We start from the raw sequence: 57,671 nt of genomic DNA, 5'->3' as shown, positions 1-57,671 counted from the left end.
TGAGGTACCAGTGCACGGCCTTGAACGGGCGGGCGACTGCGGCAGCAAACGAACTCATCGTCACTTCTCCTTCGGAGCGGCGTGCGAGCCGGAACCGGTGTCCGAGGCACCGTGATCCTTCTCAGCCTTCTCCTTCGAGGATACGCCGACAGCACCGGCGGGCGCGAGACCGTGCTTGCGACGGTACTCCTCCCACTGGGCCTCGACTTCGCGCTCGGCCTTCGTGGCGATGAGGCCGGCTGGGGCGAAGAGCTTCGTCGGCACGAACGCGGCTTCGGTCGTCTCCATCGGGCCGGTGCGGATCGACTTGATGCTCACCGCGATCGCCATGACGACGACCATGAGCACCAGCGAGGCGAACACGATCGACAGCGTGCCCTGGATGAACGTGTTGCGCACAACCGCGCGCATCGCATCGACACCCTCGGTGGTGCCCAGTGAGGTCTCACCCGCGGCGAGTGCCTGCTTGTAGGCCGAGTGCTGTGCCCAGTAGCCGAGCTTCGGGTCAGAGGAGAAGATCTTCTGCCACGAGGCGGTCATCGTCACGGCAAGGTCCCAGGCGAGCGGGATCCCGGGGATCCACGCATAGCGCGCCTTGCCGACCTTGCAGACCAAGGCGAACACCACCGCCAAGGCGATTGCCGCCAACAGCTGGTTGGAGATGCCGAACAGCGGGAACAGCGTGTTGATGCCGCCGAGTGGGTCGGTCACACCCATGAGCAGGATCGAGCCCCAGGCGCCGACCATGACGATCGTCGAGACCCAGGCGCCGATGTTCCAGGATGGGTCGCGGAACTTCGGCCAGAAGTTGCCCATCCAGTCCGAGAACATGAAGCGGGCAACACGGGTGCCGGCGTCGATGGTGGTGAGGATGAACAGCGCTTCGAACATGACCGCGAAGTGGTACCAGAAGCTCATCGCCGACTGCCCGCCGAAGCCGGGCACCTGATGCAGGACATGCGCCATGCCCATTGCCAGGGTCGGCGCACCGCCGGTGCGCGAAACAATTGAACCCTCGCCGACGGCCTCACCAGCAGCGGCGAGTTCGGCGGCGGTCGTCTGCGTCTCCATGAACGGATTCGAGTTGATGAACTCGGCAGCGCCCTCGGCGGTGCCGCCGGTCAGCGGCTCGGCTGCGTTCATGGCGAAGTAGATGCCCTTGTCGAGGCAGATCGCGGCGACGAGCGCCATGATCGCCACGAAGGACTCCATGAGCATGCCTCCGTAGCCCACCAGACGCGCCTGCGATTCCTTCTCCAGCAGCTTCGGCGTCGTGCCCGAGGACACCAGGGCGTGGAAGCCGGAGAGCGCACCACAGGCGATGGTGATGAACAGGAACGGGAACAGGGATCCGGCGAAGGCCGGGCCCTCGGAGTTCGAGGCGAACGGTGTGACGGCCGGCATCTGCACGGTCGGGTTGACGATGATGATGCCGACGGCCAGCAGCACGATGGTGCCGATCTTCATGAAAGTCGACAGGTAGTCGCGCGGGGCCAGCAGCACCCACACCGGCAGCACAGCTGCGAAGAAGCCGTAGATCATCAGCGACCAGGCCAGCGTCGTCTTCGACAGGTGGAACATCTCAGCCAGCGCCGGGTTGGCATTGACCCAACCGCCGGCGACGATCGCGAGCACCAGCAGGGCGATGCCGATGACAGAGGTCTCGATGACCTTGCCGGGGCGGATGTAGCGCATGTAGATACCCATGAACACGGCGATCGGGATCGTCATCGCGATCGAGAAGACGCCCCAGGGGCTCTCGGCCAGGGCGTTGATGATGACGACGCCGAGCACGGCGATGAGGATGATCATGATGAGCAGGATGCCGAGGCTGGCGATGAAGCCGCCGACGGAGCCGAGCTCGTCACGGGCCATCTGGCCCAGCGACCGGCCGTTGCGGCGGGTCGAGAAGTACAGCACCATGTAGTCCTGCACCGCACCGGCGACGATGACGCCGAGGATGATCCACAGCGTGCCGGGCAGGTAGCCCATCTGAGCGGCGAGGATCGGGCCGACGAGCGGGCCGGCGCCGGAGATCGCGGCGAAGTGGTGGCCGAACACGACGCGGCGGTCGGTCGGGGTGAAGTCGCGGCCGTTCTCGTTGATCTCCGCGGGGGTCGCCCGCTTGTGGTCGGGTCGGCAGATCTTCCATTCGATGAACTTCGCGTAGAAGCGGAAGGCGATGAGGTAGCTGCCGACCGCAGCGGCGACGAACCAACTGGCTGAGAGGTTCTCGCCGCGCACGAACGCGACCATCACCCAGCCGACGGAGGCGACCGCAGCGATCGCAACCCACAGGACGATCTTGCCCGGAGTCCAGCGCGGACGTTCGATCACGCCGACTGGAGGCAGACTCTCATCGGTTCTGACGTATTCAACCGACATACGTGCTCCATTTCTGCTCTGCTGCATGAGCCCCGCCGGGTCAGGCGGAACATCACGGGAACGCGGGCATTCACCTGGTCGTGCGGCATCCGCGCGGCACGGCACCGCACGGAAGGGCTGGGCCGGGGAGCCGCAGCGCACGGCAGAAGTGTGTGAGTTCCCTGAGACTGAATATATGGTGAGGCCAATTCTGTGATTTGTCTAACTTTTCGGCAGGTTCTGCGCGAACCACCGTCAAACCGTTACCAAAGCTGCGCATCTGTTCACTCTGCGGACAGTCCAGTGGTGCTCTGCGCCGCTGTCCGCCGCCGAGGCGGTGGTCGGGTGGCCGAGTCGCAGACCGCGGGTGCGGAAGTGGCACAATGGAATCCATGACCGCCACGCACGATCCGCAGACCCGCCTGCGGACTCTCTCCGGAATCCAGGCCACCTCCGACTCCCTCCACCTGGGCAACTACATCGGTGCGCTGCAGCAGTTCGTGGAGCAGCAGGAGACGCACGACGCGTTCTTCTTCATTGCGAACATGCACGCGATCACCGTCGAGCAGGATCCCGCGCTGCTGCGCGAGCGGACCCTGCGCACCGCCGCCCAGTTCCTCGCCGCCGGCATCGATCCGGAGAAGTCGACGATCTTCGTGCAGTCCCACGTGCCCGAGCATACGCAGCTGTCCTGGGTGCTCGAATGCACCACCGGTTTGGGCGAGGCGCAGCGGATGACGCAGTTCAAGGACAAGTCGTCCAAGCGCGAGAACGTCTCGCTCGGCCTGCTGACCTACCCGGCGCTCATGGCTGCTGACATCCTCATGTACCACCCCGATGTCGTCCCGGTCGGCGAGGACCAGCGCCAGCACCTGGAGCTCACCCGCAACCTCGCCGAGCGCTTCAACCACCGTTACGGGCACACCTTCACGGTGCCTGAGGCCGGAATTCCGAAGGAGACGGCCAAAATCTACGATCTGCAGGACCCGACAGCGAAGATGTCGAAGTCGGCGGCCTCCCCGGCCGGTCTCATCAACATCCTCGATGAGCCCAAGGCGCTGGCGAAGAAGTTCAAGTCCGCCGTCACCGACAACGACACCGTCATCGCCTACGACCCCGAGCACAAGCCGGGTGTGTCGAACCTGCTGACGATCTACTCCTCGCTCTCCGGACAGCCGATCGATGCGATCGTGACCGAGTTCGACGGCAAGATGTACGGCCACCTCAAGGTCGCGCTCGCCGACCTCGCCGTCGAGACGCTCGCGCCGGTGCGCGAGCGCACCGGTGAGCTGCTCGATGACCCGGCTGAGCTCGAGCGGCTGCTGTCGATCGGTGCCGATGCCGCCTCGGCGATCGCCGAGCAGACCATCAAGGACGTGTATGACCGCATCGGGTTCCTCCGCCGCTGAGTCACCGGGCCGGATGGCCCGTCCTGACGAATGGGGCCTCGGCCCGGCCTGGGGCACTCCGCCGGGAGTGCCCGAGCTGCCGCCGGACGACGGCTCGGGGATGGTCTCGATCGGGGTGACCCTCGATGTGCCTGAACCCTACGGCTCCCAGCTGCAGTCGCTGCGGGCAACGCTCGGCGACGCCCGCGGCACGACGGTCCCGGCCCACATCACCCTCATCCCGCCGATGGAGATCCCGGCCACCGCATGGCCGATCGTGCGCGAGCACATCCGCAGCGTGGCGAATGCGACCTCGCCGTTCACCCTGCAGCTGCGGGGGACCGGGACGTTCATGCCGACCTCGCCGGTCGTGTTCATCGCCGTCGCCCGCGGCATCTCCGAATGCCAGCAGCTCTCCGATGCCCTGCGCCACGGAGTGCTGAATCAGCAGCTGGCGTTTCCGTACCACCCGCACGTCACGATCGCCCAGGAGCTCGACGAGGAGGTCCTCGAACAGGCCTACCGGGAATCGGCCGACTACGACGTGTCATTCATGGCCCACGGCTTCGGCGTGTACTTCCACACCGCCGATGAGGAATGGCAGCTGTTCGACAACGTGCCCTTCGGCCCGTAACCGAGCCACCTCCTCGGGCACGATGGGCCAGGCGTGTGGCATCTGCTCAGCTGAACCGGAACAATGGCAGGTGTGAAGAAGAAGACCGCACCGCGCAATCTCGCCCCCGAGATGCTGCACACCGCCGCCCGCCTCGAAGACCGCTACCACGCCTGGGCGCGGGAGAAGGCGACGAAGCGCGGCTGGCATCGCACCGTCATCGCCTACGACTCCTACGGCAGCGAGAACTTCATCCGCGTTCTCGCCCGCGTCGTGCTGACCAAGACCGGCCAGCCGGCAGCCGATACGCAGGCCTCGATTCGCGGCTGGCGCTCTTTCGGCAATGTGCCGCTGTCCGATGACCATGCCTGGGTGCGCGTCAACGGCGCCGAACATATGGTCACCGCCGATCGCGGCGGGATCGTCGATGCGATCATCCCCGGTGACTTCGAGCCCGGCAATGTCGAGATCGAGCTGTGGACCGATGACTCGCTCGTCGACACCGCCAATGTGCGCATCATCGGTCAGGAGCAGGGCTTCGGGATCGTCTCCGACATCGACGACACCGTCATGGTCACCGCGCTGCCGCGTCCCTTCCTCGCCGCCTGGAACACCTTCGTCCTCGACGAGCACGCCCGCTCGCCGGTGGCCGGCATGGCGGTGCTCTACGACCGGCTCACCTACCTGCGGCCGAACTCGCCGATCCTGTACCTGTCGACCGGGCCGTGGAACGTCGCCCCGACCCTCAAGCGCTTCCTCACCCGGAACATGTACCCGGTCGGACCGCTGCTGCTGACCGACTGGGGGCCGACAGCCACCCGCGCGTTCCGCTCCGGGCAGGATCACAAGCGTGCCACCCTCGAACGTCTGGCCCGGGAGTTCCCGCAGGTCAAGTGGCTGCTCATCGGCGATGATGGGCAGCATGACGAGGAGATCTACGGCGAGTTCGTCGAGAACCACCCGGAGAATGTCGTCGCGGTTGCCATCCGCCAGCTGACCGTCGGCGAGGCGGTGTGGGCCGGTGGTCGTTCGAAGGGCTCCGGCCGTGGCCAGGGCGTGCCCTGGATCTACGCTCCCGACGGTGCGGGGCTGGCCTCGAAGCTCACCGAGCGCGGCATCTTCTTCTCACTCTGAGGCGGCTGCGCGCTGTCGGCGCTCGCGCCGGCGCAGGGCCGTGAACGCGATGCCGCCGGCCCCGAGTACCGCGGCGGCAGCGGCGATGAGGATGAGCGGTGAGCTCAGCGGGCCGGCCGGCTCCTGCGCCTCGGCTGCCGCGGTCTCCTCATGCGTGGGTGCGGCGGGCTCCGGACTCGGCTCGTCGCTGGGCTCCGGGGTCAGCGCGATGGTCGTCTCGACCGGCAGGTCCGACTGTGCGAACGACCAGTCGAGCAGGTCGATGGCCGCCTGACGGGTGCTGTTGTCCGAATGCAGGATCGCCGCCGCGTAGGTCTTGCCGTCCCGCTCAGCCACGGCGACGAAGCTGCCCTTGGACTTGACGGTGTAGCCGTTCTTGAGCCCGAGTCCGCCGTCGATGCGCCCGACGATCTTCGTGTGGTCCTGGATCGGGTAGCCCTTGAACTTCTCCTTCGTCTCCGGGTTGACACCACCAGGCATCTTGTACTCGGTCGTCTGCACGATCTTCATGAGGTAGTCGTTGTCCAGCATCGCCCGGGCGATGATGAGCTGATCGCGCACTGTCGTCACCTGGCCGTCGGCGTCCAGGCCCGAGGTGTTCTTCGGCACCGTGCCGGTCAGCCCGAGCTCCTCGGCCTTGGCCTCCATGAGCTCAACGGCCCTGTCCTGCCCGCCGGCGGCATTACCCAGGGCGTGGGCGGCATCGTTGGCACTCGACATGAGCATCGCGTGGAAGAGCTGGTCGATGGTGTACTCGTTCTTCTGCACGAGACCCACCTTGGTGCCGTCGACGGCCATATCGTCGAAGACCGCCTCGTACTTCTGCTTCGGGTCATCGAGCACATCGACGAGAGCCAGAGCGGTCAGCAGCTTGATGACCGAGGCCGGAGCGAGCTGCCGGTCCATCTCCTGGGACGTGAACACGTCACCGGAGTCGAGATCGCCGACCACCCATGCGGACGCTTTCGGCTGCGGGGCCGGGGCGCCGTCTTCGATGAGGGCGCGTTCGTACATCGTCTCTGTCGGAGATGCCTCTGCCTCGGCAACGACGTCAGCTGCCGCACCAGGGGAGGCTAATGCAGCAGGGGAGGCCAGAGCAGCGGCCGGTGTGAGCGCGCTGCCGGCCACGACGGCTGCAGCAGCAACGCCGGCGCCGAGGCAGGCGCGCAGGCGAGCACGCCGCGTCTGTGTGGAACGAATCGAGTGGTTCACAGGTCGCAAGTCTAACCATGCCAGCTGAGACCACCGGCACCTTATCGCCCACCGCCTCGGGAACGGGGGGGCAGAACCAGGGTGAATGCACTCAGGCCCCGTGCCGCCAAGATGCGGGACGGGGCCTGATGCGCGTGGTGGGTCAGAAGGCGCGCTGGAGCAGCGCCTGCTTGACCTCGGCGATCGCCTTGGTCACCTCGATGCCGCGCGGGCAGGCTTCGGTGCAGTTGAAGGTGGTGCGGCAGCGCCACACGCCCTCCTTGTCATTGAGCACCTCCAGGCGCATGTCGCCGCCCTCATCGCGGGAGTCGAAGATGAAGCGGTGGGCGTTGACGATCGAGGCCGGACCGAAGTACTGACCGTCGGTCCAGAACACCGGGCACGAGGTGGTGCACGATGCACACAGGATGCACTTGGTGGTGTCGTCGAAGCGCTCACGATCCTCAATCGACTGCAGGCGCTCACGCGTCGGCTCGTGACCGGAGGTGATGAGGAAGGGCATGATCTCACGGTACGACTGGAAGAACGGCTCCATGTCAACGATGAGGTCCTTCTCCAGCGGCAGGCCCTTGATCGCCTCGACGGTGATCGTCTTGTTCGTATCGAGGTCCTTCAGCAGGGTCTTGCAGGCCAGACGGTTGCGGCCGTTGATCCGCATCGCATCCGAACCGCACACGCCGTGCGCACACGAGCGGCGGAACGACAGCGAACCGTCGATCTCCCACTTGATCTTGTGCAGGGCGTCGAGCACACGGTCGGTGCCGTGCATTGTGACCTTGTACTCCTCCCAGTGCGGGGCCTCGTCCTTCTCGGGGTCGAAGCGTGCGATCTGGAAGGTGCAGTCGAAGGACGGGATCTCGCCGCCGCCACCGCCGAGGTGGTCGGGGAGATCGACCTTGGATGCAGGCTCTGCAGTGTTCTGATTCTCGCTCATCAGTACTTACGCTCCATCGGCTGGTATCGGGTGACGACGACCGGCTTGGTTTCCAGGCGCATGCCCTTGATGCCCTCGGCCTCGCCGTCCGGGTCGAGGTAGGTCATCGTGTGGTGCATGAAGTTCTCGTCGTCACGGTCGGGGAAGTCCTCGCGGAAGTGACCGCCGCGGGATTCCTTGCGGTGGATGGCTGCCACCGTGACGACCTCGGCGATCTCGAGCAGGAAGCCCAGCTCGATCGCTTCGAGGAGGTCGAGGTTGAAGCGCTTGCCGCGGTCGTGGATGCCGACGTTGCGGTAGCGCTCGCGCAGCCGCTCGATCTCGTCGAGTGCCTCGCGCAGGGTCTCATCGGTGCGGAACACCTGGACGTTGGCGTCCATGATCTCCTGCAGATCCTTGCGGATCGAACCGACGAGCTCGGTGCCGTTCGATGCGCGCATCGTGTCGACGAGCTCGACGGTGCGGTCTGCGGCACCCTCCGGCAGCTCCGGCAGCTCGGCGGTCTTGGCGTATTCCGCGGCGGCGATGCCGGCGCGCTTGCCGAAGACGTTGATGTCGAGCAGCGAGTTGGTGCCCAGGCGGTTCGAGCCGTGCACGGAGACACAGGCGGTCTCACCGGCGGCGTAGAGGCCGGGGACGATGTCGGTGTTGTTGGCCAGCACCTCGGACTTGACGTTGGTCGGGATGCCGCCCATCGCGTAGTGCGCGGTCGGGAACACCGGCACCGGCTCAGTGTAGGGCTCCACGCCGAGGTAGGTGCGGGCGAACTCGGTGATGTCCGGCAGCTTCGCGTCGATGTGCGCCGGCTCCAGGTGGGTGAGGTCGAGCAGCACGTAGTCCTTGTTCGGTCCGCAGCCGCGGCCCTCACGCACCTCGTTGGCCATCGACCGGGCGACGATGTCACGCGGTGCGAGGTCCTTGATGGTTGGGGCGTAGCGCTCCATGAAGCGCTCACCGTCGGCGTTGCGCAGCACCGCTCCCTCGCCGCGGGCAGCCTCGGAGAGCAGGATGCCGAGGCCCGCCAGGCCGGTGGGGTGGAACTGGAAGAACTCCATGTCCTCCAGCGGGATGCCGTTGTTGTAGGCAACCGCGACACCGTCACCGGTCAGCGTGTGGGCGTTCGAGGTGGTCTTGAAGATCTTGCCGAACCCGCCGGAGGCGAAGACGACGGCCTTGGCGCGGAAGACGTGGATCTCACCGGTGGCCAGCTCGTAGGACACCACGCCGGCCGGGCGGCGAACGCCGTCGACCTCGGTCATGATGAGGTCGAGGACGTAGAACTCGTTGTAGAACTCGACGCCGTGCTTGACGCAGTTCTGGTACAGCGTCTGGAGGATCATGTGGCCGGTGCGGTCTGCAGCGTAGCAGGCGCGGCGAACGGGCGCCTTGCCGTGATCGCGGGTGTGGCCGCCGAAACGGCGCTGGTCGATCTTGCCCTCCGGGGTGCGGTTGAAGGGCAGGCCCATCTTCTCCAGATCGAGGACAGCGTCGATGGCCTCCTTGGCCATCACCTCGGCAGCATCCTGATCGACGAGGTAGTCGCCGCCCTTGATGGTGTCGAAGGTGTGCCACTCCCAGTTGTCCTCCTCGACGTTGGCCAGCGCGGCGCACATGCCGCCCTGTGCCGCGCCGGTGTGGGAGCGGGTCGGGTAGATCTTGGTCAGCACGGCGGTGCGTGCGCGCTGGCCGGATTCGATGGCAGCGCGCATTCCAGCGCCGCCGGCACCGACGATCACCACGTCGTAGTCATGTACCTGCATAGAAATCCAATTCTCCTTGGCCGGAAAGAGCCGTTGGGGCGAGTGAGAGAGGCGCAATCACCGTGAGCAGAAGTCAGGGATGAGCGACGGATCGGCTCCGACCGGGCACGGATCGAACGTGAAGATCACGAGCGTGCCGAGCACGATAATGACCGCCGAGGCGATGTAGAGCGTCAGCAGCAGCGCCATGCGGGTGCGCGGCTTCTCTGCGTAGTCGCTGATGATCGTGCGCATGCCGTTGGTGCCGTGCAGCATGGCCAGCCACAGCATGAGCAGATCCCAGATCTGCCAGAACGGGCTTGCCCACTTGCCGGCGACGAAGCCGAAGTCGAGGCCCTGGACGCCCTCGCCCTGCCACAGGTTGACGAACAGGTGCCCAAAGATGAGCACGATGAGCACGACGCCGGAGAGGCGCATGAACAGCCAGGCCCAGAGTTCGAAGCGCGAGCGCGTGGACTTGTGCCGGTCATAGCCGGTGCGCGGTGCGGGAATGGTCGACGTCATGTTCCTCAGCCTCCGAACGTGTGCATCAGGTGTCGGGGCAGGAACGCGGCCATCATGATGACCCAGCCGATGATGACTGCCCAGAACAGCTTCTTCTGGTTCTTCGGGCCGCCGGACCAGAAGTCGACAGCGGCGATGCGCAGGCCGTTGAAAGCGTGGAACACAATGGCTGCGACCAAGCCGATTTCGCCGATGGCCATCAGAGGGGTCTTGTACGTCGCGATGACGGCGTCATACGCCTCAGGCGAGACACGGACAAGAGCTGTGTCGAGCACGTGTACGAGCAGGAAGAAGAAGATGCCGACGCCGGTCACGCGATGCGCAACCCAAGACCACATTCCTTCATTTCCGCGGTACAGAGTGCCCGTTGACGCATTGGCCACGGGGCATCCTCCAAGTGAAATGCGAACAGATGTGTACCACTCGAAATTACGCCGAACTGGGGAGAATCGCCAATCTGCCCGGCGGCATTGTTGCCGATTCGATGTGAATCCCCTCAAAGAGGCGTCCATAGAACGGACGCGAGATCTCGCGTGAGATTTAGGACATGCCAGTGTGCCGTAAACATGATGGGTCTGTGTCCGCATCGGCTGAGGCGCCGGTGAGCGTCTGTGCATGTGCTGAGCAGGAGAGGCGGTATCGTGGCCGGCAGGTGCGGGGTGCGCCGAAGATGCCTCCGGCGCCGCAGTCAAGCCAGAGTTGCAGTCTGAGACGGAGGATGAGACGCGATGAATCCGCACTTCCACGCAGTGATCCCGGCCGGCGGCTCCGGCACCCGGCTGTGGCCGGTCTCCCGGGAGGCCTCCCCGAAGTTCCTCCATGATGTCCTCGGCCTCGGCCGCACCCTGCTCCAGTCGACCTGGGATCGCGTCCTCCCACTCGTCGACGCCGACCGCACCTGGGTCGTCACCGGCACCAGCCACGCCGCAGCCGTCGCCGGCCAGCTGCCCGAGCTGCGGGCCGACCGGATCATCACCGAACCCTCGCCCAAGGACTCCGCTGCCGCCATCGGCCTGGCCGCGATGCTCATCCACGACACCGACCCGCAGGCGATCATCGGCTCCTTCTCCGCCGACCACTCGATCACCAATGTCGCCGAGTTCCATGACGTCATCGGCCAGGCAGTCACCGCCGCCGAGCAGACCGGTGACATCGTCACCATCGGCATCACCCCCACCTACCCGGCCACCGCCTACGGTTACATCAAAACCGGCTCCCACCTCGGGATCCCCGGCGCCTATGCCGCCCGCCGTGCCGCCGCCTTCGTCGAAAAACCCGCCGCCTCGGTCGCCCGAACCTACGTCTACTCCGGCTCCTACCGCTGGAACGCTGGCATGTTCATCGCCACCACCGAGGCGATGCTCGCCGTGTTGGCCGAACAGGCCCCTGAGCTCTACGCCGCGCTGCGCTCGGTCGCCGACATCTGGCACGACGAGTCCGCCCGCGAGCAGAAGCTTGCCGAGGTGTGGCCGGGACTGGAGAAGCGTGCGATCGACTACGTCGTGGCCGAACCGGCCGCCGAGGCCGGCCGGGTCATCGTCGTGCCCGGTGACTTCGGCTGGGATGACGTCGGCGACTTCGACTCGGTGGCCAAGCTGCGCCAGCCGGTGCCCGGCGAATCCTCAGCCGTCTACGCGATCGGCGAGGAATGCCAGATCGTCGACGTCGACACCTCGGGCGTGGTCTTCTCCAGCACCGACCGGCTCGTCGCCCTCGTCGGGCTCGACGATGTCGTCGTCGTCGACACCGACGATGTGCTGCTCGTCGCCTCCCGCTCCCACGCCCAGGACGTCAAGGCCGCCGTCAGCCGGGTCGCCGAGATGGGCCGGGACGACCTGCTCTGACCCCGCGCCCGAGGCGGGACCGCCACCCGGCACCGGCTCGCCTGAGCGGATTGTGAAGTTTTGGGACGCCCGCCCAGGATCGTCGCAGGTCGGCTGACTAGAATCGGACGCTGTGATCCAAAGCCACCTTGCGCCCTTCTACGATGAGCTGCTCGAGTTCCGGCGTGACATCCACGCCCACCCCGAGCTGTCCTACGAGGAGTTCCGGACGACGGAGAAGATCCTCGGGTTCCTGCGCAACGCCGACCTCGACCCGCAGGCCCTCGAGGGCACCGGCGTCGTCTGCGAAGTCGGCGAGGGCCCGCTGGTCGCCGCTCTGCGCGCCGACATCGATGCTCTGCCGCTCGACGACCTGACCGGCACCCCGTTCGCCTCGACGGTGCCCGGCGTCGCCCATGCCTGCGGCCACGACATCCATCTCAGCTCCCTGGCCGGAGCCGGCCGGGTGCTGAGTTCCATCCACAAGGAGCTGCCCGGCGGACTCGGCGGGCGGATCCGGATGATCTTCCAGCCAGCCGAGGAGGTCACCCCCGGCGGTGCGCTCAAGGTCATCAGCCAGGGTGTGCTTGCCGATGTGCCGCGCGTCTTCGCCATCCACTGCGACCCCAACGTCGACGTCGGCAAGGTCGGCTCGCGCATCGGCCCGATCACCGCGGCCGGTGACACCGTCATCATCCGGCTCTCCGGCCACGGCGGCCACACCTCGCGCCCGCACCTGACCGAGGACCTCGTCTACGCCCTCGGCAAGCTCACCACTGACCTGCCGGCCACGCTCTCACGCCTCATCGACCCCCGCCATGCGATCTCGCTCGTGTGGGGCGAGATCCGCGCCGGCCACGCGCCCAATGTCGTGCCGTCCGACGGGTTCCTGCAGGGCACCCTGCGCTGCCTCGACGTCGACGGCTGGAACCAGGTCGCCGAGGTGCTGCCCGACCTCGTCGAACGCGTCACCGGGCCCTACGGCGTCACCGTCGACCTGGAGCACCGCCGCGGCGTCCCACCGGTGGTCAACACCGAAGAGGACGTCTCCCTGCTCGAGGCCGCCGTGCGCGATGAGCTCGGCCCGGGCAGCGTGCAGCTGACCCCGCAGTCGATGGGCGGGGAGGACTTCGCCTGGTACCTGACGAACTGTCCGGGCGCGCTCGTGCGCGTGGGCACCCGCACGCCGGGCGGGATTACGTACGATATCCACCAAGGCGACTACCTCGTCGATGAACGCGCACTGGAGATGAGCGTCCGCGTCTACACCGCGATGGCGCTTCGAGCCCTGGGAGTCCCGTGGTCTTGAAACCTGCCGCAGCCCTCACCACGGCCCTCATCGTGCCCGGACTGGTGCTGCTGACAGGGTGCGGCTCCGAGGAGCCGACCGAGCCGCTGCTCACCAGCGGCTGCATGGTTTCCTCACCGGCCGGCTTCGACGACCGCTCGATCGGCCAGCTGAGCTTCGGCGAGGTGTCCAACGCCCAGCGCTCCGACTTCCTCGGCTCGACCTCCACCCAGCGCGTCGACTCCCTCGATGACACCCGCCGCGCGCTGGAGAACTACGCCGAGCGTGGCTGCACGCTCACCGCGCTGCTCGGCCCCGGTGGGGCGCAGATGCTCGCCGAGGTCGCCGCCGGCCACCCCGAACAGGCGTGGATGGCCGTGGCCACCGCCGGTGCCGGAGCCGGCGGTCAGGACTTCCCGGACAACGTCATCACCGTCGACTTCGACCTGCTCGAACCGGCCTTCATCGCCGGTTACATCGCCGCCGCCAGCTCCAAGACCGGCATCGTCTCGGCCTACTCCTCCTACGGATTCGAGAACAACCGCGGACTGCTCACCGCCTTCGACGCCGGCGTCGACCTGTTCAACGAGGACACCGATGCGGCAGACGACGAGCGCGTGCGCAGCCACCGCGCCGGCCAGATCGAGGGCCGCACCGTCTCCGACACCACCGCCGCCGGCTTCGACATCACCGCCGAAGCGATCGAGGCCGACGCTGATGTCATCGTGCCCTTCGCCTCGGGTGCGGCCAGCGGTTCGCTCACCTGGTTCCAGGAGCACTACTTCCCGCCGGTCGAAGAGACCGCCGGGCCCGAGGCGGAGGACGCCCCTGCAGACGAGCCCACCGAGGCGCCCGCAGACGAACCCAAGCGCACCCTCGTGTGGTACGGCGCCGACGGCTCGGAGACCCTCGGGCGGGTCGGCCGCTACGTCATCGCCTCGATCGTGCCCAACATCGCCGCCGGCTTCCAGACCACCATCGAAGGCTGGCCGCAGACCGGTTTCGCCGGCGAACTCGAACCGGCCGGGCAGAAGCCGGAGCCGATCGGTGACCTGCTCGTGCGCTCCCACAGCTACCGCGGCACGATCGAAAACGGTGGCATTACGATGGTCGCCTCCGATGTGCCGCTGTCCGGAGTCGCCGGGGTCGGCCGCGAGGTCGCCGATGTGCAGGAGCGGATCCGCTCCGGGGAGATCGAACTGCCCTGACCCCATGCCGTAAGCTGAGGGACGTGGATTCCAAACTCTTTGAGACTCCCTTCGGAGTCGACCCCGATGACCCGATCCTCGAACTGCCGAAGGTGTCGCTGCACGACCACCTCGACGGCGGCCTGCGCCCCCAGACGATCATCGATCTTGCCGCCGAGGTCGGCCATGAGCTGCCGGCCACCGATGCCGAGGCGCTGCGCCGCTGGTTCTCCGAGTCCGCGAACTCCGGTGACCTGCCGCGCTACCTGGAGACCTTCGACCACACCATCGCCGTCATGCAGACCGCCGAGGGCCTGACCCGGGTGGCCCGGGAGTGGGCGCTCGACCAGGTCGCCGACGGTGTCTTCTACGCCGAGGCCCGCTGGGCGCCCGAACAGCACGTCCAGCAGGGACTGTCGATGGACGAGGCCGTCGAAGCAGTCCAGCGCGGACTCGACGAAGCCGATGCGATCGCTGCTGACAACGGCCGCTTCATCCGCACCGGCCAGATCATCACCGCTATGCGGCACGCCGACAACAGCCTCGCTGTGGCCGAGCTCGCTCTGCGCCACCGCGACCGCGGCGTCGTCGGCTTCGACATCGCAGGTGCCGAGGACGGCTTCCCGCCGGCTGACCACCTCGCCGCCTTCGAGCTTTTGCACCGCGAGTGCTTCCCGGTCACCATCCACGCAGGCGAAGCCGCCGGGGTGGAGAGCATCCACGCCGCCGTGCAGATCTGCCACGCCCAGCGCATCGGCCACGGCGTGCGCCTCATCGACGATATGCAGTTCACCGGGGACAACGGCAGCGGCAGCCTCGGCCGGCTCGCCGCCTGGATCCTCGACCATCAGGTGCCCCTGGAGCTGTGCCCGTCGTCGAACCTGCAGACCGGGGCGGCGACCTCGATCGAGGATCACCCGATCACCCGGTTCAAGGAGCTCGGCTACGCCATCACCGTCAACCCGGACAATCGGCTGATGTCGGCGACCTCGATGACCCGTGAGATGCGCCTGCTCGTCGACCGCGCCGGTTGGCAGCAGCCAGACCTCGAATGGGCGACCGTCAACGCCCTGGGCGCGGCGTTCCTGCCCCACGATGCGCGCAACCGGTTCCTCGATGACCTCGTGATCCCGGGCTTCGAGCGCCTGGACCTGTGATTTCATGAGCGGCAAGCGACGCAAGCGCAGCGCCGGGGGAGACGACTCCGTTCACATCCACCCGTCCGACACCGCGCCGGCCCCGTCTGCCGACGAGACCGCAGGCGCAGCCGGCAGCCCGCTCACCCCGGGCACCCCGATGGCGACCCGCCCGTGGACGCTGTGGCTGGCCATCGCGATGGTCGTGCTCGAAGCGGTCGTGCTCGTTGTGGCTGCGGTGTTCTTCGTGCGCACCGGCGGTGCCGCCGGGGCCGAGCTGCGCAGCTCCCTGTTCGGGCTGGCCGTCATGTTCATCATCATGGCCACCGGCCTCGTGCTCGTCGCCCGCGGGCTGCACCGGATGCGCCGCTGGGCGCGCCCGGCCACCGTGGCCTGGCAGCTGCTCCAGGCGCTGTTCGGGCTCTCGATGTGGGGTGCTGGCATGGCTCTGCAGGTCGGGGCGATCCTGCCGGCAGTGCTGTGCCTCTTCGGGCTCTTCAGCCCCGCCAGCGTGCGCGCCTACGAACAGGCGCTCGGCGCCGGCGGCAGCGAACAGCACTTCGACCAGCAAGACGACTGACGAGCCCGGGCCGGCTGGGATCAGCCGCCGAGCTCGCTCTGCTCGGAATCCTCGTTCGAGGTGACGTCGTCATCGGAACCTGAGCCGTCACCGGCCCCACTGCCGTCTCCTGACCCGCCGTCGTCGCCGCTGCCGGCTCCATCGCGGTACGGGCCACAGGCCTCGCCGAGGAAGTCTCCGGCGAAATCGCCATCGGAATCACGCAGGGACAGTGCTGTCTGCTGGATGCCCCACCACACCTCGGGCGCGGCAGCCCAGCGCAGGCGCATGTCCTCACGCTGATCAGGATCCTTGGCCAGATCCGAGGCCGCCAGCTCAATGCGGTCCTGGGCGTCATCGGCGGTGCAGCGGGCCTGCGAATCCGGGCCCTGCGGGTTGAGCTCGGCGATCTCATCGCCGTTGACCGTTGTGAGGGTGAACGCCGAATCGCCGATCTGCTCGACCTCGAAGGTGCCCAGCACCTGGTAGAAGCTGCCCTCATGCGCGCTCACCTGCTCAGCATCGACGTTGACGGTCACGCTGTTGGGCATGTCCGGGGTCAGCGACACCTCGCCGGAATCGGCGACATCGCCGAAGGTGCGCAGGTAGGCATTCAGGTAGGCCTCCTCGCCGTTGGCGGCGGCCTTCTCCAGGCCCTGCCACAGCGGGTCGTTCTCCTTCGCCCCGCCCGGGGAAGTGTCGACAACGACGACCGGGGGAGCGGAGTCCGGAGTCTCGACCGGGGTGACCTCCTCCGGCGACAGGGAGGGGCGCTGCTCGGGGCGCTCGGACTCGTTGACGGCACAGCCGCTCAGCAGCAGACCGGAGGCGCACACTGCGGCGGGGAAGATGAGGAGGCGTCGGCTCATGTGTCGAGTCTAGAGAATCACGGCCGCAGAGTGGCCAAGGCGGCCACGTGTGCCGGGGAGATTCTCAGCTGCGCAAGCGTCTTTTCGGCCGGATGACGGTCGAGGAATTCCAGCAGCGCTGCTTTGCGGGACCCGGACCAGGCGGCGAACTCGTCGGCCTCCATGAAGTACTCCACCGGGTGCCCGGAGGTCTTGTGGTGCTCATTGACGACGGCCAGTGAGCGCACGTACTCCTCGGCGATGACCGCCGGTTCGACACCGGCCAGCTGCAGCATCCAGGCCGAGAACAGACCGGTGCGATCTCGGCCGGCCGAGCAGTGCAGGTACACCGGGCCGGTCTCCAGCGCCTCGGCGAGACTCTCCAGCGCACCGGCCAGCAGCCGCGGGAAGTGGGTCAGCAGCAGCGGGTACTGCTTGGGGTGGTTGAGGAACGGGTGGTCGATCGCCTTGACGTAGGCCTCATCGCTGAAGTCCTCGACCGGGCAGGTGCGGATCGCAAACCGGTCCCAGGCCGCCTCGGGAACCTGCGGATCAGAAGGCCTGCAGCCCACCTCGGCGGGGGCGCGCAGATCAACGACCGAACGGATCCCCAGATCAGCCAGCTGGTCGACCCCGCGGGCGGTGATGAGCTCGCGGCGCCCTCCAGCGAACACGCGCCCGAGGCGGGTCAGGCCCCCAGCGGCGGGCAGGCCGCCGAGATCGCGCGGGCCGAGGGCACCGTCGACGGTGGGGAAGCGGTCAGCGGTCAAGAGCGATCAGTGCTCACGTGGCAGTCTCCGGGGTCACGATGCGGGAACCGGTCTCGAAACCGGTTGACAGGGTGCGCAGCAGCTCGGTGAGCTTGCGCTTCTGGGCGTCGGTCAGCTCGGCGAGCAGGTCGGCCTCATGGACGAGGAGGTCGGATAGGGCGTTGTCGACCTTCTGCTTGCCGACTTCGGTCAGAGTCACGAGGATCGACCGGCGGTCCTTGGGATCCGGGCGGCGAGAGACCCAGCCGACCTTGACGAGACGGTCGATGCGGTTGGTCATCGTCCCAGACGTCACCATCATCTCGCTGATGAGCCGGGAGGGGGAGAGCTCGTAGGGCTCACCCGCGCGGCGGAGTGCCGAGAGCACGTCGAAGGCCCAGACCTCCAGCTCATGGTCGTGGAAGGTCGACTTGCGCGCCTTGTCAAGCTGTTTGGCCAGCCGGGAGACCCGCGAGAGCACCTCCATCGGGGCGACATCGAGATCGGGGCGCTCGCGCCGCCATGCCGCTACGATCCGATCGACTTCATCCATGACCCCATTCTACTGCGATAGGGCCAGCGTCAAGATACTTTCCCGCAAAGCATCTTGATGTCAAGGAACCTCCAGGCGGCGGCAGCGCCGCCCAGACGTCAGCACAATCACACTGCGGGCGCGGGATTCACCTGCCTGACGATGTGGCCAAACCGCCGAAGGATACTAAAGTGAGGAATGGTCGACATGCGCTGGAGCCATGCCAGCCCAGCGGTCCGCACTCAGGTGGGGACCGCCTCGGCGGCGGTGACCCCAGCCATCCGCAGAAGGAGCACCCGGCACACGGGCCGACCCCGCGCCGGGGCACCAACATTGACGTTAGGAACTCACGTGGATCTTTTTGAGTATCAGGCCCGTGACCTGTTCGAGAAGCACGGTGTGCCCGTGCTCGGCGGACGGGTCGCTGAGACGCCGGAGGAAGCACAGTCCGCAGCCCACGAGCTCGGCGGCGGCACCGTCGTCGTCAAGGCCCAGGTAAAGACCGGCGGCCGCGGCAAGGCCGGCGGCGTCAAGCTCGCCAAGTCACCCGAGGACGCCCGTGCCAAGGCCGAGGAGATCCTCGGACTCGACATCAAGGGCCACACGACCGAAAAGGTCATGATCGCCGAAGGCGCCGACATCGCCGAGGAGTACTACTTCTCGATCCTGCTCGACCGCGCCAACCGCTCCTACCTCGCCATGTGCTCCAAGGAAGGCGGCGTCGAGATCGAGACGCTGGCCAAGGAGCGCCCCGAAGCGCTCGCCAAGGTCGACGTCAACCCGCTGACCGGCATCGACGATGCCAAGGCCGCCGAGATCGCCTCCGAAGCCGGCTTCGACGGTGAGGACGCGAAGAAGGTCGCGGAGGTCTTCACGCAGCTGTGGACCGTCTACGCCGAAGAGGACGCCACCCTCGTTGAGGTCAACCCGCTGGTCAAGACCGGCGACGGGAAGATCATCGCACTCGACGGCAAGATCACCCTCGACGACAACGCCTCTTTCCGCCACGAGGACCACGAAGAGCTGCGCGACATCAGCGCTGAGGATCCCCTCGAGCTCAAGGCCAAGAAGCTCGACCTCAACTACGTCAAGCTCGACGGCGAGGTCGGCGTCATCGGCAACGGCGCAGGACTCGTCATGTCGACCCTCGACGTCGTCGCCTACGCCGGTGAGGAGCACGGCGGCGTGAAGCCGGCGAACTTCCTCGACATCGGCGGCGGCGCCTCGGCTGAGGTCATGGCCAACGGACTCGACGTCATCCTCGGCGACGACCAGGTCAAGAGCGTCTTCGTCAACGTCTTCGGCGGCATCACCGCCTGCGACGCGGTCGCCAACGGCATCGTCAAGGCTCTCGAGATCCTCGGCGACACCGCCTCGAAGCCACTCGTCGTCCGCCTCGACGGCAACAACGTCGATGAGGGCCGCAAGATCCTCGACGACGCCAACCACCCGCTGGTGACCCTGACCGACACGATGGACGGTGGCGCCGACAAGGCAGCCGAACTCGCCGCCAGCCGCTGATCCCATCCGAAAGGCTTAAGAATCATGTCGATTTTCCTCCACTCTGACTCGAAGATCATCGTGCAGGGCATCACCGGCGGTGAAGGCACCAAGCACACCGCCCGGATGCTCGCAGCCGGATCGCAGATCGTCGGCGGCGTCAACGCCCGCAAGGCCGGCACCACCGTGTCCCACAAGGACAAGGACGGCAACGAGGTCGAACTTCCGGTCTTCGAAACCGTCGCCGAGGCGATGGAGAAGACCAGCGCCGATGTCTCGGTTGCCTTTGTGCCGCCGGCCTTCTCGAAGGACGCCGCGTTCGAAGCCATCGATGCCGGTATCGGACTGCTTGTCATCATCACCGAGGGCATCCCGGCCCAGGATGCCGCCCAGATCTGGGCGCACGCCTGCGAGAAGGGCAACAAGACCCGCATCATCGGCCCGAACTGCCCGGGCATCATCAGCCCCGGGCAGTCGCTGGCCGGCATCACCCCGGCCAACATCACCAACCGCGGCAAGCTCGGCCTGGTGTCGAAGTCGGGCACGCTGACCTACCAGATGATGTACGAGCTGCGTGACCTCGGCTTCACCACCTGCATCGGCATCGGTGGTGACCCGATCATCGGCACCACCCACATCGATGCGCTCGAAGCGTTCCAGAACGACGACGAGACCGAAGCCATCGTGATGATCGGCGAGATCGGCGGCGACGCTGAGGAGCGTGCCGCCGAGTACATCAAGGACAACGTCACCAAGCCGGTCGTCGGCTACGTCGCTGGCTTCACCGCGCCCGAGGGCAAGACCATGGGCCACGCCGGCGCGATCGTCTCCGGCTCGTCCGGCACCGCCGAGGCGAAGAAGGAAGCGCTCGAAGCTGCAGGCGTCAAGGTCGGCAAGACCCCGTCGGAGACCGCTCGCCTCATGCGCGAGCTGCTCGGCTGAGTGAGCTGATGCGCTGAGAGCTGCTGCGGCTGACAGCCCAGTTCAGCTACTTGATACTGCGGGCGCTGGTCACTGCGACCAGGGCCCGCAGTGCTGTGCAGGGGAGCGGGCCCGGCCTGACTCCACGAGGGGGGTGGGCTTTCTGAGGCTCGTCGGCCTCTGCGCAGGTTATGGGTGAAGAAGTTTGTAGACCTATTCATATTCAGAGGCCGGTGAAATATGAATAGGTCTACAAACTTTGCCGCGGTTCAGACGGTCGGGCCCATTCGGCCCACGCTTGCGGGGCTTGCGAAGCGTCTCTGAAGGCGTCGAAGGACGGAATCAACTTCAGGTCACAAGCAGGCCGGCATCCTCGAGGGTATCCACAGCTCAGCAGAATCCCTCGCGCTAGAGCCCTGTGGGGGAGAGGCTCTCGGCATGAGCATTCGACCAGATGCCCCAGCAGGGAACCACGGTAGGCTCCATGCCGCGCCGACCCCCATTGCAGTGTCAGATCTGGGCGGCGTCTCGCGCGCACGCCGGTACACCGGCAGCCAGCCGACAGCGACCGGTTGTCGCGGTGCACACGCCGTCCCGACGCATGCGCCGCTGCCCAGCGGACCGGCATGGGCAGACGAAGAGTGGTATCGCGTGCGGTACGAACTCGCGTGCCTCAACGCTGTGCGCCCGGACGCGTTGGGCGGACAGATCACCGCGGCGATCCTCCGGGGCTGGCCGGTTCCTCAGCGGTTGCGCGGCGAACCGCTCACCGTCACACTGCCTGCAGGCAGTAGCCTGCAGCGCCGCGGGATCAGAGCAGCCCGGTCCAAATGCTACGCACCCCACGTCATCTACAACGTCCGGCTCAACCGCATGGACTACGTCGTCTACGAACTCGCACGCGTCATGAACGTCGGCGAGCTCGTCTACGTCATCGACGCGATGTGCGGGACGTGGAGGACGAACCCGGTGGCCACAGTCGAGCGGATCAGAGCTGCCGCGCTTGAGGCTCGCAACGTCTTCGGCAAGAAGAACCTGCTCACCGCTCTCGATCTCGCTCGCGACAAGGTCGGCTCACCGCAGGAGACGCGGCTTCGGCTGCACATCGTCGGTGCCGGGCTGCCGACTCCGCTCGTCTGCGCGCCGATCCAGCTGCCGCGCGCCGAACAGCTCTACCACCCGGACCTGACCTACCGGGGTGCGCGGATCGCCATCGAGTACGAGGGCGGGCACCACCGCACGGATGCGTGGCAGTGGGATCATGACATCCAGCGCGAGCGCACCTTCCGCACCGCCGGGTGGGAGTACTTCCGGGTCACGAAGCGCACCGACATCTCGGAGTTCCTGGCAGACCTCACGGCCGCGCTCGACGAGCGCGCACCGCAGTGGCGCCGCAGCTCGACAGGCCCCGGCCTCAGCTCTTCTTCGCCTTGACGGACACGACCGGCACCTCGGCGCCGAGGATGATGCGCTGGGCGGTCGAGCCCATGATGAGCTTGCCCACCAGCGAGCGCTCACGCGAACCGATGACGATCATCCGCACCTCCGGCGTCGCCTCGGCGAGGGCGAGGATCTCCTCGACCGGGTCGTTGCCGCGCAGGAACTGCTTGAGCTCCTGCCGAATCCCAGCGGCCTCAAGCTTGTCGCCAAGCTCTTTGAGGTTCTCGGCGGTGGCGATGCCCTTCTCCTCGTGCGCTTCCCCGATCCCGGCGTTGAGCACGAGCAGCGCCTCGTCGAACGCCCGCGCCTGCTCGATGCCGAAGTCGACGGCTGCCATGCCTTCGGGGCTGGGGGTGTATCCGACAAGAATGGTCATGCGTTCTGGCTCCTCTGCCGTGGTTCTCGCTGTCGCACGCGGGAAACGTCCTGCTCACAAGCCTATCGACCGAGCCTGGCGAACAGAAGATGGAACCAGGCGTTTCATCGGTCACATCCGCACGCTCCCCGGACTGGTGGGAGACTGGTGGGTATGGTTCAGTCTCTGCTGCCGGTTGCCTGTGTGCCCGATCATACCGCCCTGCGCTCACACCTCGGCTCCGCCGCCGAGGTGGTGGCCCGGTTGTGGCCGGACTGGCCGGCCGGGCATGGGGCTTCCCGGTTGGCGTGCGAGTACCTGCTCGGCCGCAGCCGCGGCTGGCTCGACATCTCCGGGCGCCCCCAGAGTGGGGAGCAGGGGGAGCAGGCGGAGACCGCGTGGTCGCCGCGGCCGACGGTCGTCATCGACGATGCAGACGGCGCACTGTTGGCCGCCGCAACCGTCGCGGGCCCTGCGATCACTGCCTACTGGGATGACCTGCGTGGCGAGCGTCGGGGGAGCGCGGTCGCAGGTCTCCTCACTGAGGCAGGCCTGCCGCAGCCGCACATCGCGGCTGAGCTCGGGCACGTCGGAGCACCCGGCGGCCCGGAGATCTTCCCGCCTGGCTGCCGGGTCGTGCTGGCGGCACCGAAGGCGACGGCCGCGCTGCGGGAGTACCTGCAGGCGGCCGCCGGGTTGGCTGAGGAGTTCATCGTCGTCGGCCGTGAGAAGCATATGAGCACGGCGATCAACGAGGAGCTGGCCGAGGTGTTCGACCGAGTCGACGTCTCACCCGGGCTGGCGAAGTGCCGGCTCATCATCGGCAGCCACCCGCGTGGCGGCAGCGGTGCTGGACCGGCCGAGGCTGCCCCGGTGTTCCCGCGCAGCGACATCCGGCCGCTGCGCGTGCCCGGTGCAGCACCCCTCGAGGTCGCGGCCTACGGCGCCTGCTACGGCCGCACCCAGATCGATCACGGCACCGACGTGCTCGTCACCAGCCTCATCGACCACCGCGCCAAGCTCACTCCTGCTGCCGGCAGTCACGATTCTGCCGGGCTCACGGTCGCCGACCTCGGCTGCGGCAACGGCTGGCTGCTGGCCAACCTCCAGGGGCTGCTGAACCCAGCCACGAGCATCGGGATCGACGTGTCCAAAGCCGCCCTCGCTTCGGCCACGGCCACCCTGAGCACAGGCAACCCGGACGTCCAGCTCGTCCTTGCCGACGCCTCAGCCGAGACCGACCCGGCACTCGATGCGCTTGCCGGCAGCTGCGATCTCATCGTGCTCAACCCGCCTTTCCACACCGGACACACGATCGAAACCGGCACCGCACACGCAATGATCCGCACAGCCCACCGGATGCTGAAACCTGGTGGGAGACTCGTCTGCATCTACAACTCCCACCTCGGTTACCGTGGTGCGGTCGAGCGGACGTTCGGGGCCAGCCGACAGTGGGCCAGGGACCGCAAATTCACCGTCGTCACCGCCGTGCGAGGAGCCTGACCGAGGCTGCGCTGCGGGGTGGTGCGTTGTATAGGATGGTGAGCACTGCAACCTACCTGAAGGATGTGAGCCGGCGTGAGCGGCATCTGCGGACAGATCTCGACAGCCCAGGCACCACACAGGGACGCGAAGGCCGCGGTTGAGGCCATGAGTAAGGCGATGGCCGGCCGTGGCCCTGACGGTGACGGCATCATCGACGACGGGCGGGTCGCACTCGGCCACCAGCGTCTGGCGGTCATCGACCTCGGGGAGACCGGCGCGCAGCCGATGCACGACCCCGATGTGCGCATGACGATCGTGCTCAACGGCGCGATCTACAACTACGAAGAGCTGCGCGAGGAGCTCCACGGACTCGGCCACACCTTCCGCTCCAGCTCCGACACCGAGGTGGTGCTCAAGGCCTTCGCCGAATGGCGCGAGAAGGCCCTCGAGAAGTTCCAGGGCATGTTTGCGCTGGCCATCCACGAAGAGGAGTCCGGGCGCGTATTCATCGCCCGCGACCGGATGGGCGTGCGCCCGGTGTACTTCGCCGAGGTCGACGGTGCCTTCCGCTTCGCCTCCACCCTTCCGGCGCTGCTGGCTGCCGGCGGCATCGACACCCGGATCGACCCGGTCGCGCTCAACCACTACATGACCTTCCACGCCGTGGTGCCCTCGCCGTTCACCATGCTCCAGGGCGTGCGTAAGCTGCCGCCGGCGACCTACATGTGGGTCGAGACCGATGGCTCGCAGACGCAGACGCAGTACTGGCAGCCGCTGTACGGCACCGGTGAGGACAAGGCCGACTGGTCCGAAACCGACTGGCAGGACGCGATCTACGACAGCCTGCGCGAAGCGGTGCGCCGCCGGCTGGCCGCCGATGTGCCCGTCGGGGTGCTGCTCTCCGGCGGCCTGGACTCCAGCCTCATCGTCGGGCTCATGGACGAGCTCGGGCAGAAGGACATCGAGACCTTCTCGATCGGCTTCGAGTCCTTCGGCGGTGAAGAGGGCGACGAGTTCACGTACTCCGACGTCATCGCCGAGCACTTCAAGACCAACCACCACCAGCTGCGCATCTCCACCGACCGGATGCTGCCGGCCCTCGACGAGGCGATCGGGGTCATGAGCGAGCCGATGGTCAGCCACGACGCGGTCGCCTTCTACCTGCTGAGCCAGGAGGTCGCCAAGCACGTCAAAGTCGTGCAGTCCGGGCAGGGGGCCGACGAGGTGTTCGCCGGCTACCACTGGTACCCGCCGATGTACGAAGCCGGCGACGACGTCGAGGCTGCGCTCGCCAGCTACCAGCAGTCGTTCTTCGACCGCAGCTACGAGGAGATGGGCCAGCTCGTCTCCCCGCAGTTCATGACCGGCTCCGATGTTTCCACAGAGTACGTCGACGCCCACTTCCGCAGCCCGGGTGCGACCACCGGCATCGACCGGGCGCTGCGCATCGACACGACGATCATGGCCGTCGACGACCCGGTCAAGCGCGTGGACAACATGACGATGGCCGCAGGGCTCGAGGCGCGCATGCCGTTCCTCGACCACGACCTCGTCCAGCTCGCCGCCGAATGCCCCGCCGAGTACAAGACCGCCCAGGAGGGCAAGGGCATCCTCAAGGAGGTTGGCCGCCGGGTCATCCCGAGCGAGGTCATCGACCGGCCCAAGGGCTACTTCCCGGTCCCGGCCCTCAAGCACCTGCAGGGCCCATACCTGGAGAAGGTCCGCGAGGCGATCTCCGGGCAGGTCGCCCGCGACCGCGGCCTGTTCCAGCCAGCCGCCGTCGAGGCACTGCTGAAGGCCCCGAACGAGAACCTCACGCCGCTGCGCGGCAACCGGCTGTGGCAGATCGCCCTGCTCGAACTCTGGCTGCAGAACCACGGGATCACCGGCCCGGCAGCCTGACCCACCGACTTCACGCCGACACCACCGGGCCGGGGCAGGAATCCCACCCGGTGGTCTCGGCACATCCCGGCAGGAGGGACCATGAAGCACGACGTCATCCAGGAGCTCGGCTGGGGCCGGCTCGTTTTCGGCCAGACCTTCGCAGAGATCGAGGAGATCGGCCGGGTGCTGCGCGACGAAGCAGGCGGCACCCGCGACATCTGCATGTACCTCACGGACCCGCATGTGCTCGTCGCACTGCATCCGGAGGAGTACTTCATCGACCCGAGCCACACCTACCGGCTCGACCTGGAGAACCGGCTTCCCGTCCCGGTCGAGGTGCCCGGCGTAAAGGTGCGCTCGATCGAGACGGAGGCCGACTGCGAGGCGATCAACCGCATCTACGTCACCCGCTCGATGGTGCCTGCCGATGTCAGCGTCATCTGGGACAACCACCACAACGCCGAGGCGATGCACTACCTCGTCGCCGAGGACGAATCGACCGGCGAGATCATCGGCACCGTCACCGGCGTCGACCACTCCGAGCTGTTCGACGACCCCGAACGCGGCTCCTCACTGTGGACGCTGGCGGTCGACACGACCAGCGGCCACCGCGGCCTCGGCCGGTTCCTCGTCGTCGCACTCGCCCGCCTGCTGGCCGAACGCGGTGCGGCATTCATGGACCTGTCGGTGATGTGGAACAACGAAGCCGCCATCAGCCTGTACGAGCACATGGGCTTCACCCGCATGCCGATCTACGGCGTCAAGCGCAAGAACGCCATCAACGAGCAGCTTTACGCCCAGCCGCGCATCGAGGGCCTCGACGAGCTCAACCCGTACGCCCGCATCATCGCCGATGAGGCCACCCGACGCGGCATCCGCGTCAGCGTTCTCGATGCCGACACCGGCTACATCCAGCTCGAATTCGGCGGCCGGACCGTCATCACCCGCGAGTCGCTGTCGCAGTACACCTCGGCGGTGGCAATGAGCCGGTGCGAGGACAAGCGCGTGACCCGCAAGATCGTCGAAGCCGCCGGCGTGCGCGTCCCGCAGGGCCGCAACGCCACCTTCGACGAAGGCGACGTCGACTTCCTCGACGAGTACGGTCCGCTGGTCGTCAAGCCGGTGCGCGGCGAGCAGGGGGCTGGCATCACGATCGGCGTGCAGACGGAGAAGGAGCTCAAGGACGCACTCGGCCGCGCCGGAGGCAAGGGCTCCGAGGTGCTGCTCGAAGAGTTCTGCGAAGGTGAGGACCTGCGCATCCTCGTCATCACCGGCCGCGTCATCGCCGCAGCGATCCGCCGGCCGGCCGCCGTCGTCGGCGACGGCAAGACCCCGGTCGCCGAGCTCATCCGCAAGCAGTCCAAGCGCCGGGCAGCAGCCACCGGCGGGGAGTCAAAGATCCCGCTCGATGAGTCGACCGAGGCGACAGTGCGCGAGGAGGGCTACAGCCTCGACGACATCCTCGAACCCGGCAAGCGACTGCAGGTCAGGCGCACCGCCAACCTCCACACCGGCGGCACCATCCACGACGTCACCGACCGCCTGCACCCGGAGCTGGCGAGGGCCGCGATCACCGCCGCAGCGGCCATCGACATCCCGGTCACCGGCATCGACCTGCTCGTCCCCGACGTCGAGGGCTCCGACTACGTCTTCATCGAGGCCAATGAGCGCCCCGGCCTGGCCAACCACGAGCCGCAGCCGGTCGCCGCCGAGTTCGTCGACTACCTGTTCCCCAACTCCAAGCGCACCCCGTGGGCGTGGGAACCGGACAAGCCAGCCGACCCGACGAACTGACCCCCGGGCCCAGCAAACTTACGCCTAACGCCCCCGCGAACCGGCCCCACCGGGCCCGAGGCGGGGGCTGAGTGCGTGCCGGGAGCCGCCTCGAAAGGCCCTCCAGACTCTGACATGCGGCTGGCCACAGCGCCTGCGGGCGCTATGGTGGCCACTGTGCGGGCATGCCCGGCATGCCCGCCACCGTCCGCGCCGCCGACCGGCTGTGCGGACGCCCCCTTGAGCACGACAGAAGGAGGAGTCAGAGTGCCCCACGACGACACCGCCGACAGCGCCTACAACGTCGCTGAACTCGGCAACGACAATGCCACCGGATTCACTGATCTCACACCCGGAGTCATCGACCAGGGGTGGATGCTCGACATCCTCTTCCGCCTGCTGCGCACCCCCTCTCCCTCGGGACGCACCGACGCCGTCATGCAGTTCATCGGCGACATCGTCGCCGACCTCGGGCTCAACGCCCAGCTCACCCGCCAAGGTGCGCTCATCGTCGAACTGCCTGCCGCCTCGGGCACGGATGACGGGGAGGCCGACGATGCTGACCTGCATGAGGAGATCGACGCCGAGCGCTGCATCGTCGTCCATGCCGACACGATCGGCTGCATGGTCTCGAAGCTCAAGGTCAATGGCCGGCTGTCGGTCGTGCCGGTCGGCACCTTCTCCTCCCGGTTCGCCGAAGGGGCGCGCGTGCAGATCATCACCGAGTTCCCCGATGTCGTCTACACCGGTACGATTCTGCCCCTCAAGACCTCCGGCCACGCCTACGGCGACGAGGTCGATGAGCAGCCGGTGAGCTGGGATGAGGTCGAGGTGCGCGTCGACGAGGCCGTCAGCGACAAGGCCGGCCTGGAGGGGCTCGGCATCGAGGTCGGCAACACGGTCGCGCTCATGACGCATTCGTCGATGTCGAAGTCCGGCTACATCAACTCCCGCCACCTCGACGGCAAGGCCGGTGTCGCGATCGCGCTCGCCGCAGCCAAGAGCGCCATCGACGGCAAGCTGCGCCTGCCGGTGAAGACGACGATCCTCGTGACGATCTTCGAGGAGGTCGGCCACGGCGCCTCGGCCGGTGTGTCACAGAACGTCGCCGAGCTCGTCTCGATCGACAACGCCGTGTGCGCCCCGAACCAGAACTCGCTCGAGCGCGGGGTGACGATCCCGCTCAAGGACATGCACGGCCCCTTCGACTACCACCTGACCCGCAAGCTCATCCGGCTCGGGCAGCGCCACGGCCTCGACATGGCCCGCGACATCTTCACCTACTACCGCTCCGATGTCGCCGCTGCGCTGGAGGCCGGAGCCGGTGCGCGTGCGGCACTCATGGCGTTCGGGCTCGACGGTTCGCACGGCTGGGAGCGCACTCACGTCGATTCGCTCATCCAGTGCGCGAAGCTTGTGACCCTGTGGCTGCAGACGCCGCTGACGCTGGAGAAGTGGGATGAGCACCGCCTCGGCGGGCTGCGCGACTTCCCGTCCCAGCGTCAGCCGGCCATCGCCGAACGGGTCGGCGACCGGCAGCATGAGGGTGCGATCTTCAATGTGCCGCGCTATCGCGGCGCCGATGAGCCGGTCGATGCCAACGGGGTCGGCCCGGAGGGCTGGGACGAGGAGTGAGCGCCGGTCCCGGGGGCCGGCGCGCTTGGGGGCTGCGGTACGGCTGAGGGGACAACGGTGCGCGAGGAGGGACTCGAACCCTCACGTCCGCAGACACTGGAACCTAAATCCAGCGCGTCTACCAATTCCGCCACTCGCGCGAAGCGCTCACCAGCTTAGACCAGCCGCCTGCCCGGCGGCGAACCGGCCTGGCACACGATGAGGGCGCAGAACCCTGCGTGTGCCGGGCCGGTTGCGTAGGGACGCGCCGGCCCCGATGTGCGGGGCCGGTCCCGAGGCGCGGGTCCGGTCCCGAGGCGCGGCCTCGGTGACCGTCCGGTCAGCCTTCGTCGATGCCGAGCTGCTTGCGTAGCCGACCGACGTGGCCGGTAGCCTTGACGTTGTACTGGGCGTGTTCGACCGTACCGTCGGCATCGACGACGACAGTGGAGCGGATGACACCCTGGACGATCCTGCCGTAGTTCTTCTTCTCCCCGAAGGCACCCCATTCCGTCATGACCGACTTGTCGGCATCGGAGAGCAGCGGGAAGTTCAGTGACTCCTTCTCACTAAACGTCGCAAGCTTCTCCGGCTTGTCCGGGGAGATGCCGAGGACCTGCAGACCGGCACCCTGGAGGGCTGCGAGCGAATCGCGGAAATCGCAGGCCTGGGTGGTGCAGCCTGGGGTCATGGCAGCAGGGTAGAAGTACACGACGACGCGCTGGCCGCGGAAGTCCGAGAGCGTCACCTCCGCGCCGTCCGCTGCGGGCAGGGTGAAATCAGGGGCGGTGTCGCCGACCTCAAGACGGGGCATGCTCATTCCTTTCAGGTGCACGGGTGCCGCGTTCACAGCTGCGGCGCTCGACTCGTCGAACGCCGGTTCCACCATATCCGGCGTGAACCGGTAAGCTCTAGAAGCAGAGACAATGATGTGGGACGACGGCATCTGCCGCCACTGTCTGGGCACCTGCCGGTCTCCTGCACGCCAGCCCCTTCGTGAGTGAGGAAGCATCCTGATGAGCAGCAATGTTTACACCTCCGACGTCACCGTCGACAGCGCCAATAAGTCCCAGCTTGAAGAGTCGATCCGACTGCGCGAACAGCGGCTGGCTGCCAATATCGACGAGTTCGTCGGCCGGGTGCATCCGAAGGCGCTGACCCGTCGCGCCACCGACAACGCCAAGTCCGTCGTCATCAACGACGACGGTTCGGTCAAGGCCGACCGCGTCGCTCTCATCGGCGGTGCCGTGCTCGCCTCGGCCGCGCTGGTCACCCTGCTTGTCCTTAGGGCCAAGCGCTGAACGTGGGCCAGACATCGTCGCTACCCATCCGCATGCTCCACGACCGGCTCCTCGTCGAGCCGGACGCGGAGCTCGGTGAGCGCACCTCGGCTGCCGGTATCGTCATCCCGGCCACGGCTGAGGTGGGCAAGCGGCTGGCATGGGGCAGCGTCGTGGCAGCCGGCCCTCATGTCCGGCAGGTGCAGCTGGGAGACACCGTGCTCTTCGATCCTGAGGAGCGCGCTGAGGTCGAGCTCGAGGCCACGACGTACATGCTGCTGCGGGAGCGGGACGTCCATGCGATCTCCGAGCAGAGAGCCTCAGAATCAACTGGCCTGTACCTCTAAGGCGTGAACCTCACCACATTCGGCGCTGAGGCTTGGATCTGATTTTGCAAGCCGCCGACGGATGTGTAGAGTTGTCTCTCGTTCGCACCTCTAGCTCAATTGGTAGAGCAACTGACTCTTAATCAGTGGGTTCCGGGTTCGAGTCCCGGGGGGTGTACAGATCCTTCGAAGAACCCGCTGTCCAGCGTTGCTGGACAGCGGGTTCTCTGCTGTGACCCGGCGGTCGTTGACGAGAGCCGAAACGTGGATTGCCCGTCAGGGGCTAACGTCTCCTTCGGCTCAGTCCGCGGATCCGGTCAGCGTTGATCGGCGTGCGCTGAGTCTGGGGCCTGGCGCTCTCTGGCCTGGGGCTCAGGGGTCGGGGCGACATCTTGTCAGCTGCCGGGCGGCGCTGATTGCTCCGGTCCGGGCGAGTTTGATAACGATCAGGTAACGCACATGGGGAACTCAGGAGATTGACATTATAATGAAGTCAACTTCATCCGTATATATGTCGATATCAGCTCCACCCCGATGCGCTCGCGTGACGTTCGGCCGAGGCATCCCTGACTGATCAGAATCAGGTGACTCATGCCCTCTCTGCACACCTCCCGGCGACCCTACTGGCGCGTCAGTCTCCGCGAGATGTGGCGGCAGGCTGCTCATACTCCCATCTTCAAGACCGTGGCCGGGGCGCTGGCTCTGGCGCTCGCGGTCGGGCTCGGCGTCGTTGCCGGCGTCATCGTGCCGGCAGGTGAGGCTGAGGCCAAGCCCATCACGCCGATGTCGCAGCGCTACAACGCCACTGTCAACGGCGACTTCCTCATGGTGGGCAATGGTGCCCTCGAGTGCGATAAGACGAAACCGACATGGCGCACCGATGCCAACTGCACCGGCCTGCACGGCGGCTCCGCGAGCGACTCTCCGAATGACTTCCTGTGGATGAAGAACAGCGTCAACGGTGCTGCCGGCATGGGTGCGAACTCCTCCTCAGCGAGCGTCACCGTGCCGGCCGGAGCGAAAGTCGTCAAAGCGCAGCTGTACTGGTCGGGCAACACCGGCTACGTCAACGGGGTCGCCGGTGTGCGCTGCACGGCAAACGCGCGCGGCACCCTGCCGAACTGGGTGGCCAGTGAGGGCAGCCCGCAGTCGACGCGGCCGCGCATCTCCGTCGCCGGCAGCGCACCGGTGTCGGTCGATGTCGGGCGCTACACGCAGGAGAGCAACGCTGACCTGGGCAGCAACGGCATTCAGTACTACTCCGCCTCAGCCGACGTCACCGCACAGTTCGCCAATGTGCCCACCGGTTCAGCACAGACCGTGACGGTCGGTAACCTGTGGTCGGTCCAGGGATACGGCTGCTACACCGGCTGGTCGCTGGCGGTCGTGTACGACTTCGGCACATTCGTGCCCGGCAACGCCGCCGCCGCGGCCCGCACTGTCATTCTCTACGACGGTCACGTCCGCAAACAGCCGGGCGAGCAGTCGGAGAACGTCACGTTCGACGGCTTCACCGCCCAAGGCCCGGGAGCGCGCGCCGGGTTCAGCCTGTATGAAGGTGACCGCTCGATCAGCGGCGATACCGCCCGCTACCGGACATCGAGCAGCCCGACGCTGCGCGAGATCCCCAACGCCTACGGGGAGACCGGCAACATCGGTGTGTCCCGGGCTGAAGGCTCTCAGAACTACCGGTCGTACCCGAACTCGAATCCCTTCGTCAACGCCAGCGTCGACGTGTTCACCGCATCGCCGCCCAACGTCAGGGAGGGCGACACGAGCGCCACGCTCAGCCTGTCGACGACCGGTGACTCGTACCTGCTGCAGAACTCGATCTTCTCCGTGCCCACTGGTGCGGTGCGCATCAAAAAGAGCTTCAATGGCACCGACGATACGCAAACCGTCAAGCAGGGGGAGCGGCCGAGCTACACGATCACCGTCACCAACAGCGGATCCACGGAACTGAGAAACGTCCGGGTCGAAGACCCTGCAGCCCCGGAGTGCGCCCGCACGATCGGAAGTATGCCGGCACCGCCTGCTGACGGATATGAGCAGACCTACACCTGTGAGGGCCCGGAGACAACGCAACCGCTGACGAACACCGCCTCAGTGAAGGCGACCACGCCGAACGGCGCTGACCTGGCATCCAGTGATACGAGCCAGGTCGAGACAGCTGGCATCGACGTCTCGAAGAACGCCGATCCCACCGTGGTCCCGGCAGGCGAGGACGTCACCTGGACGATCTCGGTGACCAACAGCGGATCCGTGCCGCTGGAGAACGTCACCATCGAAGACAGCGTGCTGGACTCCTGTGACCAGTCAGGCCTGTCGCTGGCACCGTACGAGTCTCGCGAGTTCACCTGCAGCAGCCCGGTCACCGGTGTCACGACCAACAAGGTCACCGCCACCGGTGAGGCCGGATCGCTCACCGTCTCCGACGAAGCGACCGCCAGCGCCTCGGCGATCGCCCTGCAGCTGCAGAAGCAGGCCGGTGCGTTCACCGACGTCGACAACTCCGGCACCCAGAACGCCGGCGACACCATCGAATACACCTTCAAGCTGACGAACTCGGGCTCGGCACCGCTGACGAACCTGTCAGTCTCCGACCCGAAGATCGGTGACATCACCTGCCCATCGGACACCACCCTCGGCGTGGGTGAGAGCGTCGACTGCACGGCAGCGACCTACACCCTCACGCAGGCGGACGTCGATGCCGGCAAGGTCGACAACACCGCCACAGCCGAAGCGACCGACCCGAACGGAATCGCCACAGCGAAAGCCGAGAGCTCAGCGACCGCAGAGATCTCCTCGATCTCCTCGATCAACCTGCAGAAGTCCGCTTCGCAGATCACCTCTCCCGACGGCACTCCGCGCGAACCCGAAGACGTGGTTCCCGGCTACACGATCACCTACTCCTTCAGCGTGACGAACACCGGCACCTCGACCCTGCGCGACGTCCGGCTCACCGATGAGCTGCTCGGCATCGACAATGTCGCCTGCCCGATTCCCGGCGGAGCGCTGGCCCCGGGTGAGACCGTCGAATGCCCGTCGGAAACCCACACGATCACGCAGGCCGACCTCGATGACGAGAAGCTGGAGAACACCGCCACCGCGACCGCCCAGCCGCCGCTGGGCGACCGGATCTCCAACGACTCCAGCATCACCGTGCCGGTCGGCAGCGACGCCGGTGCACTGCAGCTGATCAAATCGATCACCGGCGGCAGCGATGCCGACGGCAATGGCCGCGTCAGCGCCGGTGACACCGCTGAATACAGCTTCACTGTCACCAACACCGGCAACGTCACACTGCGAGATCTGGCCATCAGCGACCCGCAGGCACAAGGCGACATCACCTGTGAGGCGACGTCACTCGCCCCGCGCGAATCGACCACCTGCACCGGCGCGTTCCACGTCCTCACCCAGGGCGACCTCGACTCCGGATCGTTCACCAACACCGCCACAGCCACCGGCAGGACTCCGCTGAACCAGGAGGTCAGCGCCGAGGACAGCGTCACCGGCATGGTGACCCCGGCCTCGGGCATCAAGCTGACGAAGACCGTCGGCGACATCCCCGCCGGCGCCGGCGCCGGTACCGACGTCGAATACACGTTCACGATCGAGAACACCGGTGCGACGACGCTGCGCAATGTGACACTCGAGGACAACCGCCTCGACGATCCCGCGACCTGCAGCCCCGACACCGCCACGCTGCGGCCCGGGGAGACACTCACGTGCTCCGGCACACACGCTCTGACGCAGGCCGAGGTCGATGCCGGTGTTGTGAGCAACGACGCCGAAGCCACGGGCAAGCCGGACAACCGCGACCCGGTCACCTCCGAGGACCATGCCTCGGCGCTCATCCCGACGGATCCGAGCATGTCGGCGATGAAGACCGCAGGCGACATTGTCGACGCCAACGACAACGGCATCGTCGACGCCGGAGACACCATCGACTTCAGCATCACCGTGAGGAACACCTCGACGGTGACGCTGACTGACCTGCGCGTCGAAGACGCACTCATCTCCGATCAGCCGCTCGACTGCGGCACAACGACGATCGCACCACTGGACAGTGTCGTCTGCGGACCGGTCACCTACGAGATCACGCAGGCTGACATCGACGCCGGCGTCATCCTCAATACCGGCCACGTCGAGGTCACGGCGCCCGGCGGCGAGAAGCTCACCGAGGACCCGGCTAAGACCGTTCCAGTCGAACGGAAGCCGGACCTGACGGTGGACAAGACCGCCTCAGATCTGCGCGATCTCGACGGCAACGGCCCAGACCCCGGCGACGCGCTCGACTACAGCTTCACCGTCACCAACACCGGCAACACGACGATCACCGACATCGAACTCACTGACCAGATGCTCGGCGGGCAGCTGAGCTGCGGAACGGAGTTCCCCACCACCCTGGCACCAGGGGAGTCGGCGACATGCGGACCGTTCGAGTACTTCCTCAGCCAGGATGACGTCGACGGCGAAGGCGTGCGCAACACGGTGACTGTCACTGGTGACGCACAGGGCACCCCAGTCGAGGACGACGACGAGGTGCTCACGCCGATCACCGGCGCGACGACGGCGCTGTCGCTGCAGAAGACCGGCGAGCACACCGATGTCAATGGCAACGGCCTCATCGACGCCGGTGACACGGTTGCCTACACCTTCGAGGTGCGCAACACCGGCGCTATCACGATCACCGACCTCGCGCTCAACGACCCCCGCCTCGGCGGCGCGATCGACTGTCCCGAGGAGGTGCTCGCCTCCGGTTCCCGGATGGCCTGCACGGGCACGAGTCTGACGATCACGCAGGAGGACATCGACTCCGGTTCGGTCGACAACACCGCGACGGTCACCGGCAATCCGATCAACGGCGCCGACGAGGTCAGCGCCGAGGACAGCTTCACGCTGCCGGTCTCAGGCCAGCCGTCGTTCACACTGGAGAAGACCGCAGCCGATGGCGAGGATCGGGACGGCTCCGGCACTGCGAGTGCCGGCGACACCATCGACTACTCGTTCACAGTGACGAACACCGGCACCGTCACGATCTCGGATCTCACCATCGACGATCCGCTGCTCGATGAGGTCACCTGCGACCCGTCTGCTGTGGCTCCCGGGGAGTCCGTCACCTGCACGGCAGCACCGTATGTCCTGACCCAGGCTGACGTCGACGCCGGTGAGGTGACGAACACCGCGACCCTGACCGGAAGCGGACCGCAGGACTCCGATCCGGAGCCGGTCACCGATTCGGTCACCGTCCCGCTGCTGGGCGCACCGGACATCAGCCTGGTCAAATCCGGCGGCCGGCCGATCGACGAGAACGGCAACGAAGTTGGTCAGGACTCGAGCAACCCGGCACAGGAGGGCGACCGGATTCCGTACACCTTCGAGGTGACGAACACCGGCAATGTCACTCTGACCGATCTCGTGCTCACCGATGACACCATCAGCGCTGACCCGATCAGCTGTGAGGCCGACAGTCTCGCCCCTGGAGCGTCGACGACCTGCGGGCCGGTGCACTACACGCTGACGCAGGACGATGCGAACGCCCGGCACGTCATCAACTCCGCGACCGTGGTCGGATCCGCACCCGATGGGGAGAAGCCCGAGGCCACCGACTCGGTGGACACCTCGTTCTCCGGACGCGCATCTCTGACTCTGGTCAAGGGCAACAACGGGGTCAACGATCTCGATGGCAACAACTACGATGCCGGTGACACGATCGACTGGACGTTCACCGTCCAAAACACCGGCACGCAGACCGTCAGCGATATCCGGATCGACGACGAGCTGCTGGCCGGCAGCACGATCACGTGTGCGTCGACCGAGCTTGATCCCGGCGAGCAGACGGAGTGCACCGTCGATCCGGCCTATGAGCTCACACAGGCCGACATCGACGCGGGCATCGTCGTGAACACGGCTGTCGCCCGTGGCACTTACGACGGCTCCGACATCGTCTCCCCGGAGGCCGAATCGACGGTTCGGTTCACCGGCTACGGCGGTTTCGAATTCGCTAAGACCGCCGGCGAGGTCGTCGACGCCAACGGCAGCGGCCGCACCGATGTCGGCGACACCGTCACTTATGGCTTCCGCCTGACGAACACCGGCAACACGACCCTGACCTCAGCGGTGCTGACCGATGCGCTCATCGGGCCTGAGTCATGGGCCTGCCCGCTGCCGGACGGCGGGCTGGCACCCGGTGCCGGCGTGGACTGCCCGGAGCAGACGTATACGCTCACGCAGGCCGACATCGACGCCGGTGAGGTGACGAACCGGGCAACATTGTCCGTCGACGGGCCTGGCAGGGTGCCTGCCGATGAGACTGACGAGATCACCACGGAGCTTGAGACCGCAACGGAGATCTCGCTTGAAAAGTCGGTGACCGAACCGGTGGACACCAACGGTGATGGCCGGGTGAGTGCCGGCGACCAGGTCGAGTATTCGTTCGAACTGACCAACACCGGTGTCACGACTCTCACGCGGGCAACCCTGACCGACGAGAAGCTCGGCGTCGACGGGGTTGAGTGCGCGCTGCCCGACGCGGGGCTGGCGCCAGGGGCGAAGGCCTCCTGTGACAGCGTGACCTACACGCTCACCCAGGCAGACATCGACGCCGGAAAGGTGACCAACACGGCCACCATCACCGGCACCGACACCTCGGGCACCACCACCTCCGGCGAGGACGACGCCGAGCGCACGTTCACCGCCGAGACCGCCCTGAACCTGGAGAAGCGGGCCGGTGCTGTCACCGACGCCAACGACAGCGGCCGCATCGATGCCGGTGACACGATCGACTACACGTTCACCATCACCAACACCGGTGCGACCACGCTCGATGCGATTAGCCTCGACGACCCGCTGCTCGGCGGAGATGTCAGCTGCCCGGCGCTGCCCGATGAGGGACTGGCTCCAGGCGAGTCGATCGAGTGCGGCCCGCACACGTACACAATCACGCAGGCTGACCTCGATGCCGGTGACGTGAAGAACACCGCCACCGCTGGCGGCGAGCGTGAGGACGGCGACAACCCCCGCGATGACACCGACGAAACGACGACGCCCCTCGACGGCAGCGCCAGCCTGTCGGTGACGAAGACCGCCGGAGATATCGTCGATGCCAACGGCAACGGCAAGGTCGATGCCGGTGACACGATCGACTACACGGTCGCCGTCGAGAACACCGGCACCCTCACCGTCCGCGACGTCACCGTCACCGACCCGCTGCTCGGCGGGCAGATGACCGACTGCAGCCCAGCCGCCCCGGCCACGCTGCAGCCCGGTGACGACCCACTGACCTGCACCGGCACCTACACGCTCACGGCTGCCGACCTCGACCGCGGATCGGTGGAGAACACCGCCAAGGCGACCGGCACCTCAGGACCGGACGACGCACCGGTCGAGGACGAGAACACGATCACGACCCCGGTCGACGGCAGCGCTGCAGTCGCGCTGTCGAAGACCGCAGGCGCGGTCGAGGACACCAACGGCAGCGGCCGCATCGACGCCGGCGACCAGGTGAGCTACACGTTCACCATCACCAACACCGGTGACGTCGGCCTGCGCAGCGCCACCCTGACCGACCCGAAGCTCGGCCTCGACGGACACGACTGCCAGTTGGCAGACACCCTCGAGCCAGGCGAATCGGCGGAGTGCGAGGCCCCGGCCTACACGCTCACGCAGGAGGACATCGACGCCGGAACGGTGGAGAACACCGCCACGGTCGATGCCGTCGACACCCGCGACCGCACGGTCAGCGCCGACGATTCGGCAGACGTGACCTTCGATCGGGAAGGCGGCGTCGAGCTGAAGAAGGAGGCCGGCGAGGTCACCGACGTCGACGGCGACGGCATCGGGGCAGGGGACACGATCTCCTACACCTTCACCGTCACCAACACCGGCACGACGACTCTGACCGACATCGCGGTCACCGACCCGATGCTCGACGGCACCGAGGTCACCTGCGCGCAGACGACCCTGGCGCCAGGGGAGTCGACGCAGTGCGGCCCGGTCGACTACGAGCTCACGCAGGCGGACGCCGATGCCGGTGAGGTGACCAACTCCGCGAACGTCACCGGCAAGCGGCCGGACGGCGAGACCGAGACCGACGAGGACTCGATCACGACACCGGTTCCGGCGGAGAAGTCGGTCAAGCTGGAGAAGCACGCCGAGGGTCCGAAGGACACCAACGGCAGCGGCAAGGCCGACGCCGGCGACACAATCGAGTACAGCTTCACCGTCACCAACGACGGCCATGTCACGCTGACCGAGATCGTCATCGACGATCCGCTGCTCGGCGGCGAGATGGCCTGCGACATCGGCACGCTGGCACCTGGCGAATCAGCCGAGTGCGGACCGTACCCGTACACCATCACCGCCGAGGACGTCGAGCGCGGCGAGGTCACCAACGACGCGACGGTCATCGGCATCCCCGACGACGGCGGTGACGATGACGGTGGTCGTGACGATGATGACGACGACGGCAAGGGCGACGACGATGGCCGCGATGACGACAAGCGCGACGATCACGACAAGCCCAAGCCGCCGCCGACCGAGGACGACGACTCGAAGAAGATCGAGACGGACAAGCTGCCGCGCACCGGCACGGAGATCGCCGCGATGGCGCTCCTGGCCGCCCTGCTCATCGGAGCCGGCGTCACCGCCGTGCTCGTGATCCGCAGGCGCCGGCGCAGCTGACCGGCCGCAGGGAGGGCGGGCGCGCCCGAGGCGGTGGTTTCCTTTCGAGCACTGGTCAGGTCGAAAGGAAACCGGTTTCGGCAAGCGGCACCGCAGTGTGACAGCGGCACACGGGCGGTGAGTCTTGAGGACTCACCGCCCGTGGCGTGCGTGGGGGCCTCTCAGGAGCTGTCGCCGGCCGTCAGCCCGTCGGCACGGCTGCTCCCTATTGAAGCAGCGAAGTCAGTGCGCCAGTCAGCAAGGTGAGGTCAGTGCGCGCGGCGCCGGTCGCTGCGGCCGAGAAAGAAGATGACGAGGCCGATGGCCATCGCGGCGATGCCGACGAGCCCGCCGATCGCCCAGCCGGAACCGGTCGCGCTGGCCAGGTCTGCGGCATCGTCATCGGCGCTGTCAGCGCCCGCTTCAGCCGACCTTTCAGTCTGCCCACCAGGGGAGCCCTCGGCGCTGATGGCATCGTCAGTCGCGGACTCATCGTCATCGGGAGCTCGCGGGACCGGGTCGGCGTAGTTGTACTGCGGCTGCTGATTGCTGCCGTTACCCGTAGGGGCCCAATCATCGCCAGCCTGACCGGGGACGCGGATGGACCGGCGGCCGTTGCCGCTGTTCGGGTCCTCCGGGCTGCTCGGCGGCGCTGTGGAGTCCGGCTGGTCGTCCTCGCTTGGGTCGGGCTCGCGACGCAGGTCATCGTCAGTCGGCGGATCGTCGTGTGGGGGAGGGGTCGTCGGTTTTGGCGAAGGCTCGCGCGTGGGCCCGTGGGATGGCGTCGGGTCGCCTGTCGGCGTCGGAGTCGCTGTTGGAGACGGTGAAGGCGGGTTCGAATGGCGGAGTGATTCAAGAGGGATCGGGTCAGAGGTGACCTTCAGCTTCCGGTCGGATCCCAATTCGAAAGTAATCTGCGGATCGTCTTTGAACTTGATGCGCTCGCCGGCCCGTGGCATCGAACTCGATGCGGGCTCAGCGTAGTGGGACTTCGCGACGATGAGGAATCCGTCGTCATCGACAGAGCATTCCGGAGCGAAGCTGCTGATATTGCAGTCGAAAGTGCTGTCTAAATCGCCGGGCTTCACGACACCGCCGTGACTTTTGACGAACTGGACGGCGCCGTCGATCTTCCGATACTCGGACCTGCCCTTGATGCTGCTCTCGTCCGGGCTTCGTAGGCTGGACGGGCCATGAGGTTCAGCGCTCGGCACCGGCACACTGGGGGAAGAAGCTCCGGTGGAAACTGCCGAAGCCTCAGCAGACCCTCCCACGCCGGGCACAGCGCCGGTGAGCGGCACGCTCAGGGCAGCAACGACAACAATCGCAGCGGCAACGCGTGCTGCGGCGGTGCGGTGTGGGGTATGCATCTGTCCTATAGGGCTCGCTGGCAGAATTCGTCGCCGGTCACGTCTTGCATTGCAAGAATGCATCGACGGCCAACAGTATGATAGCCGCCGGCCAAAGGGCGAACCAAAGCGAGGCCCCGAAGCGGGGCGGCATTCGAGCCGCCCGTCGGCACCGTGAGAGAAACGGCGTATGCGACTGACCGGTCACCGCTCACTGCGGTATCCCACCACTCGGTCGGCGCCCTCTCGGGTGATGGCGTAGCCGTCGGCGGCGGTGACGGCCAGGAGGTTCGTGCGCACCTTCCAGGCAGTGTCGGCGCTGACGAGAACCGGGGTGTTGTCGATGACGGCCGGCACCACATGGCCGCGCGGTTCGGAGAAGCGGGCATTGGACTCCGAACCGTCGCGCACGAGCAGTCCGTCCTCCATCGAGAACAGGTACGGGCCGATGACGGCAAGCTGGTAGCCCTGCCCGCGCACCCAGTCGGCCTCTCCGACGGCGTCGGTCGTCGTCGAGACGGTCGAGGCGATCGTGCCATCGGACAGCGAATGGACGACGAGCTGGATCCGGTGCCCGGAATTCGTGCTCGCCCCTGGCTGACCCCACAGTGTCACAACCTTGCCGTGTCCGGCGGTAACCCAGCGGATGATCTGCAGATCATCGCGCGGGGCCTCAAGGTCGAGCGTGCGCTCCTCACCGGACTCGACATCGGTGACTGTGAGCGGGCCGGCGAAGGTCGCGCTGATGAGATCTCCGCCGTCGAGGGCCATCGGCGTGGAGCCGGCAGCCGGCGTCGGCAGACGGGTGAGCCCGCCCCGGGCGAAGGTCGAGAGCTCATCACCGTTCTTGATGAGAACATTCGTACCCGCCGACGAGATCCTCGCACCACTCGGCAGCTCGTACTCATACGGCTCATGGCTGCCGTCGACCAGCGCGTAGGCGCGATCGCCGATCCGCCACACAAGCGAAGGCCGGCCGTCGATGACGGTGTCGACAGCAAAGCTCGGCGGCTCGTCGATGTCGGTCTCAAATCGCTGCTGGCCGGTGCGTGCGTCGAGCACCTGCAGCTTGGAGTTCGTGACGACGACGACCCCGCGCGAAGTGGCCGTGACCGAGGCGTGGAGCGGGATCGTCTCCTCCCACGCCGGTGCGGCCTCGAAGCCGGGCACCGCACTGCTGCCGTTGGCCATCGACAGGCTCTGCTGCGTCGCCGCTCCATGCGCGGCGGGAATGCTCTCGGGCGCTTGGCTTTCCGGGGTGCCGATGATGCGCGGCATGATGTAGGCGGCCAGGGCGATGATGAGCAGGATCGCAAGCACCAGAGTCGGTACCGTCAGCCCGCGTATCTGCAGCCGGCTGCGTGCCCGCTTGACCCGGCGCCGAGGTGTGCCGGCCCGAGCCTGGCGCTGCCTGTCCCCCTGCTGCCGGATGGGGCCGCGACCGGCCTTCTGCTCGGGGATCGAGCCGGTCGGCGGGCCGGTCGGATCGGCCGGACCGGAGAACCGGTCGCGCACCGGATAGTCGGCCTGCGCCTCGGGGCCGGCGAGCGGTTGTTGCGGAGCGTGAGCACCGCTGCCGGTGCCTTCAGGGTCCTCGCCGTCGTCACCCTGCCCAATCTCTGCGGTGCCATCAGATCCGGAGGCGACCTCCGCCTCGGGCACGGAGCGCAGCCGGCCGGAGGCGTCGATGTGGAGTGTCCGCTCGGCCCCGTGGTCGTCGAGCTTCACGGTGAGCTCGCTGCCCTGCTCGCGCGCCAGCGCCGTCAGGTGCGCGATCGCAGCCCCGACATCGGGGTGCTGCGACGTCGTGCCGGCGACCGTGACCTGCACGGTCCGGTCGGCGGCGACGCGCACGTGCGCAATGGGCATGGACAGTTACCTCGGAGGATGCGGTGGGGAAGGGGTCGATCCCAGTGTAGGGACACGATTCGCTGAAAGCCCTGGCCGAGTCCGAATAGTTATCTGGCAGCGATCCGATTATGTCCTGCGCGCCGGATAGCGGACAAGAAGGCCGGTTTGCTCTTGGCCGGGCGAGAGCCTAAGATAGTCGATGCTGTCTGAAGGCAGCGATGGTGGCTATAGCTCAGTTGGTAGAGCACCGCGTTGTGGTCGCGGGGGTCGCGGGTTCAAGCCCCGTTAGCCACCCCACTCGAAGCCCCGCTCTCCCTCGTTCAGCCTGGGTCGGCGGGGCTTTCGCATGTCTGCGGCTCGCGCCTGTCTCGAATCCTCCTGCGTGGTGAATCTCACCCGTCTTGTCAGTGTCAACACATGAGACACTCAGGAGATCGATCAAGGAGGCTTGCTATGAGCGACGACTCGCCGATCATCGACGTCATCACGACGATCAACACCCCACTGACCTATGTCCTCATCGCCGTTCTCAGTGCCGCCGGACTGTACCTGTCGATCCGCACCGGAATCGTGCAGCTGCGGCTGCTGCCGGAGATGTTCCGGGTCATCGGCGAATCAGCCGGACGCGACTCGGCAGGGGAGAAGCAGATCTCCTCGTTCCGCGCCTTCTGCGTCTCCGCAGCCTCCCGCGTGGGCACCGGCAACATCGCCGGCATCGCCCTGGCGATCTCCGTCGGCGGACCCGGTGCGGTGTTCTGGATGTGGCTGCTGGCCCTCATCGGCTCGGCGACCGCGTTCACCGAATCCACGCTGAGCCAGCTGTACAAGGTCAAGGACCAGGCCGCCTACCGCGGCGGCCCGGCCTACTACATGAAGCTCGGCCTGCGGAAGCCGTGGATGGGCGCGTTCTTCGCTGTCATCATCGCCATCACCTACGGGCTTGTGTTCAACTCCGTGCAGTCGAACTCGATCGTCGATGCCACCAGCACCTCCTTCGGCGCCCAGGGTGAGGCCGGCCGCGAGATGATGGCGATCGTCATCGGCATCGGCCTGGCCCTGCTCGTCGGCGTCATCATCCTCGGCGGCGTCCACCGGATTTCGATGCTCTCGTCAATCATCGTCCCGGTCATGGCGGTGCTCTACCTCATCCTCGGCGTCATCGTCGTGTTCATGAACCTCGATGCCGTCCCGCACATGTTCGAGCTCATCGTCTTCAACGCCTTCGGCCTGCGCCCGGTCATGGGCGCCGGGGTCGGCCTCATCATCATGACCGGCATCCAGCGCGGCCTGTTCTCCAACGAGGCCGGCATGGGCTCAGTCCCGAACGCCGCAGCGACCTCCTCGGTGTCGCACCCGGTCAAGCAGGGACTCGTGCAGAGCCTCGGCGTGTACTTCGACACGATGATCGTCTGTACGATCACCGCCTTCATCGTGCTGCTGTCCAACCCCGAATACGGCACCGCCGCCGGCGCCTCGCTGACGCAGACCGCGCTGTCTGGCCAGCTCGGCCAGTGGGCCGTGCACTTCCTGACCATCGCGATCTTCCTCTTCGCCTTCTCCTCGATCCTGGGCAACTACTACTACGGCGAGACGAACATCCAGTTCCTCACCGACCGCCGTTGGGTGCTTAGCGTCTACCGCGCGATCGTGCTCATCGCCGTGTTCGTCGGCGCCGTGCTCGCCCTGCCGGTCGTGTGGGAGGCGGCGAACCTGTTCATGACGATCATGGCGCTGACGAACCTCGTGGCCGTCATCCTGCTCGGCCGCAAAGCCGTGTGGCTGCTCAAGGACTACCTGCGCCAGCGCAAGGACAACCGCGAGCCGGTCTTCAGCCGTGAGCAGCTCGACGACCAGCGCGGCATCGAAGCCTGGGACGGTGCCGATGAGGTGACCCGCCCGGAGTTCTGGGACGAGCAGGCCCAGGCGAAGCAGAAGAACCGCTGAGCCAGCAGGCGATCAGAGCCTGAGCTCGAAGATCGCCTCAGCGAGGAAGCCGGTGAAGCCGAGCTCCTCATTCACCCGCAGCATTGGGGTGTTCTCCGCGGCATTCCACGTCATCACGTAGGGCGCCTCGGGCACCTCGACGCGCAGGCGCAGCAGGTTGGCCGCCTTGACGAGCTTCCCGAGGCGGTGGCCGCGGTGCGGGCCGGCGACGAGCGTGTCCCACTGCTCAACCGCGTTGGACGGTGAGGCTGCCGGGCTGGCGAGCTCGTTGTAGGCGACGAGCTCACCGGTCGGCAGGTGCTCGGCAACCGCGAGGAACACCCGGTGGGTCACGGCGTATTCGACATAGGCATCGCGGATCCGCTCGGTATCCCAGCGTTCGGCGACGATGTCGAGCCCGCCGTGCGGAATGTCGATCGACATGCGGCTGACGAGGGCCGCCATCGCCTCCAGGCGGTTTTCGGGAACTCCGCCCTCCCATAGGTGAACCCGGTAATCGGACCCGGCAGACGCCTCGGCGTCGGCAAACGCGCGTTCCAGCAGCTCGGTGCTGCCGGTGAGCTCATACCGGGAGACCCGCTCGATCTGGCCGAGCGTCATCCCCAGGCCGCGCGCGAGGCGGACACCGGGGTGGTCTGCGGGCACGACTCCGTGCCCGGTGGGGGAGCGCAGCAGCTTGACCGCACTCGGCTCGGTGATGACCGGGGTCGAGACATAGCCGTGCACAAGCCGAGCGCCGGCGCTGCGGGCAGCGGTCAGTGCCGCCTCGGCGAGCCGGCGGCCGATGCCCTGGCCGCGGTGGTCGGGGTGGACGAAGACAGCGAGCTCGGCAGCAGCATCGGTATCGCGCAGCTGCAGTCCCAGCCGGGCATGGCCGAGGGCGGTTTCGCCGTCGCGGGCCAGCCAGCGGCGGACGTGCAGGTTCGTGTTCGCGACCTCGGAGCGGTAGTCCTCGGCCGGGTCGGTGTCCCATTCGCCGGAGCCGATGGTCTCGGCGTTGCCGAGGCGGACGAGATGGCGGTGGTCGAGCCAGTCGGGGTGGTCAGGTGATGAAGGACGGGCGACCTCTGCGACGGTGCAGGCAGGCATGACGGGGCCTTTCGGACAGTGATGACAGTGATGATCAGGTGGGGTCGCTGAGACCGCCGTGGAGCGACGGTGCTCGACACGGAACAGTCAGCGGGCAGGGTCGTCTCAGACGCCCTGCAGCAGCGTGATGATCGTCATAGCTGCCGACGCTACCACGTCTGTGGCGCGTGTGGATCGCACCGGAATCATCGACCTTCCGCCTGGTTGCTGAGCTCGCGCAGAATCGGCTTCATATCGGTGTATATGCACGTAATTACGTGAACGTACTTACATATGACCCTGCGGATTTCTGGGCGTACGCTGTGCACGACAACCCGACTTATTGACTAAGTGTTCATATAAAAGAAAGCGGTTCTGGCCATGCGTTCCATCCGGCGATTCCTCGTCGCAGCAGCCACCTCAGCAGCACTCATCGCCGCGCCATTCTCCACCTCAGCGCTCGCCGCTCCGGCCCCGGGTGACACCGCCGTCGCCCCCGCCGCTGCCGGCACCTGCGGGGATGACCGGACCGACCTGTGGGACGACGTGCCCCAGGTCGGCAAGCGCAACGTCGTGACGACTGAGCATTCCGATTCCGTGGCGATGTGCCTGACCGGAGGTCAGATGCACATGTTCAGCCTCGTCGACTGGGCGCCGGAAGGAGGTCAGTACCGTCCGCACACCCGGCACGCGGCGAACTCGCTGTTCTTCAACGTCAACGACAAGCTGAAGATGGCCCTGCCGGCCGAGCCGAAGTGGGAATTCACCGGAGCCGCCGGCAAGGAAGCCTGGGTGATCCCGCAGCAGCAGAACCCGGAGGGAATCTGGGCCGGTTGGAACACCCAGGACATCCGGGAAGCTGACATCGACGGGCCGGTCACCATGTCGATCGATTCGGCCAAGTCGAGCGTGCCTGAGGGGGCCAACGTCGAGTTGTTCCAGTTCGGCATCTTCGGCGAATCCAAGCGGATCCTATCGCTCAACGACGATGCGCACCGCACTTACCAGCAGCCGGCGAACGCCCACGTGCACTCGAACTGGTCGTTCACCCACCCGGGCATCTACAAGCTGCACTTCACGGCGACTGCCACTCCGAAGGATGGACAGCCGACGAGTGCCGGACAGGACTACTACTTCGTCGTCGGTGACTACAACGACTACGCCGACGAGCTCACGGAGATCGACAACCCGCCGACTGAGGACCCGACCGAGGATCCCACCGGCGAGCCGACCGATGATCCCAGCCAGACGCCTCCCGAGGACAGCGATCTGCCGCGGGTGAGCATCAAGGGCGACCGCACCCACTACCGTGTGGGCGACCCGGCGAACTTCTCGGCCGTGCTGCAGGACAGCGATCGCATCGGCGTGCTGTACTGGGAGACCGCTGCAGCCGGTTCGAAGCACTGGAACCGGCAGGGCAACAACGCCGACAACACCTACACGATCCGCGAGATCACCGACAAGCACGACGGCATGCGCGTGCGGGCGATCTACCAGGTCGACGGCGGCGGAATCGCAGCCTCGAACGAGTTCGTCATCAAGGTCCGCGGCTCCGCCAAGGACGACTCTGATGACAACGGCGGGGATGAGCCCGGCGGCGACGAGACCGCGACGCCTGATGAGACCGAATCGCCCGATGAGGGCGAGGGGTCAGAGAAGGACGGCTCCGAGAACGACGGTTCGAAGGACTCTGACGCCAAGGGCAACGGCAGCGGCAGCGGCTCCGGCAGCGGTGCTGGCAGCTCCGGTTCCGGTGTCAGCGGCACCGGCGCCTCGGGCACGGGATCTGGCGGATCCGGTGGCAAGACCTACGCCGTGTGCACCCCTGATTCCGCACCGAACGGGCACGGCGGCACCGGAGCCTCCGGTGGCGGCGGTGCTGGTGGCGGCGCCGGCGGCGGCGCCGAGGGCCAGGGCACCGAAGGCGACGAGGCACCCGCTGGTGAGCGCGTGCAGGTCTCCGACGGACACTTCGACTTCGGCCCCCGGATGCGCGGGAACTCCGTCAAGGCGCAGCTCAAGGACGACCGCGAGGCGCCGCCGACCTGGCGTGACCCGGCAGACGTCGAGTTCCTCATCGGCGATGCGGCCAAGCAGCCGCTGCCGGATCAGGGCTTCGACTTCGTCGGCAACCCCGGCGACGAGGTGTGGATGATCAGCCAGGTGCAGCAGACCGGTGTGCCGTGGCTGGGCTGGAACACCCAGGACCCCGAGCTCGTCAACAACGCCTCGGCCGTCAACATGCGCCTCGACTCCGTCAACGGACCCGGCAAGCTCAACGTGTTCGTCGGCGGTGGCGGATTCGGTGGCACCGACGTCAAGCAGGTCTTCCAGCAGGCTGGCGACTCCTACGACATCCCGATGCGCACCCATGAGCACGGCTACTGGGTGTTCACCGCAGCCGGACAGTACACCGCGGACATCACCTTCACCGTCACCACCGCAGCCGGTGAGCAGCTGAGCGCCTCGGGCACCCTGCACTTCACCGTCGGCGGCGACGCCAACGCCGGTGGCGAGGCCCAGGCTGGCGGCGCCGTTGCACAGGCCGCCGGCGCACAGCCGGGCCAGCCGGGTCAGCCCGGTGCTCCCGGACAGCCGGGCCAGCCAGGCGAAGCCGGCCAGCCGGGAGCCGATCCGAGCGCCTCGGCAACCCCGTCGAGCGCACCGGCCGGTGCCGGCGCCTCGGGCGCGGGCAGCTCCGGGACGATGACGGACAAGGACGGCAACCCGGTTCCGGCCGGCGCCAAGATCCGCTACGTCGACTGCTCGAACCTGCCGCGCACCGGTGCCGACTCGATCGGCTACTACGTCGCCGGCGGCGCGGTGCTCATCGCGCTGGGCGTGGTGCTCCTGTCTGCCCGCCGAAAGGAAGACAGCTGAGGCGCATGCGCCGGCTGGCCGCACTGTGCACGACCCTGACCCTGGCGATCTCCGGGTGCGTGGCGAAGCCGCTGCTGAGCGCGCACCCGGAGGACGGCAGGCTGCAGGTGGTGGCGACGACGAACGTCATCGCCGACATCGCCGCCCAGGTCGGAGGAGAGCACGTGCAGGTCGCCAGCCTCGTGCCGCCGGGGGCGGACCCGCACTCCTATGAGCCGACGCTGCGCGATGTGCGCAATATCGTCTACGCCGACGTCGCGTTCTCCAACTACGTGCTGCTCGAAGAGCACAAGCTCATCAAGACCCTCGACTCCAACATCAGCCCGCAGGCGGCGAACGTCGCCCTGGCCGAAGGTGCGGTGAAGTACGCCGCCGAGGTGATCCCGCTCGTCGAGGACGTCTCGCTCGACACGATCTGGCTGGGCCTGCGCGTCCACGGCGGCGGCAGCCGATTCGGCGCCGACCGCACAAGCGATATGCACCTGCGGCTGACCGGATTCTCCGGGCCGGGCACGATGCACGGGTTCCTCACCGAGGGTCTGGGCCAGACGTCGATGTACTTCGATACCAGCGACGGTGTCGACCCGAGTGAGGACGAGGCGGTGCTGCCGGCCAATGCGCACACGCACTTGAGCTGGGCGTTCTCCAAGCCGGGTGTCTACACCGCGACCTTCGCCGGCAGCGTGCGGCCGGAGGCCGACGGGCCGCAGAAGCGGGTCGGGGAAGCGACGTTCACCTTCGTCGTCGGTAAGGACCCGTCCCAGATCCCGGAGCTGGCTGGACGTGAGCGGCTGGCCGGCGGGCATGCCGATGTCACGATGAACCTCGACAAGCAGGCGATGGAGATCGTCTACGACGACACGAGCGGCGGGACGGTCGAGCACCGGCACATCCCCGCCTCGGACGCGGTCATCGAGGTGACGAACAAGGCCTGGCAGGAGATCCCGTCCGGGGCCGGGTTCCTCGGGCCGAGGGGCTCATCGGTGTACCTGCTGCCGCAGGCGGTGCTCGGCAAGCACGTCCACGGTGAGATCGACCCGCACCTGTGGCATTCGGTGACGAACGCGATCGCCTACGCCAAGCTCATCCGCGACACCTTCATCGCAAAGGACCCTGCGCACAGGGACGAGTACCACGCCGCCGCCGAGGCATACATCGACCGGCTCGATGCGCTCGATGACGAGGTGCGGAAGACGATCGCCGAGATCCCCGAGTCCCGCCGCCACCTGGTGACTACGCATGACGCGTTCGCCTACCTGGCCAAGGACTACGGCATCCCAGTCGCAGGCTTCGTCACCCCGAACCCGTCGACCGAACCGTCGATCACCGACATGGTGAGGCTCACCGACACGGTGCGCAACCTCAAGGTGCCTGCTGTGTTCCTCGAACCCCAGCTGGCCAGCCGTGCGCAGACGCTGCGCGAACTCGCCTCCGTCACCGGCATCGACGTCTGCCCGATCTACTCCGATGCCTTCGATGACACCGTTACGACCTATGAAGAGCTCATGCGCTTCAACGCCCGATCACTCACGAGGTGCCTGTCATGACCATCCGCTCCGCCCTCAGCTCCGCCTGCCTGGCCGCCGCCCTCATCATCGGCCCGGCCGCCGCCCCGGCACTCGCCCAGCCGACCGAGGACCCCAACCTCGAGCAGACTGTCACCGGTGAGGAGAAGCTCGTCGACGACGAGGCCGTCCTCGACGCAGGCCACGTCGACATCGGGCCCAAGCAGGTCGGCAGCGAGTTCCAGCTCGTCATGCGCGATGACACCGAAGCCCCGCCGGTGTGGCGCAGCCTCGACAAGACCGTCCTCAAGGTCAACGACGAGGGCGCGAAGATGCCGATGCCCGAAGACGAGCAGTACTCCTTCATCGGCGCGAAGCCAGGCGAAGACGTCTGGCTCATCCCGCAGGTCGAGAAGCCCGGCCTCATCTGGGTCGGCTGGAACACCCAGGACCCGGCCTTCACACAGACCGCCCAGCGCGGCATGAACCTCGAATACCACGGCATGCAGGGGCCCGGCGACATGGTGCTGTACCTGCAGAACGGCAGCTTCGGCGAACCCGAGCAGCTGTGGGATTCGCGTAAGGGCGCGGACCAGAAGATATTCGTGGAGAACAACACCCACACCCACGCCAACTGGGTCTTCACCAAGCCCGGCGTCTACCTCCTCGACGTCGGCGTGTCCTTCACCGACGCCTCGGGCAACGAGGTCTCCTCCCGGCAGGTGCTGCGCCTGGCCGTCGGCGATGCCGCCAGCACCGATGAGGCGATGAGCGCCGAGTACACCGGCGGTCAGGACAGCGGCGACGGCGATGCGGCCGGCAAGGCTGATGCCGATGCCGGCGCCGAGGCGGGGGCCGGCTCGGGTGCCGATCCGCTCATGTTCGTGCTGCTGGGTGTCGGCGCGGTGCTCCTCGTCGTCGCCGCCATCGCCGTCATCGGCACCGCACGCGCCAAGAAGCGCGCCGCGGCAGCCCAGAACAGCAGCCAGGGGACCGGCCAGTGAGGCAGGCAGACGTGACCAGCACGGCTACCGCCTCGGGCGCGGCACTGACAGTCACCGGGCTCACCGTCGACCTCGGCGGCAGGCCGGTGCTCACCGGACTGAACCTCACCGTCGAGCACGGCCAGTTCCTCGGCCTCCTCGGCCCCAACGGCGCCGGCAAGACGACCCTGCTGCGCGCGATCCTCGGACTCCTCCCGCACCGCGGTGACATCCGGGTCGCCGGGAAACCTGCCGAAGCGCTGCGCGGGCGGATCGGGTATGTGCCCCAGCGCCACGAATTCACCTGGGACTTCCCGATCAGCGTCGAAGACGTCGTGCTCACCGGCCGGTCCTCACGGCTGGGCTGGCTGCGCCGCCCGCAGGTCGCCGACTTTCAGGCCGTCAACACCGCGCTCGCCCAGGTCGAACTCGACCATGTGCGGGGTCGCCCGGTCGCCGAGCTCTCCGGCGGGCAGCGCCAGCGGGTGCTCGTCGCCCGGGCACTTGCGATGGACTCCCAGCTGCTGCTGCTCGACGAGCCGTTCACCGGCGTCGACATGCCGACCGCCGAACTGCTCACCGGCCTCTTCGGCCGGCTCGCCGCACACGGGCGCACCGTCATCATGTCCACCCACGACCTGCCTTCAGCAATGGCCACCTGCACGCAGATCGCGCTGCTGCGCAAAACCATCCGCCAGCAGGGCACACCGGATGAGGTCCGCGACCGGCAGGCGTGGATGGACACCTTCAGCGTCTCGGCGACTTCCCCGCTTCTCACCAGCATCGGACTGATCGCATGAGCTTCATCGACTTCCTTTCCGACCTGACCAACCCGATGCTCGCCTTCCTGCCCAAGGCGCTGCTTATGGCGGTCATGGCCTCGATCATCTGCGGTGTCGTCGGCACCTACGTCGTGCTGCGCGGCATGTCCTTCATCGGCGACGCTGTCGCCCACTCGGTGTTCCCCGGCCTGGCGATCGCCTTCGTGCTGCAGGGCTCCCTCGTCCTCGGCGGGGCGGTAGCCGGCGTGTGCACCGCGATCCTCGTCGCGATCTTCTCCCAGAACCGCCGGCTGAAGGAGGACAGCATCATCGGCGTGTTCTTCGTTGCCGCCTTCGCCGCCGGCATCGTCATCATCTCCCGGGCACCCGGTTACGCCGGCTCCCTGACGGACTTCCTGTTCGGCTCGATCACCGGCATCCCCACCCGCGACGTCTACACCGTCGCGATCACCGGCACGCTCATCATCACGCTGCTCGTCGTACTCCACAAGGAACTCGTGGCCGTCAGCCTCGACCGCGACTTCGCCCGCGCGATGGGCCTGCCGGTGTTCTGGCTCGACATCGTCCTCTACGTGCTCGTCACCCTGGCGATCGTCGTGTCCGTGCAGACCATCGGCAACATCCTCGTCCTCGCCCTGCTCATCACTCCGGCCGCCGCCGCCCGCCTGCTGACTGACCGGCTTGTGACGATGATGATCCTCGCCCCCGTCATCGGTGCGGTCGGCGCATTCGCCGGCCTGTACCTGTCCTGGGGTTTCGATCTGCCCGTCGGCGGCACCATCGTCCTGGTGCTCACCGCGGTGTTCCTCGTGCTGTGGGTCATCGCCCCACGCCACGGCCTGCTCATACGCGGCCGCCAGCGGGTGGTCGCCCATGCCTAAGACCCTCCGGCAGGCAGTATCGCTGCTGGTGGTCACGCTGTTTGCCGCCGCACACGTCGCGTTCGGCTGGATGCCGGTGACCGCAGCCGAGGCGCCGGGCACCGACAGTGCCGACGCTCCCGTGTCGTTGAAGACCACTGGTGAGAGTGCCGGGCGCCTGCACGTCGACACGCGTTCCTTCGCTCGTGCTCTCGGTCCGGTGACCGTGCTCATCGACCGTTCGACCGTGCCCGAGGCGGAACTCGCCGGCCGGAGGCTGCCGACGGCTGTGCAGATGCGCCCGCAGACCACCGGCCACCTGCCGGTCACCGGCCTGGAGTCAGGTGCCTGCCTGGGCGTGCGCGTCTCGGCTGTCGTGAAGAAGGGTGAGAAGACTCAGCGCCGCACCATCGACACCGTCGTCACCACCGCCCGAGCTGACTCCGACGAAGCCGAGGCGTGCCCCGACTACGCCGAGCTGCCGCACATCACACCGCAGCCGATGCCCACCCCGAAGGCGAAGCCCGGTCCAGGCGAGGGTGCCGTGCACATCACCCCAGAAGGGGCCTTCACCCGCGCTGGCCGGGAGTGGGCGAAGGCCAGTGACCTCGACCGGAAGCTCGAGAAGCACGAGGACGGTGCGATCGCCGAGGACATCACCCTCGACATCGACCAGCTCACCGGCACCACCGCCTCGGGCGCGGAGACCGCGCATGAACCAGGGCCCCGTGACTGGGTCGAGGTGCGCATCCGCAGCGCCTCCCCGGTCCGGCTGACGAACCGGGCCGATCCGCGCGGCACCCAGCAGCACCCGGGGAACGCGAGGACTGTGACGATGCCCATGACCGACCCGACCCGGCTCGTCTTCGATGCTGCGTTCCCCACCGCCGGCCCGCACTGCCTGGGCATCGACATCGCCGCGGCGGGGAGGAAGGAACCGGCCGTTGCCACCACACTGCATTACGGGCTGCGCGGCGCTGATGCACGCACCTGCCCCGATCCGCGCGACCCCGACGCCGCCCCGGACGACGACGAGTCCGAGGACCCCGACGACTCCGGCGACCCCGATGACACCGACACCGGTGACGACGGAGACGAAGACGACGACACCGGCGAGGACACCGACAGCGATGACACGGACAGCCGCGACTCCGATCCTGAGGGCGGTCTGAGCCTAGAGGAGCGGCGCACGCTGGCCGACCAAGGGGCCGTGTTCGGCTCCGATATGGTCGCCTCTGCTCCGGTGCCCGGCCTGCCGCTCGTCCAGAGCATCTCCGCTCCGGTGGTGCCGGCTTTCGGGCTCATGTGCACCCCGGCAGCCGCAGGCCAGCGCGTCCAGGTCCGCTCCGGGCTCACCCAGCTGGCCATCACCCACGACTTCACCGGTCCGCGCGCCGAACTCACCGACCTGCGCACCCACACCCCGGTCACCCGCCAGCTCGCCGATGTCGACTACGTGCTGCCAGCCACCGCCACCCTCACCGTCGGCGACGACGGACTCGGTGACGTCGCGAAACCCGGTGACGAGCTGTGGGCCAGCTCCCAGGACGGGATGAGCGCACCGGCGATCGGCATCGCGGCTGTCGGCGGGCAGCTGCGCGGCAGCGTCGAGGTCGGCATCGACACCGTCGCAGGGCCCGGCGACGTCGCCCTCATCGGCACCGATGAGTTCGGCGACAGCTCCCTGCTGGCTGCCGCCGGATCGGCGATGAGTGTGCCGGCCGGCGGCACCGAGTTCCCCCGCTTCGCTTTCACCCAACCGGGCACCTATACCGTCAACACCGTCATTCGCACCGGCAACAGCAGCACCTCGGCCCAGGAGATCGTCGTCCCGCTGCACTTCTCCGTCGGCGAGGTCGCCTCCCCAGTGGCGACCAATACCGCGCTCGCCGCCCTGGTGGGAACCTGCACCGACGTGTCGATGGCCTCCACTCTCGCCCAGCCGGACCTGCCCGAACAGCAGCCCAGCCCCGAGGCGGCACCACCCCCGGCCGTCACCGGCCCGGCTGCCTGGATGTGGCTGGTGGCAGGCCTCGGTATGGGCATCGCACTCACCGCCGCCGGCTGGGGAACCCTGCTGCTTGTGCGCAGCCTCAGCCCCGGGAGGTCCACATGAAGCCGGCCCGCCTGCGCGCCGTCGGGCTCATCGCCTTCGGGCTGAGTCTGGTCGTGCTCACGATGCTCTTCCTCAGCGACCTCGTCGGCGCCCACCAGCGGGCGAGAGCCCAGTCACCGCACGACCCGCGGCCCACCGCCGAGGCGGTGCCCACCCCAGCCCAGGAGGCACCGGCTGGCCCGGACGCCGGTGGGGGAGCAGACACCGCGCAGCTGCAGCGCACCCAGGTGTCCTCCCAGTGGATCGCCGACCAGTCCAGGCGCACCGGCATCCCCGCCCGGGTGCTGCAGAGCTATGTCGCAGCCGAGATCTGGGCGGCCCGCCAGTTCCCGCAGTGCGGGCTGCGCTGGAACACCCTGGCCGGCATCGGGTTCGTCGAATCCGCCCACGGCACCCTCGGCGGCACCTCGGTGACAGCCGCAGGAACTGCCGCCCAGCCGATCATCGGCCCGCAGCTCAACGGCCGCGGACTCGCCCGCATCACCGACACCGACGGCGGCAGACTCGATCAGGACCGCGACTTCGACCGGGCGGTCGGGCCGATGCAGTTCCTGCCGGCAACGTGGCAGGCCTTCGGCATCGACGGCAACGGCGACGGCACCGCGGACGCCCAGAACATCGACGACGCCACCGCCTCGGCGGCGAAGTACCTGTGCACCGGCCAGCGCAACCTCGCCACCCCGGAGGGCTGGACCCAGGCGATCCTCGCCTACAACCCATCCGATGCCTACGTCCGCGCGGTCTTCGACGCCGCCAACCGCACCGCCCATGCCAGCAGCGGCGCCCCGCTGACCCCACCGCAGCCGGCCCAGGCAGGAACCCAGCCACCAGCCACTGACGGGGCCCAGCCCCCAGGGTTCGGGCCCTCCCACCAGCCCGGAGCACAGCCGAGCACACCGCACCCGGGCGCCGGCTGAGGATCGGAGGGATTTCCCCACCCGAGGCGGCGGGCGCCTCCATCCCGGCAGCACGCGGCAGCGACGAGCGTGGAAGCACAGCTTCGACGACGAGGAGTCGCCATGACCACCCCGGCCGCCCTACCGCACCGACCCCCACCCCGGACAGCCCCACCGGCGAGCGGCTGGAGGCTGCAGCGAGCATCCCCGCTGACGTCATCGCGATCGGCGCGACCCTCCTGGCCATCAGCACCGCAGCGGTCGTGCCGTTCTGGTTCGGCGCCGATCCCATACTCCTGCCGGTCGTCATCCTCACCGTCGCCTGGACCCCAGCGTTGACGTGCTTCATCGCCGACCGCATCACCCGGTCCCGCGCCGCGCCCGAGGCGGTGGCGGGCTTCAGGAGCCAGGCTGGGCTGACGACCGGGCGCCCGTGGACCGGCAGCCTCGCAGCGCTGGCGGTGCTGCTGAGCGTTGCAGCCGTGTCGACCGGCATCGGGGCGTTCGCCGGCTGGCAGCCGCTGAACATCGGCGCAGATGCGCTCGCGGTGCTCACCCTGCTGCCGGTGGCGGCAGTGCTCATGCTCGTCCAGGTCACCGGTGAGGAGATCGCCTGGCGCGGCTACCTGCACACCCGGCTGACGGGCCTCGGCACCGGCACCGCGGCCGGGGTGATCGCGGTGTTCTGGGTGATCTGGCACGCCCCGCTCATACTGACCTACCTGCACTTAGGCGAGATGAGCGAGCGCGCGGTCATCGTCACGCTCATGAACCTCGGGCTGGCGTCGCTGACGCTGACCGCCCTGCGGGTGCTGAGCAGTTCGGTGATCCCGGCGATCATCGCCCACACGGTGCTCAACACCGTCTTCGTCTACATCGCCTCGAATCTCGTAGTCGCGCAGACGAGTTTGTCAGGCACCGCGTTCTGGCTCACCGCCGCGACCGGCTGGGCGTGCTGGGCGATCGCAGCTCTCGGTCTGGCGATCGCCCAGCAGCGCCGGGCTCACCGGCAGCCAGTCGGTCAGCGCAGCTTCTGATCCTCGGCATCCTCAGCATGCTCGGCCTCGGCATCAGCTGAGGCTGAGGCGTCGCCGATGTCGCCGACCCGGCGGCCGCGCAGCCGGCCGATCGTCGTGTAGACGAGTGCGGCGGCGAGCACGACGTAGAGGATGATCGACAGCGGTGAGCTGAAGAAGGTGGCGTAGCTGCCGCCGGAGCTCAGCAGCGCATCGCGGAAGTTCGTCTCCGCCAGCGGACCGAGCACCATGCCGATCATGAGCGGAGCCAGCGGCACACCGTAGCGGCGCAGCACGAGACCGAGCACGGCGATGATGAGCAGCAGCGCCAGATCGAACACCGACGAGGAGGTGGCATACACGCCCAGGCCGCAGAACACGGCGATGCCGGCGTACAGGTGCGGTGCCGGGATCTTCATGAGGCTCGCCCACACGCTGGCCAGCGGCAGGTTGAGGATGAGCAGCACGATCATCGCGATGAAGAACGACGCCAGCAGCGCCCATACGAGGTCTGGCGCTCGGTCGAACAGCAGCGGGCCGGGCTGCAGACCGAACTGGCGCAGTGCCGCCAGCATGATCGCTGCGGTCGCTGAGATCGGCAGGCCGAGAGCCAGAAGCGCGCCAATCGCCATCGCCGTCGTCGCGTTGCCCGCCGCCTCGGGGCCGGCGATGCCGCGGATGGCACCGCGCCCGAACTGCGGGTCCCTGCGGTTCTTGTCCAGCCGCTTCTCCAGCCCGTAGGACAGGAAGGTCGGCACATCGGCACCGCCGACGGGGATGACGCCGAAGGGCAGGCCGATCGCGGTGCCGCGCAGCCAGGCCGGCATCGACTCGCGGAACTCAGCTCGCGACAGGAACGGCCGGCCGGTCTCCGGGGTCTGCGTCAGGTGCTCGGTGCGCCGGATCCGGGAGGCGATGTGGAACACCTCGCCGAGGGCGAGGATCGCAACGGTGACGGTGACGAGTGAGATGCCGTCGAACAGTCCGGGCAGACCGAAGGTCATCCTCTCGGTGCCGGAGACCGAGTCGATGCCCACCAGTGAGATGCCCACGCCGAGCACGAGGGCCGAAAGCCCCTTGAGCACCGAGTCGGCCACGACCGAGGAGGTCGCCACGAAGGCGAAGAGGGCGAGTGCCGTGTATTCGGC

General features: G+C 67.4%; 43 protein-coding genes and 3 tRNA genes (2 of these 46 cut by a window edge). 29 read left to right on the top strand and 17 right to left on the bottom strand.

Annotated features, from left to right (window positions below):
- A protein-coding gene (locus B4E96_RS12560; RefSeq protein WP_102161567.1) for a YbdD/YjiX family protein crosses the window boundary here: on the bottom strand, positions 1–58 show its start. It extends 149 nt beyond the left edge of the window; only the first 58 of its 207 coding nucleotides appear in the window; its start codon is at positions 56–58; the stop codon falls past the left edge of the window.
- Positions 59–60: 2 nt separating this feature from the next.
- Positions 61–2,385: a carbon starvation CstA family protein gene (locus B4E96_RS12555; RefSeq protein WP_276547788.1), complete on the bottom strand. Its 2,325-nt coding sequence runs from the start codon at positions 2,383–2,385 to the stop codon at positions 61–63.
- 371 nt (positions 2,386–2,756) lie between these two features.
- Here B4E96_RS12555 and trpS point away from each other — a divergent pair, with 371 nt between their 5' ends.
- From trpS to B4E96_RS12540, 3 genes are all read left to right on the top strand, one after another.
- Positions 2,757–3,773: a tryptophan--tRNA ligase gene (trpS, locus tag B4E96_RS12550; protein ID WP_102161570.1), complete on the top strand. Its 1,017-nt coding sequence runs from the start codon at positions 2,757–2,759 to the stop codon at positions 3,771–3,773.
- Positions 3,745–4,386 (top strand): 2'-5' RNA ligase family protein, encoded by a 642-nt coding sequence (locus B4E96_RS12545; protein WP_259834132.1) that lies wholly within the window; start codon positions 3,745–3,747, stop codon positions 4,384–4,386. The genes trpS and B4E96_RS12545 overlap by 29 nt, the downstream gene beginning before the upstream one ends.
- A 63-nt stretch (positions 4,387–4,449) precedes the next feature.
- Positions 4,450–5,499 carry an App1 family protein gene (locus B4E96_RS12540; protein ID WP_286957854.1) on the top strand — a complete coding sequence of 350 codons (1,050 nt, stop codon included), beginning with the start codon at positions 4,450–4,452 and terminating at the stop codon, positions 5,497–5,499.
- Here the strand turns inward: B4E96_RS12540 and B4E96_RS12535 are convergent.
- The 5 genes from B4E96_RS12535 to sdhC form a co-directional block, all read right to left on the bottom strand.
- Positions 5,491–6,711 (bottom strand): D-alanyl-D-alanine carboxypeptidase family protein, encoded by a 1,221-nt coding sequence (locus tag B4E96_RS12535; RefSeq protein WP_286957852.1) that lies wholly within the window; start codon positions 6,709–6,711, stop codon positions 5,491–5,493. The two genes, B4E96_RS12540 and B4E96_RS12535, sit on opposite strands and share 9 nt — an antisense overlap.
- A gap of 142 nt (positions 6,712–6,853) precedes the next feature.
- Positions 6,854–7,645 carry a succinate dehydrogenase iron-sulfur subunit gene (locus B4E96_RS12530; protein WP_170273305.1) on the bottom strand — a complete coding sequence of 264 codons (792 nt, stop codon included), beginning with the start codon at positions 7,643–7,645 and terminating at the stop codon, positions 6,854–6,856.
- Positions 7,645–9,405 carry a succinate dehydrogenase flavoprotein subunit gene (gene sdhA, locus B4E96_RS12525; RefSeq protein ID WP_102161580.1) on the bottom strand — a complete coding sequence of 587 codons (1,761 nt, stop codon included), beginning with the start codon at positions 9,403–9,405 and terminating at the stop codon, positions 7,645–7,647. Before sdhA ends, B4E96_RS12530 begins: the two co-directional genes overlap by 1 nt.
- A 57-nt stretch (positions 9,406–9,462) precedes the next feature.
- Positions 9,463–9,909: a succinate dehydrogenase hydrophobic membrane anchor subunit gene (locus B4E96_RS12520; protein ID WP_102161582.1), complete on the bottom strand. Its 447-nt coding sequence runs from the start codon at positions 9,907–9,909 to the stop codon at positions 9,463–9,465.
- Between the two features lie 5 nt (positions 9,910–9,914).
- Positions 9,915–10,292, bottom strand: coding sequence for a succinate dehydrogenase, cytochrome b556 subunit (sdhC, locus tag B4E96_RS12515; RefSeq protein ID WP_102161584.1), 378 nt, complete (start codon positions 10,290–10,292; stop codon positions 9,915–9,917).
- Between the two features lie 345 nt (positions 10,293–10,637).
- Here sdhC and B4E96_RS12510 point away from each other — a divergent pair, with 345 nt between their 5' ends.
- The 5 genes from B4E96_RS12510 to B4E96_RS12490 all read left to right on the top strand — a co-directional run bounded on the left by B4E96_RS12510 (position 10,638) and on the right by B4E96_RS12490 (position 15,923).
- The gene (locus tag B4E96_RS12510) at positions 10,638–11,753 is read left to right on the top strand and encodes a mannose-1-phosphate guanylyltransferase (protein WP_170273306.1); all 1,116 of its coding nucleotides are present in this window, start codon (positions 10,638–10,640) and stop codon (positions 11,751–11,753) included.
- A 112-nt stretch (positions 11,754–11,865) separates the two neighbouring features.
- Positions 11,866–13,041 carry an amidohydrolase gene (locus B4E96_RS12505; RefSeq protein WP_102161588.1) on the top strand — a complete coding sequence of 392 codons (1,176 nt, stop codon included), beginning with the start codon at positions 11,866–11,868 and terminating at the stop codon, positions 13,039–13,041.
- Positions 13,032–14,228, top strand: coding sequence for a BMP family ABC transporter substrate-binding protein (locus tag B4E96_RS12500; protein ID WP_170273307.1), 1,197 nt, complete (start codon positions 13,032–13,034; stop codon positions 14,226–14,228). Before B4E96_RS12505 ends, B4E96_RS12500 begins: the two co-directional genes overlap by 10 nt.
- Positions 14,229–14,251: 23 nt before the next feature.
- Positions 14,252–15,364, top strand: coding sequence for an adenosine deaminase (locus B4E96_RS12495; RefSeq protein ID WP_259834109.1), 1,113 nt, complete (start codon positions 14,252–14,254; stop codon positions 15,362–15,364).
- Positions 15,365–15,368: 4 nt separating this feature from the next.
- Positions 15,369–15,923, top strand: a complete 555-nt coding sequence (locus tag B4E96_RS12490) for a hypothetical protein (RefSeq protein WP_102161592.1) — start codon at positions 15,369–15,371, stop codon at positions 15,921–15,923.
- Between the two features lie 20 nt (positions 15,924–15,943).
- Here B4E96_RS12490 and B4E96_RS12485 read toward each other — a convergent pair whose 3' ends face one another.
- From B4E96_RS12485 to B4E96_RS12475, 3 genes are read right to left on the bottom strand one after another with little or no spacing between them, the layout of a single operon-like run.
- Positions 15,944–16,771 carry a hypothetical protein gene (locus B4E96_RS12485; RefSeq protein WP_170273310.1) on the bottom strand — a complete coding sequence of 276 codons (828 nt, stop codon included), beginning with the start codon at positions 16,769–16,771 and terminating at the stop codon, positions 15,944–15,946.
- 17 nt (positions 16,772–16,788) lie between these two features.
- Positions 16,789–17,520 carry a tyrosine-protein phosphatase gene (locus tag B4E96_RS12480; RefSeq protein WP_217007043.1) on the bottom strand — a complete coding sequence of 244 codons (732 nt, stop codon included), beginning with the start codon at positions 17,518–17,520 and terminating at the stop codon, positions 16,789–16,791.
- A 13-nt stretch (positions 17,521–17,533) separates the two neighbouring features.
- Positions 17,534–18,052 carry a MarR family winged helix-turn-helix transcriptional regulator gene (locus B4E96_RS12475; RefSeq protein WP_165882397.1) on the bottom strand — a complete coding sequence of 173 codons (519 nt, stop codon included), beginning with the start codon at positions 18,050–18,052 and terminating at the stop codon, positions 17,534–17,536.
- Positions 18,053–18,382: 330 nt separating this feature from the next.
- Here B4E96_RS12475 and sucC point away from each other — a divergent pair, with 330 nt between their 5' ends.
- From sucC to B4E96_RS12460, 3 genes are all read left to right on the top strand, one after another.
- Positions 18,383–19,552 carry an ADP-forming succinate--CoA ligase subunit beta gene (gene sucC / locus B4E96_RS12470; RefSeq protein ID WP_259834100.1) on the top strand — a complete coding sequence of 390 codons (1,170 nt, stop codon included), beginning with the start codon at positions 18,383–18,385 and terminating at the stop codon, positions 19,550–19,552.
- Positions 19,553–19,576: 24 nt separating this feature from the next.
- A complete protein-coding gene (sucD, locus tag B4E96_RS12465) occupies positions 19,577–20,473 on the top strand; it encodes a succinate--CoA ligase subunit alpha (protein ID WP_286957834.1) in 897 nt (298 codons plus the stop codon).
- Positions 20,474–21,103: 630 nt separating this feature from the next.
- Positions 21,104–21,886 (top strand): hypothetical protein, encoded by a 783-nt coding sequence (locus tag B4E96_RS12460; RefSeq protein ID WP_170273315.1) that lies wholly within the window; start codon positions 21,104–21,106, stop codon positions 21,884–21,886.
- Here B4E96_RS12460 and B4E96_RS12455 read toward each other — a convergent pair.
- Entirely contained in the window at positions 21,867–22,268 is a 402-nt protein-coding gene (locus tag B4E96_RS12455) for a universal stress protein (protein WP_170273316.1), read from the bottom strand. The genes B4E96_RS12460 and B4E96_RS12455 overlap by 20 nt on opposite strands.
- Before the next feature lie 153 nt (positions 22,269–22,421).
- Between B4E96_RS12455 and B4E96_RS12450 the strand changes: the two genes are divergently transcribed.
- The 4 genes from B4E96_RS12450 (at position 22,422) to B4E96_RS12435 (ending at position 29,024) form a co-directional block, all read left to right on the top strand.
- Entirely contained in the window at positions 22,422–23,750 is a 1,329-nt protein-coding gene (locus B4E96_RS12450) for a class I SAM-dependent methyltransferase (protein WP_286957831.1), read from the top strand.
- A 75-nt stretch (positions 23,751–23,825) separates the two neighbouring features.
- Positions 23,826–25,634, top strand: coding sequence for an N-acetylglutaminylglutamine amidotransferase (locus tag B4E96_RS12445; protein ID WP_212753884.1), 1,809 nt, complete (start codon positions 23,826–23,828; stop codon positions 25,632–25,634).
- A gap of 81 nt (positions 25,635–25,715) precedes the next feature.
- Positions 25,716–27,410 (top strand): N-acetylglutaminylglutamine synthetase, encoded by a 1,695-nt coding sequence (ngg, locus tag B4E96_RS12440; RefSeq protein WP_286957828.1) that lies wholly within the window; start codon positions 25,716–25,718, stop codon positions 27,408–27,410.
- 246 nt (positions 27,411–27,656) lie between these two features.
- Positions 27,657–29,024 carry an osmoprotectant NAGGN system M42 family peptidase gene (locus B4E96_RS12435; protein WP_286957826.1) on the top strand — a complete coding sequence of 456 codons (1,368 nt, stop codon included), beginning with the start codon at positions 27,657–27,659 and terminating at the stop codon, positions 29,022–29,024.
- Positions 29,025–29,082: 58 nt separating this feature from the next.
- Here the strand turns inward: B4E96_RS12435 and B4E96_RS12430 are convergent.
- Together B4E96_RS12430 and bcp are read right to left on the bottom strand one after the other, a co-directional pair.
- A tRNA-Leu gene (locus tag B4E96_RS12430) sits at positions 29,083–29,164 on the bottom strand.
- 179 nt (positions 29,165–29,343) lie between these two features.
- Positions 29,344–29,817: a thioredoxin-dependent thiol peroxidase gene (bcp, locus tag B4E96_RS12425; RefSeq protein ID WP_286957824.1), complete on the bottom strand. Its 474-nt coding sequence runs from the start codon at positions 29,815–29,817 to the stop codon at positions 29,344–29,346.
- Between the two features lie 202 nt (positions 29,818–30,019).
- On the opposite strand from bcp, the gene B4E96_RS12420 reads away from it, so the two are divergent.
- The 4 genes from B4E96_RS12420 to B4E96_RS12405 all read left to right on the top strand — a co-directional run bounded on the left by B4E96_RS12420 (position 30,020) and on the right by B4E96_RS12405 (position 39,294).
- The gene (locus tag B4E96_RS12420) at positions 30,020–30,304 is read left to right on the top strand and encodes a DUF3618 domain-containing protein (protein WP_102161613.1); all 285 of its coding nucleotides are present in this window, start codon (positions 30,020–30,022) and stop codon (positions 30,302–30,304) included.
- Positions 30,305–30,336: 32 nt separating this feature from the next.
- Positions 30,337–30,630 carry a GroES family chaperonin gene (locus B4E96_RS12415; protein ID WP_102161615.1) on the top strand — a complete coding sequence of 98 codons (294 nt, stop codon included), beginning with the start codon at positions 30,337–30,339 and terminating at the stop codon, positions 30,628–30,630.
- Between the two features lie 84 nt (positions 30,631–30,714).
- Positions 30,715–30,787: transfer RNA gene (locus tag B4E96_RS12410), tRNA-Lys, on the top strand.
- A gap of 413 nt (positions 30,788–31,200) precedes the next feature.
- Positions 31,201–39,294, top strand: a complete 8,094-nt coding sequence (locus tag B4E96_RS12405; protein ID WP_286957822.1) for a DUF7507 domain-containing protein — start codon at positions 31,201–31,203, stop codon at positions 39,292–39,294.
- 248 nt (positions 39,295–39,542) lie between these two features.
- Here the strand turns inward: B4E96_RS12405 and B4E96_RS12400 are convergent, their stop codons facing one another.
- Positions 39,543–40,574, bottom strand: a complete 1,032-nt coding sequence (locus B4E96_RS12400; protein WP_286957821.1) for a hypothetical protein — start codon at positions 40,572–40,574, stop codon at positions 39,543–39,545.
- A gap of 252 nt (positions 40,575–40,826) precedes the next feature.
- Positions 40,827–42,491, bottom strand: a complete 1,665-nt coding sequence (locus B4E96_RS12395; RefSeq protein WP_286957820.1) for a hypothetical protein — start codon at positions 42,489–42,491, stop codon at positions 40,827–40,829.
- Between the two features lie 203 nt (positions 42,492–42,694).
- On the opposite strand from B4E96_RS12395, the gene B4E96_RS12390 reads away from it, so the two are divergent.
- Positions 42,695–42,770, top strand: a tRNA-His gene (locus B4E96_RS12390).
- 156 nt (positions 42,771–42,926) lie between these two features.
- Positions 42,927–44,417, top strand: coding sequence for an alanine/glycine:cation symporter family protein (locus tag B4E96_RS12385; protein ID WP_286957819.1), 1,491 nt, complete (start codon positions 42,927–42,929; stop codon positions 44,415–44,417).
- 12 nt (positions 44,418–44,429) lie between these two features.
- On the opposite strand, the gene B4E96_RS12380 is transcribed toward B4E96_RS12385, so the two are convergent.
- Complete coding sequence (locus B4E96_RS12380) at positions 44,430–45,506, bottom strand: GNAT family N-acetyltransferase (RefSeq protein ID WP_286957818.1); 1,077 nt, start codon at positions 45,504–45,506, stop codon at positions 44,430–44,432.
- 360 nt (positions 45,507–45,866) lie between these two features.
- Between B4E96_RS12380 and B4E96_RS12375 the strand changes: the two genes are divergently transcribed.
- The 8 genes from B4E96_RS12375 to B4E96_RS12340 all read left to right on the top strand — a co-directional run bounded on the left by B4E96_RS12375 (position 45,867) and on the right by B4E96_RS12340 (position 56,544).
- Positions 45,867–48,365, top strand: coding sequence for a choice-of-anchor M domain-containing protein (locus B4E96_RS12375; RefSeq protein WP_286957817.1), 2,499 nt, complete (start codon positions 45,867–45,869; stop codon positions 48,363–48,365).
- A gap of 5 nt (positions 48,366–48,370) precedes the next feature.
- Positions 48,371–49,912, top strand: a complete 1,542-nt coding sequence (locus B4E96_RS12370) for an anchored repeat ABC transporter, substrate-binding protein (protein ID WP_286957815.1) — start codon at positions 48,371–48,373, stop codon at positions 49,910–49,912.
- Positions 49,909–50,874, top strand: coding sequence for a choice-of-anchor M domain-containing protein (locus tag B4E96_RS12365; protein ID WP_102161632.1), 966 nt, complete (start codon positions 49,909–49,911; stop codon positions 50,872–50,874). Before B4E96_RS12370 ends, B4E96_RS12365 begins: the two co-directional genes overlap by 4 nt.
- 11 nt (positions 50,875–50,885) lie before the next feature.
- Entirely contained in the window at positions 50,886–51,653 is a 768-nt protein-coding gene (locus B4E96_RS12360) for an anchored repeat-type ABC transporter ATP-binding subunit (protein ID WP_286957813.1), read from the top strand.
- Positions 51,650–52,516, top strand: a complete 867-nt coding sequence (locus tag B4E96_RS12355) for an anchored repeat-type ABC transporter permease subunit (RefSeq protein ID WP_286957812.1) — start codon at positions 51,650–51,652, stop codon at positions 52,514–52,516. Before B4E96_RS12360 ends, B4E96_RS12355 begins: the two co-directional genes overlap by 4 nt.
- Complete coding sequence (locus tag B4E96_RS12350; protein ID WP_286957810.1) at positions 52,509–54,611, top strand: hypothetical protein; 2,103 nt, start codon at positions 52,509–52,511, stop codon at positions 54,609–54,611. The genes B4E96_RS12355 and B4E96_RS12350 overlap by 8 nt, the downstream gene beginning before the upstream one ends.
- Positions 54,608–55,528, top strand: coding sequence for a lytic transglycosylase domain-containing protein (locus B4E96_RS12345; protein ID WP_286957809.1), 921 nt, complete (start codon positions 54,608–54,610; stop codon positions 55,526–55,528). Before B4E96_RS12350 ends, B4E96_RS12345 begins: the two co-directional genes overlap by 4 nt.
- 242 nt (positions 55,529–55,770) lie before the next feature.
- Positions 55,771–56,544 carry a CPBP family intramembrane glutamic endopeptidase gene (locus tag B4E96_RS12340; RefSeq protein ID WP_286957808.1) on the top strand — a complete coding sequence of 258 codons (774 nt, stop codon included), beginning with the start codon at positions 55,771–55,773 and terminating at the stop codon, positions 56,542–56,544.
- On the opposite strand, the gene B4E96_RS12335 is transcribed toward B4E96_RS12340, so the two are convergent.
- A protein-coding gene (locus B4E96_RS12335) for a tripartite tricarboxylate transporter permease (protein WP_286957807.1) crosses the window boundary here: on the bottom strand, positions 56,529–57,671 show its 3' portion. 435 nt of this gene lie beyond the right edge of the window; the window shows 1,143 of its 1,578 coding nt (coding positions 436–1,578); its start codon lies off the right edge, out of view — the gene reads right to left on this strand; its stop codon occupies positions 56,529–56,531. The two genes, B4E96_RS12340 and B4E96_RS12335, sit on opposite strands and share 16 nt — an antisense overlap.

It is taken from the genome of Brevibacterium sp. UBA7493 (genome assembly GCF_002479565.1).
Taxonomy (GTDB): domain Bacteria; phylum Actinomycetota; class Actinomycetes; order Actinomycetales; family Brevibacteriaceae; genus Brevibacterium; species Brevibacterium luteolum.
Note: the sequence above shows the minus strand (reverse complement) of the source record. Positions and strands in the feature narration are given on the sequence as shown.

Coding starts and splice junctions, on each gene's coding strand:
- B4E96_RS12555 (WP_276547788.1), bottom strand. CDS start 2,385: ATGTCGGTTGAATACGTCAGAACCGATGAGAGTCTGCCTCCAGTCGGC.
- trpS (WP_102161570.1), top strand. CDS start 2,757: ATGACCGCCACGCACGATCCGCAGACCCGCCTGCGGACTCTCTCCGGA.
- B4E96_RS12545 (WP_259834132.1), top strand. CDS start 3,745: ATGACCGCATCGGGTTCCTCCGCCGCTGAGTCACCGGGCCGGATGGCC.
- B4E96_RS12540 (WP_286957854.1), top strand. CDS start 4,450: ATGGCAGGTGTGAAGAAGAAGACCGCACCGCGCAATCTCGCCCCCGAG.
- B4E96_RS12530 (WP_170273305.1), bottom strand. CDS start 7,645: ATGAGCGAGAATCAGAACACTGCAGAGCCTGCATCCAAGGTCGATCTC.
- sdhA (WP_102161580.1), bottom strand. CDS start 9,405: ATGCAGGTACATGACTACGACGTGGTGATCGTCGGTGCCGGCGGCGCT.
- B4E96_RS12520 (WP_102161582.1), bottom strand. CDS start 9,909: ATGACGTCGACCATTCCCGCACCGCGCACCGGCTATGACCGGCACAAG.
- B4E96_RS12510 (WP_170273306.1), top strand. CDS start 10,638: ATGAATCCGCACTTCCACGCAGTGATCCCGGCCGGCGGCTCCGGCACC.
- B4E96_RS12490 (WP_102161592.1), top strand. CDS start 15,369: ATGAGCGGCAAGCGACGCAAGCGCAGCGCCGGGGGAGACGACTCCGTT.
- B4E96_RS12485 (WP_170273310.1), bottom strand. CDS start 16,771: ATGAGCCGACGCCTCCTCATCTTCCCCGCCGCAGTGTGCGCCTCCGGT.
- B4E96_RS12475 (WP_165882397.1), bottom strand. CDS start 18,052: ATGGATGAAGTCGATCGGATCGTAGCGGCATGGCGGCGCGAGCGCCCC.
- sucD (WP_286957834.1), top strand. CDS start 19,577: ATGTCGATTTTCCTCCACTCTGACTCGAAGATCATCGTGCAGGGCATC.
- B4E96_RS12455 (WP_170273316.1), bottom strand. CDS start 22,268: ATGACCATTCTTGTCGGATACACCCCCAGCCCCGAAGGCATGGCAGCC.
- B4E96_RS12450 (WP_286957831.1), top strand. CDS start 22,422: ATGGTTCAGTCTCTGCTGCCGGTTGCCTGTGTGCCCGATCATACCGCC.
- ngg (WP_286957828.1), top strand. CDS start 25,716: ATGAAGCACGACGTCATCCAGGAGCTCGGCTGGGGCCGGCTCGTTTTC.
- bcp (WP_286957824.1), bottom strand. CDS start 29,817: ATGCCCCGTCTTGAGGTCGGCGACACCGCCCCTGATTTCACCCTGCCC.
- B4E96_RS12420 (WP_102161613.1), top strand. CDS start 30,020: ATGAGCAGCAATGTTTACACCTCCGACGTCACCGTCGACAGCGCCAAT.
- B4E96_RS12415 (WP_102161615.1), top strand. CDS start 30,337: ATGCTCCACGACCGGCTCCTCGTCGAGCCGGACGCGGAGCTCGGTGAG.
- B4E96_RS12405 (WP_286957822.1), top strand. CDS start 31,201: ATGCCCTCTCTGCACACCTCCCGGCGACCCTACTGGCGCGTCAGTCTC.
- B4E96_RS12395 (WP_286957820.1), bottom strand. CDS start 42,491: ATGCCCATTGCGCACGTGCGCGTCGCCGCCGACCGGACCGTGCAGGTC.
- B4E96_RS12385 (WP_286957819.1), top strand. CDS start 42,927: ATGAGCGACGACTCGCCGATCATCGACGTCATCACGACGATCAACACC.
- B4E96_RS12380 (WP_286957818.1), bottom strand. CDS start 45,506: ATGCCTGCCTGCACCGTCGCAGAGGTCGCCCGTCCTTCATCACCTGAC.
- B4E96_RS12375 (WP_286957817.1), top strand. CDS start 45,867: ATGCGTTCCATCCGGCGATTCCTCGTCGCAGCAGCCACCTCAGCAGCA.
- B4E96_RS12370 (WP_286957815.1), top strand. CDS start 48,371: ATGCGCCGGCTGGCCGCACTGTGCACGACCCTGACCCTGGCGATCTCC.
- B4E96_RS12365 (WP_102161632.1), top strand. CDS start 49,909: ATGACCATCCGCTCCGCCCTCAGCTCCGCCTGCCTGGCCGCCGCCCTC.
- B4E96_RS12355 (WP_286957812.1), top strand. CDS start 51,650: ATGAGCTTCATCGACTTCCTTTCCGACCTGACCAACCCGATGCTCGCC.
- B4E96_RS12350 (WP_286957810.1), top strand. CDS start 52,509: ATGCCTAAGACCCTCCGGCAGGCAGTATCGCTGCTGGTGGTCACGCTG.
- B4E96_RS12345 (WP_286957809.1), top strand. CDS start 54,608: ATGAAGCCGGCCCGCCTGCGCGCCGTCGGGCTCATCGCCTTCGGGCTG.